This window comes from Rheinheimera sp., assembly GCF_030690345.1.
GTDB lineage: Bacteria > Pseudomonadota > Gammaproteobacteria > Enterobacterales > Alteromonadaceae > Alishewanella.
Window position 1 is genome coordinate 980,418 of the sequence record NZ_JAUYGV010000006.1, and the last position, 57,671, is coordinate 1,038,088.

Below are 57,671 nucleotides of genomic sequence, written 5' to 3' on the forward strand. Positions count from 1 at the left end.
GCGGGGAACTTTCTTTCTCTCAAACCGATGTTTCCCTTCCAACTAATCTGGAACTACCGATTAACATTACCCGGGGAAAGCAAAAGGACGTGATGGGGACCTATCGTATATTCGGTGATTGGTATTTAGATATTCCACGTCTTTATGGCCCAATGCTGGGTAACTTTCAGGTAGGTCCTGATCGATGCTCCACAGTTTGGTTCACCGGCCGGTATATCGCGGGTATTCAAGCTCATGAGAGCAGCAACGGCCCGTTACTCGGCGGTGTACAAGCATCAGAAGTACTGATGGAACATGATGGAAGTTTACCCGCTCCTGCGAATACACTTTTCATAAATAAGGATAATTGGGTTGTTACATGCAGTAATAATATTTACAAAGCTATTTCACCTGACGGGCTGATTTATACTTTTGGTGAGCTTGTTTTTAAGTTGGGTGAGGGGGCACCAACCAACATTATTAGTCAAGCATGGAGTGATGTCATGCTGATGGTTACCCGTATTGAAGATCGTTTTGGTAAAAGCATTATATTTAATTATCAGAATGGGTTTATTCAGTCTATTCAGAGCAGTGATAGTGCTGCTGTTACGTTTGGTTATAACACAGAGAATAAAGTTTCCAGTGTTATGGTAAACGACAGGCTGTGGACCTACCATTATTCAGATAAAAAGCTGGTCAAAGTTATCAGACCGGATAATTCCAAGTGGGAGTACGACTTAGATAGTTTATACCCCCAATTATCAGGTAGTGAAACTATCGGGTCCGGTACCGTTTACCATCCTTATGGGGCTGTGGGGGTTTTTACGGTTGAGGCAACAATTCATGGTCGTTCACGTGTCTCAACGATTAAAAATAGCGGAACAGGGCATTATTCTTTTAAACCAAATGTAATGTACCCATCTTTGGTCAGTAAAACTATTTCTGGCCCTAATTTGCCAACAATGAGTTGGAACTACACTTATTCCGAGAATGCTGGGGGGTATCAGGGGACTGCGGTATCTGACACCAAATACGTTGCAGTAGTAAATCCTGAGGCAGTGGAGACCACTTATACTTTCCAACGTAGCTTTGACTGGGAGGAAGGTCAAATAAAAAAGATAGTTGTAAAGGATCGGAGTGGAGTTCTTCAAACGCAGAATAACAGTTGGACTGGTGGTAGCAGAATTGGCAGGACCTTGGCTGATAGTTACTCGGATACAAACAAAGATACGCATAGAGTCAATTTAACCACAAAAACAATTATACGTGATGCAGACAGTTTTGTATCAACATTCTCTGATTTCGATCTCTGGGGATTGCCAGGGACAGTAAATGAAACAACAAATTTTAGCTCCAAAAAACGCATTATAAAGAATACTTATTTTCATGACTTGGCTCATTGGCTGATCGGTTTCCCTGCCGAAAAAAGTATTTCAACGGATGGCGCTGTTTTTTCTTCATTAAATAAAACGGCTTACTATGCTACGGAACATCAATACAAATCATTACCATCTGCTATGTATGAATATGGTCTATTAAGAAAAACTTACTCAAACTACTATATGTCTGGTATCAGTGCAGGTCTGCCAAACAAAGTTTTATTCTCTGATGGCAGGGGGTATTTAACCTTTGGCGCATACAAGCGTGGAACTCCCTCTTCGTTAACTCGACCTGCCTCCTTAGGTAGTGGCAGCGACACAGCATATTTGAGTGTTGACGATAATGGCTGGATTGAGAAAATTACTGATTATGCAGGAAACATTACCAGCTATGGCTATAATTCATTAGGTTGGAGAACATCTGTCAATCCACAAGATACAAAGTGGAGCGATACAACAACGAGTTATGTTTTTAATGGTGAAAGTTTAACTCTCACAGTTTCCCGAGGCGATTATAGGAATATTAAAACGCTGGATGGTTATCTAAGACCAATATTAGTTCAAGAATATGATACCAAGGATATCGATACGTCCCGCTATCAACGTATTGGGTATGATAGCGATAATCGTACAGTTTTCAGCAGTTTCCCAGCCAACTCTCCGATAGCAGATCAGGGTATTGAAACTGAGTATGATGGGATAGGCCGGCCTCTAATCCTGCGTAACACAACAAACAACAGTGTGACTAGCTACAGACATTTATATAACAATCGCGTGCGTGAAACAAACCCAAGAGGACATGTTACTGACACGACATATCTGAGCTACGGCTCTCCTGATGAGCGTTGGCCTGTAAGAATTGAAGCGCCACATAATTTTACTACGTCAATAAACTATAACATTTTTGGAAGCACTACGAGTGTATCTCAGGGGGGGATAATAGAGCATCGGGTCTACAATAGTTATCAGCAATTGTGCAAAGTGATTAGGCCAGATGTAGGGAATGTTGCTTACAGCTATAACAGTTTCGGTCAGTTAAGTTGGGAGGCTAAGGGAAGCTCTGTTGATAGTGTTGTAACAGCATGCAGTGACAGTGTTGCGGCGTCGGATAAAACAACATTTAGCTATGATAATCGTGGAAGCATACGTAATGTGGCTTTTGCTGACGGTAGTGCGGATAAAACCTATAACTATGACAAGCAGGGTAACCTTACTACACTGGCGGCAGGTTCAGCTGTATGGGACTACACCTACAACAGCGCTAACCTGATGGAAACAGAAATCCTTACATTGGATAATATCAGCTGGCTAATCGATCTTGAGTACAATACATTGGGGCAAGTTAGTAGTGTAGTTTATCCGTCAGGAAACAGCGTTAGCTATGCTCCGAATGCGCTGGGCCAGCCGACCCGCGCAGGTGACTATGCTATCTCTGCTAGCTACTACCCTAATGGCCAGTTAAAAGGCTTCACCTATGGTAATGGCTTAAGCTTCAGCCAACTACTGGACAGTCAGCAAAGGCCGGAATATCAAACGGTAAAACGCAGTAGTAGCAATGTGCTGAATCATCGCTACCAGTATGACAACAACCACAATATCGATACGATAAGCGACCTTATCACGCCGGCGAAAAACATCAGCCTGACTTACGATGACTTAGACCGGCTAGACACGGCAACAGGCTTTTGGGGCAGTGGTAGTTTTGATTATGACAGTGTAGGTAATATTACCCAAAAGACCCTGGGTAACCAGAGCCTGACATATGCCTACAATACCAGTAACCGTTTAACCGGAATTAGTGGCGCAGTGAGCAGAACTTTCGCTTATGATAGTCGCGGTAATGTGACCAACAACGGTCAGCGTGCTTTTAGCTTTAACCTGGCTAATCAGCTGATTACCTCAGGAACTAACAGCTACCAGTACGACGGTTATAACCGCAGAGTTAAAAAGGTCAGTAACGGCAAAACCCAGTACAGCCTGTACAATGCTGCAGGTCAGTTATTGATGACCGATGGCGATAAAGGCCTGACGGAATACATTTACCTGGGTAATAAGCTTATTGCCAAAGAAAGCGCGGTGCCGACCAGTGAAGATACTCCGGGCTATACCGGGCATCTGGAAGATGATGACCTGCAGTTAACCTATATGCAGCAGCGTTATTATGACCCACTTATCGGTCGGTTTTACAGCAATGATCCGGTAGGCTTTACCGCCAGCAACCCGATGATGTTTAACCGGTATGCGTATGCCAATAATAATCCGTATAAGTATATTGATCCGGATGGGAGAAAGCCTGGGGACGCATTTCCGAATCCACGACAGGCTGCCCATGATTGGGGGAAGACATACAATGGTGATTCAATTAAACAGAATAAAGAACTTGGGTCTACAATTTATCAGTATATTAATCCAGAGGGTGATAATCAATATTCTTATAATGAGCCAGCCATAGGAACTTCAACCGGCGTAAATCCAAATACTAAGCTTGAACAAGGCCAAACAGCTGTTTCGAAAATACACTCACACGCCTCATATGATAATAATAAATACAGCAACACGTTAAGTAAGACAGACATCGACAATCATAAATCTGCAGGGGACGAATTTGTAACAATGCCTAATGGTTCTCTGGTTGGACATGATAAAAAGACACACGAAGTAATTGCTACAGACCTGCCTAGCGATCCATTGGATCCAGGAAGGCTTAATGAAATTGACCCATGAGGTGTATATGAAAATAGTTTTTCCCAGTGCGATTATATTTCTAGTTCTTGCATTTTTTGTTAGTGGCAATGAAGGGGAAAGGATACCCCATGATTCATATTACGGTGAATATTTATTAGGTGAGGAAGTTCACGCTATGCATGTTGCATTCAACGATTATGCTAAAGTGACGGGCTTTCACCCATTGAAAAATGAAATGCTATACGGACTATTTAAATTCAAAGTTATCTCTAGTGAAAGTGTTTTTCTAGTTGTTATAGTTAGAGATATGGACTCTTCTTTTCAGAAGGAAGACTCTTTTATCTATGGCAGTGGTGGTGAGTTTAAGGTTAGTAAAGATAATTTTTCAGTGATAGATTACGTGATATATAAATAAGATCACCGAGTAGTACTTTGGAAAATTTTTTTCCTGAATAAATTGGTTCAGGTTTTGTTAGTTGTGTTTTAGCGCCAATAATAAGTGTACTCCTTAATCGGGGTCATTTTTCTATCCATAATAGGCAAAACCACCAGCAGGCCGGGCAGCGTATTCCGGTTTGCTGGTGCAATCCAAAACAGCAGGCTTGGCAACTTGGTGCAGCGCCAGCAACTGCTGGCACTGGTTAAATTGATCGCTTCTGCTGTTTTTGACTGACCACGCTGCTATTTTGCATTAATCAGTTAAAACGAAAAGAAAGCCAGCAACTTGAACATTACTGGCTTTCGAGACGGTGTAAAGTATCAAACACGAAACAAACGGGTGATGTTTTCCAGGTTCTGCGCCAGAGATGCCAGTTCACTACTGGCTTTGGCAATATTGCCGGCACTTTCTGAGCTGTGCTCGGTGTTGGTAAAAATCTCGTCAACATGGTGCACTATATTGCCGGCCATTTTCTGTTGCTCATCGGTAGCATCGGCAATTTGTTGGTTCATCAAACGAATTTGCGCAATGCTCTTGGTGATCAGCTGCAGTGCATCGCCGGCCTGATTAGCCGATTGCACGCTATGATCGGCCTGGGTGGTACTTTGTTGCATTTTTTGCACCGCCGAGCGCGCCGCACTTTGCAACTGTTCAATGGTGCGTTGAATTTCTTCAGTCGATTTTTGCGTGCGTGATGCCAGGGTGCGTACTTCGTCGGCTACCACGGCAAAGCCACGGCCCTGCTCACCGGCACGGGCGGCTTCAATAGCGGCATTCAGTGCCAACAGGTTGGTTTGCTCCGCGATACCTTTGATAACGGTTAGTACAGTGCCTACCTGGTTGGCGTCTTTTTCCAATTGGGTAATTACAGCTGAAGCTTCCTGCACATTGCCGGCTAACTGCTGAATATTTTGCACGGTAGAAATTACAGTTTGCTGGCCTTGTCCGGCGGCATCGCTGGATTGGTTAGCTGCGGTCGCGGCTTCGTTAGCGCTGTGTACTTCAGCTTCTACGCTGGCATTCATATCAGCGACGGCACTTTTTGCCTGATTAGCTGCCTGGCGTTGTACGGCAATGGTTTTATTGGTATCGTCGGTCAGCTCACGTAAGTCTTTTGCCAGCGCCGATAACGGAATAGCAGTGTTGACGATATCCTTAACCACATGCTGCAGCTTTTGCATAAAAGTATTAAACCAATAGGCTAAATCACCCAGTTCATCTTTGCTGTTGGTATTAATACGCACCGTTAAGTCGCCGTCTTCTTTAGCAAGGTCCTGCAAGGAGCGGATCATGCTGCCAAGGCTGTTCTGAATGCCTCTGGCGACCGGGTAGGCGGTACCAAACAGCACTAAAGTGGTGATTAAGCCCATAATAATGCCAACAGTGATTAACGTGCCGGCCTGCTCACTGGCATCATCTATAGCGCTGGTAAATGCTTGCAGCCTGGTGTCGCGAAATTGACCCAATAAGCGCGCGGTATTGTCGTAATCGGCATTCATTTTTTCTGAGCGCTGCGCCAGGGTGCTGAAATCGGCGGTATTGTTAATCATTTCTTGCGACACTTTATATGCCACCTGATAATAAGCGTTATAGCTTTGTAAAATGCTCTGCACATCAGAAGCGTAGTCGCGGTTTAACCGGCTGATTTTATCCAAATCTTGTGTCAGCTGAGTGCTGAATGCGGCAGCACCGGTCAGGGCTTCTTCATCACCGGTGGTGACCGCGCTGGCCAGCGAATCCTTTACCCGCTCCAGTAGCACTAAAGAGCTTTGCGCTGACTGTAATACCGGAAATTGCACATCGCGGGTTTGCTCCAGGGTATTAACGTTGTTTAGTGCAGTGTTACTGGCCAGTACCAGATAGATCATAAAACTGATAGTGCCGATAAGCGGAATTAAGTAGATTTTTTTGGCAATAGAAAGACGTCTTAGTACATCCATATCGCAGGCCCCTGTGCTCTGAAGTGTCTGGTAATATTAGAATTGGTTTATGCGCAGTATAGAGCTTTATTTAAGCAAATGCTTGTCGTTGTTTGATTTGGCGCATTAGTAGCGAATAAAAAGCCCGAACAGAGTCGGGCTTAAAAAACAGGCGGGGCGGTTATTTTTTTGCCCGTTCAAACGAGGTCATAATTTCCGCTTTGGCCGCAGCAGCATCGCCCCAGCCGTTTACTTTAACCCACTTGCCGGCTTCTAATTCTTTATAACGCTCAAAGAAGTGCTGAATTTGTTTTTTCAGTAGTTCATCAACGTCGTTGATATCTTTAATATGGTCGTACAGCTTGGTCAGTTTGCTTACCGGTACGGCGATCACTTTGGCATCTTCGCCGGCTTCGTCTGACATAAACAGTACACCCACAGGGCGGCATTTAATCACCGCGCCCGGTACCAGTGGGTAAGGCGTAGGTACCAGTACGTCTACCGGGTCACCGTCCAGTGATAAAGTTTGGTTTACAAAGCCGTAGTTACACGGGTAAAACATCGGTGTTGACATAAAACGGTCTACCCAAACGGTACCGGTATCTTTGTCTACTTCGTATTTGATTGGGTCGGCATTGGCCGGAATTTCAATAATAACGTTAATTTCTTCTGGCAGGTTCTTACCTGCTGCAACATCGCTTAAGCTCATGGCCTGGTCCTTAAATGATAAAAAGCTTGGTTAAAAGTGGCGCTTATTATAGCGCCGGCAATAAAAATGGCTATCGCTGATGATAGGCAACGCAGCTTTCTACTTCATGTTTCGAGCCGAGTATTACTGCTACACGTTGGTGAATATCAGTGGGCACTATGTCCATAATGCGCTCATAACCGGTAGAGCTTACACCACCGGCTTGTTCTACCAGAAAACTCATCGGGTTGGCTTCATACATTAGTCGTAGTTTATCCGGCTTGTTGGCATCTTTGCTATCACGCGGGTACGCAAAAATACCGCCGCGGCATAATACGCGGTGCACATCACCTACCATAGCGGCTATCCAACGCATATTGTAATTTTTGCCGCGAGGGCCTTCTTTGCCTTTAAGCAGATCAGCAATATAGGTTTGCATGGCCGGCTGCCAGTAGCGTTGGTTCGACATATTAATGGCAAACTCAGCGGTGTATTTCGGAATGGCCGCTTGCTCTTCGGTAAGCAGGAAACCGCCGTAGGTTTTATCTAAAGTGTACAGCCTGGTGCCTTTGCCGGTGGTTAATGCCAGCATGGTAGAAGGGCCATACAACACATAGCCTGCGGCCAGTTGAGCACTGCCGGGTTGTAAAAACTGAGCGGCATCGTCGGCGGCTTTATCGGTTTGCGCCGGTAAAATGGAAAAAATGGTGCCGATTAAACTGTTGATGTCAGTATTGGATGATCCATCCAGCGGATCGAAGGTAACCAGATACTTACCGTCCGGGTTGCCGGCAACGGTGTCGTCTTCTTCTTCTGAGCTTATCGCCTTAACTACGCCGGTTTCCAGAATGACTTCTTTTAGCAACTCATTGGCAATAATATCGAGTTTTTTTTGTGTTTCCCCTTGAATATTCTCACCCAGGGTAGAACCTAATACCCCGGCCAGTTCGCCCTGACTGACGCGAAAAGATATTTCCCGGCAGGCGGCCAGAATAGTTTTAAGCAGTGAAATCAGGTCGCTGTCGACTCCGTCCTGTTGCAATACTGGCGAGATGCGGCGCATGCTGGTGGTTCCTTTTCAGTAATTATTTTTGCTAATGCGATAGAGGCTGGCGTATTTTAAAGAATTTCTGCGCAAATTGCAGGTGTTACTGCGTTGCTGTTGCTATTTGCTACAATGGCGCAGGCTAATTTTCAGGACAACTTATGCATATTCATATTCTCGGTATCTGTGGCACCTTTATGGGCGGCATTGCTGCTATTGCTAAAGCGCTGGGCCACAAAGTAACCGGCGCCGATGCGAATGTCTACCCGCCAATGAGCACGCAACTGGAGCAATTGGGTATCGAATTAACCCAAGGCTGGGACCCGCAGCAGTTAGAGCCGGCGCCGGACTTAATCATTATCGGTAACGCCTTATCCCGCGGTAACCCGGCAGTAGAATATGTACTGAACACCAATTTGCGTTATACCTCAGGCCCGCAGTGGCTGGCAGAGCAGGCGTTGTTTGACCGCTGGGTGCTGGCAGTGTCCGGTACCCATGGTAAAACCACCACCAGCACTATGCTGGCATGGATTTTAGAGTGCGCCGGTTTAGCACCGGGGTTTTTAATTGGCGGTATTCCACAGAATTTTGATTGCTCGGCCCGGCTTGGCGAGTCGCCGTTTTTTGTGATAGAGGCCGACGAGTACGACACCGCCTTTTTTGATAAAAGATCCAAATTTGTACACTACCGGCCGCGCACCCTGGTAATCAATAACCTGGAATATGATCACGCCGATATCTTCCCGGATTTAGCCGCTATTCAGCGTCAGTTTCATCATTTGCTGCGCATGGTGCCGGCCAATGGTTTAGTGCTGGCGCCGGAAGATACGCCGGCGGTTAAACAAACGCTGGATATGGGCTGCTGGAGTGAGCGGCAAAGCTACGGCACCGACTGGCGTGCCGAACTGATCAGCAAAGATGGCAGTCACTTTGCCTTGTACTATCAGGATAAGTTGCTTGGTGAGCTGAACTGGCAACTCAGCGGCCAGCATAATGTGGATAACGCTGTGATGGCCATCGCCGCGGCGCGCCATGCCGGGGTGCCTGTTGACGTAGCGCTGGAGGCATTAACGCGCTTTATCGCACCGAAACGGCGGATGGAGTTAAAAGCCGATGTGGCAGGGGTTAAGGTGTATGACGACTTTGCCCACCATCCTACCGCTATCAGCACCACCTTGCAGGGTATCCGCAATAAACCGGGCCAAAGCCGGGTGCTGGCCGTACTGGAGCCACGCTCTAATACCATGCGCATGGGCGTGCATCAGGCGGCACTGCCGTTGTCGCTGGCACTGGCCGACCTGGTGTTTTTGTACGAGCCTGCCAATGCCAACTGGTCGTTGGATGCCTTAACCCGCGCCTTAGCACCTAAAGCGACCTTGTCACATGATATTGCTGCGCTGGTAGAGCTGTTGAGTGACCAGGCAGAACCCGGCGACAGCATTGTGATTATGAGTAATGGCGGTTTTGGCGGCATTCACGACAAGCTGATAAGCGCATTAAAACGCAAACGGGAACATTGATGTGGGCATGCAGATGACAACTACAAAAGAGATCACGTTGGCCTTTAGCGGCGCTTCGGGCGCGCCTTATGGCTGGCGCTTACTTGAGTTATTGCTGGCGCAGGGCATTAAGGTGCATTTGCTGGTATCAAGTGCAGCGCGGGTAGTATTTGCTACCGAGCACGATATTAAACTGCCGGCGGCACCGGACAAATGCACTGACATGTTGCTGGCGCATTTTGGCTGTAATGCCGCGCTGCTTAAAGTGTATGGCAAAGATGACTGGTTCTCACCGGTAGCGTCCGGCTCGGCTGCGCCAAAACAGATGGTAATTTGTCCCTGTTCAACCGGTACCGTATCGGCCATTGCTACCGGGGCCAGTGACAACTTAATAGAGCGTGCCGCGGATGTGGTGATTAAAGAAGGCGGCCAGTTGATTTTAGTACCGCGCGAAAGTCCGCTCAGCGCTATTCATTTGGAAAACCTGCTGAAGCTGGCCCGTCTTGGCGTAACGATTATGCCGGCGGCGCCGGGTTTTTATCATCAGCCGAGACAGATCAGTGATTTAGTCGATTTTATGGTGGCGCGCATTTTAGATCATCTGAAGCTGCCGCATCAGTTGCTCAATCGTTGGGGTTACAGTGGTAACGCAGTAAAAACAGGAGAACAACCTTGAGTTTAGCGTTAGATATTAAAGGTCTGCATAAGGTGTATAAAAGCGGTACCGTGGCATTGAGCGGTATCGATTTGCAGGTAAAGCAGGGTGATTTCTTCGCGCTGTTGGGCCCGAACGGCGCCGGAAAAAGTACCACTATCGGCATTGTCAGCTCGCTGGTAAATAAGTCGCAAGGCAGCGTTAAGGTATTTGATTACGATATTGATACCCAACTTGAAGCGGCAAAAAGCCAACTTGGTTTAGTGCCGCAGGAGTTTAACTTTAACCAGTTTGAAACCGTGCTGCAGATAGTGGTAAACCAGGCCGGTTACTATGGTGTGCCGAAAAAAACGGCGCTTGAGCGCGCAGAAAAATACTTAGGTCAGCTAGGGCTGTGGGATAAACGTACTGCGCGGGCCCGTGAATTATCCGGCGGTATGAAGCGGCGTTTAATGATAGCCCGTGCTTTAATGCATGAGCCCAAACTGCTGATCCTCGATGAGCCGACAGCTGGGGTCGATATTGAACTGCGCCGCTCGATGTGGGAGTTTTTACGCAAAATTAACCAGCAGGGCGTCACTATTATTCTCACCACCCATTACCTGGAAGAAGCCGAAAGCCTGTGTCGCAATATCGCCATTATCGACAAAGGGCTGATTATTGAAAACACCAACATGAAGACGCTGTTAGCCAAGCTGACCGTAGAAACTTTTGTGCTGGATTTAGCCACAGAGCCGGCGTCGGTTAAGTTAGAAGGGGTTAGCTGGCGCGTGTTGGATGGCCACAGTATTGAAGTGGATGTGGAAAAGGCGCAGGGCTTAAATGCGATTTTCGCTCAGCTTAGCGCGCAGGATATTAAGGTGTTATCAATGCGTAATAAAGCCAACCGGCTGGAAGAACTGTTTGTCTCCTTAGTGGAAAATGGCCGTGGAGGTGCAAAATGAGCCGGGCCAATTATCTGGTAGCATTAAAAAGCATTTGGGATAAAGAAACCAACCGCTTTTTGCGGATTTGGGTGCAAACTCTGGTACCGCCGGCTATTACCATGACACTGTATTTTGTTATTTTCGGCAGCTTAATCGGCTCACGCATCGGCGATATGGGCGGCTTCAGCTATATGGAGTTTATTGTGCCCGGGCTGATTATGATGTCGGTGATCACCAACTCTTACGCTAACGTGGCCTCGTCATTTTTCAGTGCTAAGTTTCAGCGCAATGTGGAAGAGCTGTTAGTCGCGCCGGTGCCTAATTACATTATTGTGCTGGGTTTTGTTGGTGGCGGCATGGCGCGCGGCATGTTGGTGGGGCTGATTGTGACTATTTTGTCGCTGTTTTTTGTCACTATTCAAATTCATAATCCGCTGGTGATTATTGTTACCGTTACACTAACGTCGATGCTGTTCTCCCTTGGCGGTCTGATCAACGCTGTGTATGCAAAAACCTTTGACGATATCAGCATAATTCCAACCTTTGTACTTACGCCACTGACGTATTTGGGCGGTGTGTTTTATTCGTTAACGCTATTGCCGGGCTTTTGGCAGCATGTGGCTGCGCTAAACCCGGTGGTGTATATGGTTAATGCCTTTCGCTACGGCTTCCTTGGTATTACCGATGTTAGCCTGTGGTTGGCATTAGCTGTGGTGTTGGGCTTTATTGTCGTGCTGTTTAGCTATGCTATGTATCTGATCAGTCGTGGTATTGGCTTACGTAGCTAAGCTCACCACTTTTTTGCAGACATTTTTCGGCGCTTGCAGTAAAGTGAGCGCCATTTTCCGGCCGTTTTAGTAACCGCTGAAACCGTATGCAGAGTAGCAAGCGCATGACAGAATCCAGTAAACGCCAGGCAACCGCTTCTGAAGAAGCTTTATGGCGCATTTTCACGGTGCCGGAAGCGCCAGACTCAACGCTGAGCATTATTGAGCAAAACCTGTCACAGAACCTGGCCGGCTTTTTGCGTGAAAGTATAGTCGCGGTAGAAAAACCGCTGTGGCAAATTGAGCGCGATTTTCAGGCGCATCATATTCCGCAGATGCCGAATTTTGTCTCAGATTACGCCGAAAGCCTGATGCAAAAACTGGTGGCGCATTCGGTGCATACCGCCGCGCCGAGTTTTATCGGCCATATGACGTCTGCTTTGCCGTATTTTGTGTTATCACTGTCAAAAATGATGGTGGGGCTAAACCAAAACCTGGTAAAAATTGAAACCTCCAAAGCCTTTACGCCGATGGAGCGCCAGGTGCTGGGCATGATGCACCATCTGGTATATGGCGAGGGCGATGGCTTCTATAAAAAATGGATGCACAGTGCCAACCATTCGCTGGGCGCTTTTTGCTCCGGCGGTACCATTGCCAATATTACTGCGCTGTGGATAGCACGTAACCGTCTGTTAAAAGCCGACGGCGACTTTAAAGGCATCGCCCGTGAAGGCCTGTTTAAAGCGATGAAACACTACGGCTATGAAGGCCTGGCCATACTGGTATCTGAGCGCGGCCATTACTCTTTGGGTAAAGCCGCCGATGTATTGGGTATTGGCCGCGAATCGCTGATTTCGATAAAAACTGACGCTGACAATAAAATTGACACCGCTGCGTTGGCAGAAAAAATGGCGGAGCTTAGCGCTGCCAATATTCGCGTGCTGGCTATCGTGGGCGTGGCCGGTACTACTGAAACCGGTAATGTTGACCCCTTGCATCAGTTGGCCGATTTAGCTGAGCAGTATCAGTGCCATTTTCATGTTGATGCCGCCTGGGGTGGGGCGACGTTGTTATCCAACAAGTACCGCCATCTGCTGGCCGGCATAGAGCGCGCCGATTCGGTTACCATAGATGCGCACAAACAAATGTATGTGCCGATGGGCGCGGGCATGGTGGTGTTTAAGCACCCATCTGCCGCCCACGCGATTGAGCACCACGCCGAGTATATCCTGCGTAAAGGCTCGAAAGACTTAGGCAGCCAGACACTGGAAGGCTCGCGCCCGGGTATGGCGATGCTGGTGCATGCTTGTTTACAGGTCATTGGCCGTGACGGCTATGAGATTTTAATTAACCGCAGCCTGGAAAAAGCGCGTTATTTTGCTACCTTAATTGCGCACAATATTGATTTTGAACTGATCACCGAGCCGGAGTTGTGTCTGCTAACCTACCGCTACGTACCGGCACAGGTGCAAAAAGCCATGGCTGGCGCCAATCCGGAGCAACTGCAGCGCTTTAACGAGTTGCTAAACGGTCTGACCAAGTTTATTCAGAAACGTCAGCGTGAAGAGGGGAAATCCTTCGTCTCGCGTACGCGGTTAACCCCGGCCAAATATCAGCGCCAGGAAACTATAGTGTTCCGTGTGGTATTAGCTAACCCGCTTACCACCGAGCAAATTTTGCATGATGTGCTGGTAGAGCAGGATCAGCTGGCGCAGTTGGATAAAGAGTTTTACCCCAAGCTGCTGCATCTGGCCAAAGAGCTGGCGGCCTGATACTTCCGGTTTGTTCTGCGCGGCATGACAGGCTATTATCAGGCATTACCTTTACGGCAACGGACTGATTTTATGCGCTATGCTTTGTTCTTACTCCCTTTGGTGCTCAGCCTTACGGCCTGCCAGAGCGCTTATTATTCGGCGCTGGAAAAGGTTGGCGTACATAAGCGCGATATTCTGGTTGAGCGGGTAGAAGAAGCGCAGCAGTCACAAGAAGAGGCGCAACAGCAGTTTAAATCGGCGCTGGAGCAGTTTAGCAGCCTGATTAAATTTGATGGCGGTGACTTGCAGCGTGTGTATGAAGCCACCGACAGTGAGTATCAGGCCTGCAGTGCCGCAGCTGAAGAGGTGAGTAAGCGCATTAACAGTATTGAGGCGGTCGCCGATGCGCTGTTTGACGAATGGCAGGATGAGCTGGACCAGTACAGTAGTGCCAAGCTGAAACAAGACAGCGCCGGTAAGTTAGCCAATACAAAAAAACAATACAACAGCCTGCTGAAAACCATGCGCCGCGCCGAGCAAAGTATGCAACCGGTGTTGTCATCACTTAAAGATAATACGTTGTATTTGAAGCATAACTTAAATGCTAAGGCCATAGGCGCGCTACAGGGCGAGTTTAACTCAGTGCAGCGTGATATTAACCGGCTGATAGCTGAGATGAATAGCGCTATCGCCCAGTCTGAGCAATTTGTCGCTACGCTAAAACAATAACGAAAGTCAGTAACAGAGGGGCAACTTATGGCAGGTCAGGGTTCCGGCGGTAATGTTATCGCTGCACTATGTAATGTATTTATTCCCGGTTTAGGCCAGTTGGTACAGGGCCGTATCTTAGCCGCTATCATGTTTTTTGTGGTCTGCGCCGTGGGTTATGCCCTTTTCTGGCTGGTGATCCCGGCTATTATCGCTGCGATAGCACATCTGTGGGCGATTATTGATGCGGCAAAATTTAAGCCTTACGCCTAAACTGCTACCACTAAAACCAGTGCCAGCAGGCTAAGTAGTAATGCCAGGCCATAACATAGCAGTTTACTGGCTTGGCTAAAGCCGAATTTCAAATCGTGTAAGCCATGGTGTATGCGGTGCGCAGCATGAAACAGCGGCAAACAGATCACTGCAGCGGCAAAGGCTAAGCCGGTTACGCCGTAGCCGCTTTGCAACAATGTCAGTATTTTATCGTGTTGCAGCCAGGCGGAATTAAGCAGCCCCAGCGGCCACAAAAGCCCCAGTGCCAGTATTAAGCCCGGCAGAAATACCGCAAAGCATACACCACCGGCGCTAAACAGTGCCCACCAGATAGGTTCATCTGAGCGTTTCGGGCTGCTCATAACCAGCCACCAAACAGCAATAGCAAACCCGCTGCAACCAGCAGTGTTGCCAACCATTGGCCACTGATCATCAGCCAGGCCGGTGCCAGCGGCATAACCCGCGGGAACAAAGCAAAAAAGGTTTTGGCATGAAACAAGCTGGCAGCAAAGGCCAATAGATTCAGCGCTATTACCCAGCCTTGTTGCATAAAAAGCTGAAAACTCTGCCAGTGTGCGGCGCCTTGTGTTAAGCAATACAAGCCATATAGCAAACAACCGAGAAAAAACAGCAGCGGCAGCACTGTGGCTTCGCGTAGCATATACAGCCGGTAATAGTTATGTTTCAGCCACCAGCTGCGGCCAAGCTTGGGCTGATAAGGTTTACGCGCAGAAACGGGTGTGCTCATCGCCGTGCTCCTTAGGGTTTAAACATACTGATAATAAAATCTTTCGCCGATTCCACCTTGGCCTGATTCACGGCCGCCGCCGGGTCGAGCTGTTTGGGGCAAACATCCGAGCAAAAGCCAACGAAGGTGCAGCCCCAGGCGCCGTTCTTAGCGTTTAATTGTGGCATACGGGCGGCTTTGCCGTTGTCGCGGCTATCCAGGTTATAGCGCTGTGCCAGCGTAATAGCTGCCGGGCCCAAAAACTCCGGGTTTAAGCCAAACTGCGGGCAGGCCGAATAGCACAGGCCGCAATTAATGCAGTTAGAAAATTGCTGATACTTTGCCAGCTGCGCCGGCGTTTGTTTATGCGGCTGTGTGCCGCTGTAGTCATTAATCAGATAGGGTTTGACCGCCGATAAATGCGCCAAAAACTGTGTCATATCGACAATCAAATCTTTTTCTACCGCAAAGTGTGCCAGCGGTTCGATCAGTATCTCAGCGTGGTAATCACGCAAAAAGGTTTTGCAACCCAGTTTGGGTATGCCGTTAACCATGATACCGCAGGAGCCGCAAATGGCCATCCGGCACGACCAGCGCAAGCCCAGTGTCGGGTCCAGCTGTTGCTGCACATACAGCAGCGCATCCAGCACGGAGGTGGTGTGCTCGCCCTGTACCGTAAAACGCTGCTGCCGCGGTTCGTTGTCGTGCTCCGGGTCATAGCGCTGCAGCAACAGTTGATATTCGCTCATGCTTTGGCTCCCTTTGTGTTGCCGGCACCACTATCGGCTGCACCATCAGTCGTACCATAGCTGCGCTGTGCCGGTGGCAGGCTGCTGATCTGCACGGCTTGCCAGCTAAGTTGTGGTAACGCATTAGCCTGATAATGCGCCAGAGAATGACAGAGAAACTGTGCGTCGTTACGCTGTGTCATACCGCTGTCCAGCCGCTGATGCGCGCCGCGTGACTCGGTGCGGGCCATAGCAGCCGTGCAAATGGCCTGCGCGACATCCAAGCCAAAGCCTAATTCCAGATATTGCAGCAGCTCAGAGTTAAACACCTTGCTGTGGTCGGTGACTTTAAGCTGCTGATAACGCTGCTGCAGCGCTTGCAACTGTTGCTGACAGTGTGCCAGGCCTTCGCCTGTGCGGTAAATACCGCAGCCTTGCTCCATTGTCAGTGTCATATCCCGGCGTAGTTTTGCCACTGAATCAGTAGCATTGGTGCCAAAACGGCGGTTAAGCCAGCGCTGTGACATTTCGCTTTGTACACTAAGTGCTTTGCTGTCAGCTGCCGGGCATTGGCTGGCATAGTGTGCCGCCTGCTCGCCGGCGACGCGGCCAAATACCAGCAGTTCTGATAACGAATTAGAGCCCAGCCGGTTTGCACCATGCAAGCCGACCGAGGCGCATTCGCCCACGGCATATAAACCCGGTAGTGTGGTTTGGCAGTTAATGTCGGTAGCAATGCCGCCCATGGTGTAATGCACCGCCGGGCGAATAGGAATAGCCGCCTGCGCCGGGTCAATATCGACATAGGCTGTGGCCAGCTCGCAGATAAACGGCAGCCGCTGCTGTAAATGCGTGCGGCTTAAGTGGCGCAAATCCAGATACACCACGGCATGGCCGTTGTAGTCACCACAGCGGCCGGCTTGCTGCTCGTGCCAGAATGCCTGCGATAATTTGTCGCGCGGGCCTAGTTCCATCTGTTTGTTTTCAGGCTGGCCTAACGGCGTTTCGGGGCCTAAGCCATAGTCCTGCAAATAACGGTAGCCCTGGTTATTCAGCAGCACGGCACCTTCGCCGCGGCAGGCCTCGGTAATTAAAATACCGGAGCCCGGCAGACCGGTAGGGTGATATTGCACAAACTCCATATCACGCAGCGCCACGCTGTGGCGGTAGGCCAGCGCCATACCATCACCGGTAACAATGCCGCCGTTGGTATTGTAATGAAATACGCGGCCGGCACCGCCGGTGGCCAAAATGACGCTTTTGGCCTGAATTTGTATCAGCTCACCGCTGTTTAGTGCCAGCGCTAACACCCCCACCACCTGTTCGCCGACACGCAGTAAATCCAGCACAAAATATTCATCCAGCCGCTTAATAGCCGGGTATTTCAGGCTGGTTTGAAACAAAGTGTGCAAAATATGAAAGCCGGTTTTATCGGCGGCAAACCAGGTGCGCTCGGTTTTCATACCACCAAAACGGCGTACGGCAACGCTGCCATCTTGCAGGCGGCTCCAGGGGCAACCCCAGTGTTCCAGTTGCACCAGTTCCTGGTAGGCGTGCTTGACGAAAAACTCCACCACCGGCTGATCGGCCAGCCAATCAGCGCCGCTAACAGTATCCTGAAAATGCGCCGCAGCGCTGTCGCTGTTCAGGGTTACGGCGGCGGCGCCTCCTTCGGCGGCCACAGTATGTGAGCGCATTGGGTACACTTTGGACAACAAGCAAATGTTTAACTGCGGTGCGGCTTCGGCGGCGGCAATAGCAGCGCGTAAACCGGCGCCACCGCCGCCAACCACAATAATATCTGTTTGCAGTATTTGCATCAAAGTGCCTTATGGCTAATACCGGCCCAAATCAGCCCTGCCAGTAACAGCAGCGGATAAAGGTGGCACAGCAGTACATTCAGGCCCAGGTAGGGCGTCAGTTGTGTCGGCTTATCGGCGTAGCGGAACAGGCCCGGCAGCAGCTTTATCAGTAGTGGCAGGCTGAGCAGTGCTAACAGGCACTGCCGGGGCAAAATGCCAGCGGCCACCGCGGCTAACAACAGCAGGTAGCTGAGTAACAGCAGCAGGGTGTAAACGCCGGCACTGCGTCGCCGGCCGATAACGATAGGTAAGTGGCGCCGGCCCACGCGGCGGTCTGCGTCGGCATCCGGAAACTGGTTTAACAGCAGCAGATTGCTGACCAGCAACAGCATAATAACCGCCAGCACCAGGGCGCTGGCGCTAATGCTGCCGGTCAGTACCCAGTAAGCGCCTAATGTCATAAAAACACCAAAACCGAGACCCGGAGCCAGCAGGCACAGCAGTGGCCAGCGGTTAACATACTGTGTGTATGCATAAATCAGCAGCACGCCGGGAATGCCAAGCACTAAGGGTTGCCAGTGCAATTGGTAGCTAAGGTACAGGCCGCCGCCAATGGTCAGCATCAGGCTGACGATAGCGAGGGTTAAGGCCGCCGTGCTGGCCGCCGGATAGCGTACAAGGGTGCCACTGCCGCCGCTGAAAGGCGTACGCTCAGTGAGAAAATCCAGCCCCGATTTAAAGTCGAAGTATTCATTAAAGGCATTTACGCTAAGATGAGCGCATAATCCTACCGCTGTTACCAGTGTGAGAGTGCCCGGATGTAAAACATTGCCGGCTTGCCAACTGGCAGCAGCTGCCAGCGCAATACACACCAGAGTAAGACTGAGAAAGTTTATCCGGGCGACGCCGCAAAGTTGTTTCAGCAAAACAGTTATCCTTTAAACATCTTTGTTACAGAGTATAGCCATCAGTGCGGTTATAACTTGATCTGTGACATTTTTTCTGTCTTGATGTTGTAAATTTTTAATCAATGATTGTGGCCGGTATAACTTAGCTGCAGCGTGTTTAATCAACCAACGGAATGCATTATGACAACGGCGCAAAGTATTATTATGCTGATTTTACTGGTCACTATAGGCATGTTCTTATGGGGCCGTTGGCGCCATGATATGGTGGCTCTCGGCGCTATGCTGGCGTGTGTGTTTACCGGGCTGATTGACGCGCAAAGTGCTTTTAATGGCTTTGGTCATCCGGCGGTGATAACAGTTGCCTGCGTGTTGGTATTAAGCCGGGCGTTGCAAAGTTCGGGCGCCGTGGATGTGTTAACGCGGTTAGTATTGCCGGCGAAAGCAGGGCCTACTTTGAGTATTGCTGCTTTAACTGTGCTGGCGGCGCTATTGTCGGGCTTTATGAACAACGTTGGTGCTTTGGCTTTGCTGATGCCGGTGGCTATTCAACTGGCAAACAGGTTGCAGCTGGCGCCCGGTCAGGTATTGATGCCACTGGCGTTTGCGTCAATTCTTGGCGGTACCATGACATTAATCGGCACTCCGCCCAACTTAATTATTTCCGGTATTCGCGCCTCTGAGGGCATGGGCGGCTTTAATATGTTTGATTTTACCGCTGTTGGTGCGGCCATTACCGCAGTTGGCCTGGTATTTATTGTTGTTGTGGGTTGGCGTTTGGTGCCAAAACGCAAACAAGCCGGCACAGAAGGCTTTGAAACCGGTGCTTATATTACTGAAGTCCGTATCCCTGAAGGCACTAAAGCCGATGGTATGAAACTGCGTGAAGTAGAAGCGGTGTTGGACGAGGCCGATGCGCAGGTTGTCGGGCTGATCCGTAATGACGTGCGGGTAACGGCGCCCAGCTCGGGCCGTTATTTACGCGGCCTGGATATTTTGATCATTGAAGCCGAAGCTGAAGCGCTGACAAAAGTGCTGTCAGAGTTGGGCCTGGAGCTGGCGCACGCGAAAGAAAAACGTGAGCCAATGGCCGAAGATGAAACGGAGCAAGCGGATACAGACAGCGCGCCAAGTTCTGCAGCAGATGAGCTGGGACAACCGGTAGAACAAAGTATAGAAAAAGTGCCGGAAAAAGAGCGCAAGCCCGACGAGATTGTGTTGCTGGAACTGGCCGTTTTACCGTCATCCAGCCTGCTTAACCGCTCTGCAGCCGATATGTTATTACGTACCCGCTATAGTATTAATTTACTGGCGGTGTCGCGCCATGGTCAGCGCTCGATGGCACGGTTACGCTCTTTACGGCTGCGAGCGGGTGATTTGCTGCTGATGCAGGGCGCACCTGATGTATTACAGGATTTTGCTAATAACACCGGCTGCGTGCCGCTGGCTGAGCGTGAGCTGCGCATTCCGAATAAACGTAATGCTTTAATTTCTGCAGTAATTATGCTGCTGGCTGTTGCGTTAGCTGCAACAGGAATATTGCCCGCCGCAGTCTCTTTTGCCGCCGGGGTACTGGCCACCATGGCGCTGCGCACCTTGCCCTGGCGTCTGGTATATGACGCCATAGACTGGCCGGTAATAGTGCTGCTGGCGTGTTTGTTACCCGTAGCCGGCGCTATGCAAAGTACCGGTGCGGCCGGCCTGATTGCAGGGGTGTTGCTTAATACTCTGGCTCAGGGCAATGCCATAGTGGGGCTGGCGGTTATTCTGATCAGCACGCTAATTCTGACCGATTTAATGAATAACGCGGCAACCGCAGCTGTTATGGCGCCGATTGCGTTGGGCGCTGCCAATCAGCTTGGTGTTAACCCTGATACCTTTTTAATGGCGGTAGCGGTGGGGGCATCCTGTGCGTTTTTAACGCCTATAGGTCACCAAAATAATACCTTGATCCTTGGGCCGGGTGGTTTTCGTTTTACTGATTATTGGCGCATGGGCTTACCACTAGATGTCTTAGTGGTTGCAGTAAGTCTGCCGGTATTACTGCTGGTATGGCCGCTATGACGCTGGATATTGCCCTGGTATTATTAATACTGGCCGCGGCATTGCTGCTGTTTGTTACCGGCTGGTTGCGGATGGATGTAGTTGCTTTGCTGGTGTTGTGTGCGCTGGCCTTACTGGGGTTGGTATCGCCGGCAGAGGCAGTCAGTGGTTTCAGTAACCCTGCGGTAATCACGGTTTGGGCGATGTTTATTATGAGTGAGGGCTTAACCCGCGTTGGTATTGCCGACGGTATTGGCCGACAAGTTATTCGCTTATCCGGTAGTAGTGAAACCAGGATGATCATCGTCATTATGCTGGTTGCCGGTTTGTTGTCGGCCTTTATGAGCAATATAGGTGTGGTTGCCTTGCTACTGCCGGTGACGGTAGAAGCAGCCAGACGCTGTGGTATATCACCGGCGAAAGTGCTGATGCCAATGGCCTTTGGCGCCATGCTCGGTGGTTTAATAACTTTAATTGGTACACCGACCAATTTACTGGTGCATATTGCGCTGGAAGAAAGCGACCGCAGCGGCTTTAAGTTATTTGATTTTGCCCTGATAGGCTTGCCGATTTTATTAGCCGGCACCTTGTTTGTCGCCTTTATCGGCCGTCATTTGTTACCGGATACAGACCCCGATCGGGCTGGCCTTGCCGGCAGCAAAAACCTCAGCGATCAGTACAGTCTGCAGGAGCGTATCTTTGCGCTGCGTTTACCTGATGATTCTCTACTGGCCGGACACACACTGGAAGAGTCCGGCTTAATTAATACTGTCGGTCTGATGGTTATTGCCCTGACAAGGGGTAATGAAACCTTTACCCTGCCATCGCGGCATACCGTGCTTAAAGCCGGCGATATTGTGTTGGCGCAGGGTAAATTCAGCCGCTTTGAACGGCTGCGCAGTTGGAACTCGTTAACCATAGAGCGCGAAGCACCAATGCTGCATGAGAAGTTGCTGGCAGCCAGTGGCTTGGCTGAGCTGGAAGTGGCGCCTGACAGCGCGCTGGTGGGCGAAGTATTGCAGCATCACCGCTTTCGGGAGCACTACCAGGTGAATGTGCTGGCGGTAAAACGTGCAGGCCAACCATTACGTACGCGGCTGGCCGATTTATCGCTGGCCGCCGGCGATAAAATTCTGGTGCAGGGCAGCAAGAGTGCACTGGACGCCATGCACAAGCAAGCGGCATTCAACACAGTACAATTGCTGAGCCCTGATGACGTAATACAGCAGTACAACCTGGAAGAGCGCTTATTTGTGTTGGGTTTACCGGAGGACAGCCCGCTGGTTGACAGCACCTTTGCGGATAACCGGCTGGGTGACGCTTTTGATTTTCGTTTACTTGGGCTGTTTCGCCAGGGCGAAATTATTCAGCAGTTTCACTCGGACGACAAGCTGCAAGCCGGCGATTTGCTGCTGATCCAGGGGCGGGAGGAAGACCTGGATATTCTGCGCGGCTTTAAACAGCTGGAACGGCTGGACGATATGTCACCTTATCTGGATTTACTGGCCAAAGGTAAACTGGAGCTGGTAGAAGCCACCTTGCACCCGCGCAGCAAATACATTGGCAAGAGTGTTAATGCGCTGCAACTTGATAAACGTTACAAAGTGGAAGTGGCAGCCATTTGGCGCGAAGGCCGTGCGTATCGCTCGGCGCTGGGCAGCATGTTATTGCAGGCGGGGGACGCGCTGTTAATCGTAGGGCCGCGCCCGCGGCTGGCAATGCTGACCGAAAGCGAGCATCTGATTGTATTAAACCCGGTACAGGTAAAACCGGTAGACGCCCGGAAAGCCCCGCTGGCTGCCGGGCTGATATTGTTAATGGTAGCACTGACTATAGCCGGCATATTACCGGTTGATCTGGCGGCCATTTTGGCGGCAACCTTAATGGTGGCCAGCCGTTGTTTGAGCATGGAGCAGGCCTATGCTGCCATCGACTGGCGCTCAATTTTCCTGATCGCCGGTATGTTGCCGTTGGGGTTGGCGATGCAGCACTCCGGCACCGCTGCCTGGTTGGCAGATGGAGTGCAGTCAAGTTTAGGCCAATACGGTCCTGTTGCTGTAATGGCGGGTTTATATCTGGTTACGGCACTGGGCACTCTGGTGGTGCCCACCGTGGCACTGGTGCTGATTATGGCGCCAATTGGTTTAATGCTCAGCAGTGCGCTGGGAATTAACGGCCAAAGCGCAATGATGATAGTGGCGGTAGCGGCGACCAGCCTGGCCAGCCCGGTATCGCATGCCGCTAATACGCTGGTAATGGGGCCGGGGGGCTATCGCTTTGTGGATTATTTAAAAGTGGGTGGGCCGCTTAGCTTGCTATTGTTTGTTATTACCATGGCATTGTTACCGCTGCTTTGGCCGTTAAACCCGGCTTAAACAGCGGCCGGGCAACAGCCGGTAACTCAGACTTCCAGATTATCAATCAATCGGGTGCTGCCGAGCCAGGCGGCAGCCAAAATCACTTTAGGCTGCTGTGCGGTGCTGGCCAGCGTCAGATCGGTTTGGTCAGAGATATCAATATAATCCGGCGTAAAGCCTGCGGCACTAAGCTGCTGTTTAGTGTGCTGCTCTAAGCTGCGGTAATCATGGTTACCCGCCAGAATTTGTGCACGCAGTTGCTGCAACAGCTGATACAGCTTCGGGGCTGTTACTAACTGCTGCGGCGTTAAATAACCATTACGTGAGCTTAGCGCCAGGCCATTGGCGGCACGCTCTGTCTCCACACCGACAATGTCAATGGGTAAGGATAAATCGGTCACCATCTGGCGGATAATAGCCAGTTGCTGATAATCCTTTTGGCCGAAGCAGGCTATATCCGGCTGCACCAGGTTAAACAGCTTACAAACAATAGTCGACACGCCACGGAAATGGCCGGCGCGGCTGGCACCGCAATGTAAATCGCCCAGCAACGGCACTTCGACGAAGGTTTGTACGTCGAGGCCACGCGGGTACATCATATCTGGCGTAGGGGTAAATACTGCATCGGCGCCATGGGCGGTTAGCCCAGCACAATCGGCATCCAACGTACGTGGGTAGCTGTCGAGGTCTTCGTTTTTGCCAAACTGCATCGGGTTAACAAAGATGCTGACAATAACGCGATCGGCACGGCTTTTGGCAACATCCACCAGTTTTAAGTGGCCGTTATGCAGGTTGCCCATGGTGGGCACAAAGGCAATACGTTCGCCGTTTTGCCGCCACGCACTTATTTGCGCCCGCAAGGCTTGAACAGAATTAATGATCTTCATCGGGCTTAAAAACTGTGCTCGTTGGCAGGGAAGGTCTGGCTTTTTACTTCGCTGACATAAGCAGCAATTGCGCTTCTTATTTCACCGGTTTGGGCCAGATAGTTTTTGGAAAATTTCGGAATATAGCCACTGCTGATGCCAAGTAAATCATGCATCACCAGTACCTGACCGTCGGTAACATTGCCGGCACCAATACCGATAACCGGGATGTTTAGCGCTTCAGTAATGCGCTTGGCTAAGGCGGTGGGAATGCATTCTAACACCAGCAATTGCGCACCGGCCTGTTGCAGCGCTTTGGCCTGGGCTACCATGGCATCGGCGGCGGCATCGGTTTTACCCTGTACTTTGTAGCCACCAAAGATATGCACCGACTGCGGTGTTAAACCTAAATGGCCGCATACCGGCACGCCGCGTTCGGTTAAGGCTTTTACGGTGGGCAGTAAAAAGTCGCCGCCTTCAAGTTTCACCATATTGGCGCCGGCCTGCATCAGCGGCACTACATTTTGCAGCGTTTGCTCTAAGGTGCCGTAGCTCATAAACGGCATATCGGCAATAACAAAGGCATCCGGTGCACCGGCGCGCACGGCGCGGGTATGGTAGGCAATATCATTTACGGTAACCGGCAGGGTATCGCCGTGGCCTTGCAGCACCATACCTAAGGAATCGCCAATCAACAGTACGTCGACGCCTTGTTCGGCAAATAATTTAGCGAAGCTGGCATCATAGGCCGTCAGCATGGTGATTTTGTCACTTTGCTGCTTCATTTTCTGTAATACGGCAGTGGTGATCTTAGCCATAATCTTCTCATCCGACCATTAACGCAGGACGCGCAAGATCGCACAAAGTGCGATTAGCTGCAACTGCTGTGAAGTTTTTGCAGGCCGTTAAGCGGCACCTGCGCCAGTAAAGAGGATAATACAGTACCGTCCGGCAGGCTAAGTTGCGGGGCAATGTCATGCAGCGGATACAGCACAAATTCGCGTACGCGCAGGCCGTAATGCGGCACGGTTAAGCGCTCAGTAGCAATAACCTGGTCGCCATACAGCAGAATGTCTAAATCCAGCGTGCGCGGCCCCCAACGCTCAGCTTTGCGCTTACGGCCCTGCTGTTGTTCTATCTGCTGCAGGGCATCCAGTAACTGCTCTGCACCTAACGTGGTGTCGATAGCGGCTACGGCATTAACGTAATCGGGCTGATCTTGCGGCCCCATAGGTTTAGAGCCGTAAAAGCCGGACACCGTCACCAGCTTGCTGTGGGCTAACTGCTTAAGTGCCTGCACGGCTTGCTGCAGCTGCTCTACCGGCTCGTCCAGGTTAGCACCTAAACCAATGTAACAGCGTAGCGGCGCCATTATTCTGCCGTGGGTTTACGTTTATAGCTGCGCCGGCGACGCGGGCCTTTGTCGATGCCTTCTTTGCCCAGCTGGTTGATCAGCTGCAAGCGATCGGTTTCATCGGCAAACTGGAACCTTTCCCACCACAGCGCCAGCTCAACTAAGCTGCCGCCTTCGGCTTCAGCGCGCAGTTGCAAAAAGTCAAAAGCACCACGAAACTTAGGCTGTTCCAGCAATTTAAACGCACGGCGGCCGGCGCGTTTGGTTAAACGGCTTTGCAGCGCCCAAATATCCCGCATCGACAGTGTAAAACGTTTAGGGATAGCGATAGTACGTTGGATATCGTCCAGCACTTCGGTCATGGCGATATTCATCGCATCAATTTCGCTCAAGCCGTCGGTCACCAGAGTTTGGCTACGCAGTTCTACCGGGTACCATAACAGGGCCGCGAAAATAAAGGCCGGTGTTACCGGTTTATCGGCGTCAACCCGCTCATCGGTGTTTTGCAGCGCTTTAGTGGCTAACTGAAACGCCTTGCCTTCCGGCTCTTGCTTTAACAGTTTGTCCAGTTGCGGCAGCAGTTGCTTCAACACCCGGGTGTCGCGCATCAGCATAAAGTTATCAAAGGCTTTGCCGGCCAGCAGCAGTTTAACCAGTTCGTCAAATAAACGCGGTGGCGGAATGTTTTTCAGCATGACTGCCAGCTGCGGGATAGGTGCCGCCGTGGCCGGCGCTATCTGCATATTTAACTTGGTGGCAAAACGGATGGCGCGCAAAATACGTACCGGATCTTCGCGATAGCGCGTGTCCGGGTCGCCAATCAGTTCGATTTTACGCTCTGCAATCGCCTGAATACCATTGGCAAAATCGTACACAGAGAAGTCACTGACCGAGTAATACAGCGCGTTAATGGTAAAGTCGCGCCGCTCGGCGTCTTCTTCAATAGTGCCATACACGTTATCGCGCAGAATTTGGCCATGATCGCTTAAACTGGCGGTTTTCAGCTTAGGTGCTGTGTCGGCTTCATCATCCGTGCCGCTGTGGTGGCCACGAAAGGTTGCTACCTCTATCACTTCACGGCCAAATACTACGTGCGCGAGGCGAAAACGGCGGCCAATCAGCCGGCAGTTACGAAACACCTGTTTTACCTGCTCGGGTTTGGCGTTGGTGACTACGTCAAAATCTTTTGGTTTGATACCGAGCAGTAAATCGCGGATACAGCCGCCAACCAAATAGGCGTCAAAGCCGGCATCTTTTAAGCGGTACAACACCTTCAGCGCGTTCGGGCTGATATCTTTACGCGAAATAGCGTGCTGATCGCGGCTTAAACGCTGCACTTGTGGTAACAGGCTGGCGCCAGGGGCAAGGCGTGGCGCCTGTGCTGCTTTGCCGCTGATTTTGCTTTTAGGGTTGCCTGCCTTAGGGGCTTTGGCCTTAGTGCCAAAGGTGCGGCGACAAAAATCTAACACTCGCGAAATAATGATAATTCTCCTGACAAATACAGCCCTGGCTGCATTCTAAAACAGCCCTGAGCTGTATTCTGAGACAGCCTTGAGCTGTATTCTGAGACAGCCTTGAGCTGCATTTTTAAAAAACCGGCTAATAATACCGCAGCCGAAGCAAAAAAAGAATTAAACCGCGCCGGCTTAACGAAATTCTGTGCTGCTTATTTCCATTTGCCGCGGCACTCTACTCAATTGCCAGCACGCAGTGGCCCAGCTTAACTGCTCTGCCACCGCGGCGTGTTTTAATTCAAGCGGTGGCGGGTGGCCAAGAAAACACAGCACTTTATACATAACCTCTGCAACCGGCCATTGGCTGATGGCTGCAGCATGGTTTTGTTTGCTGAGCTTAAACCCCGGCTGCAGCACCGCCAACGGTAAGTGGCCATAGCGCGGCACCGGTGCGCCAAGCAAGCTACACAAGGCTTGTTGCCGCGGTGTCATCGGCAGTAAATCAGCACCGCGGATCACTTCGGTTATCCCCTGGTCGATATCATCCACCACCACTACCAGCTGATAAGCAAATAAGCCATCACGGCGTTTTATAATGTAATCTTCCTGCGCCAGCGGCGTGCTTATCTGCTGAGCGCCAAATACCAGATCGCTAAACTGCGTATTGACGTTATTGCTGCGCAGGCGCCAGGCCAGGTTATCCGCAGTTAGCTGCAATGCGCCGCAGCGGTTGTCGTAAGTGCCACCCATAGCACTGATTTGCTTACGGCTACACTGGCAGGCGTAAATCAGCTGCTGCTGTTGCAACTGACTGAACATGTCGCGGTAGCGCGCCAAACGTTGGCTTTGATACAGCACCACGCCATCCCACTGCAAGCCAAATTGTTCCAGCGTGCGCAGAATAGCGCTATCCATATCCGGTAGCATACGCGGCGTGTCGATATCTTCCATCCGCACCAGCCACTGGCCATGCTGACTTTTTGCCTGCAGATAGCTGCCAACTGCAGCAATAAGGGAGCCGAAATGAAGCGGGCCGGATGGCGAGGGCGCAAACCGGCCGATATAAGCGGGGGGAACAATTGACATCTTAGCGGGCATCTTAGCCGCCCAGTTGCTTTTCCTTAATCTCTGCTAAGGTTTTGCAATCGATACACATGTCTGCCGTAGGACGGGCTTCCAGGCGCTTAATACCAATTTCAATACCGCAGGTATCACAGTAACCAAAGTCTTCGTCTTCGATTTTCTGCAAGGTTTTCTCAATTTTTTTCAGCAACTTACGCTCACGATCACGGGCACGCAGTTCTAAGCTGAATTCTTCTTCCTGGGCGGCACGATCTACCGGATCCGGGAAGTTAGCGGCTTCATCCGCCATATGGTTTTTGGTGCGGTCAACTTCTTCGCGCAACTGCTGACGCCAGGCGTCAAGAATGCGGCGGAAATGTTCCAGTTGCTTCGGGTTCATATACTCTTCCCCGACCGCTTCCTGGTATGGCGCTACACCTGCAAGGGCCAGTAAGCCCAGCGTTTTGGTAGTCTTACCCTCTGGCATAATCATCTCCTGTATAATGCCTGGCAAAAAATATGGCGGCTATAGATAGCAGAATATTGCCGGCATCGCAATCAGATTTAAAAAGACGCGGCAGTATACAGACTGCACAGCAAGCCGTCATCTTATTTAATTCGCTGTATTTGGCTCTGCAGTTTAGCGTAGCAAAATGACAAAATAACGCGGTGAGCTTTTGCGCGCAAAGCCTTGTGATACACTCAATAGCACAGCATACCACTTAGCAACAGCACTGATTAAAAGGGTTAAACATGGCAGACGTTGTGCAAATTCAGCTTCAAACAGCAAGCGCCGCAACCAAATGGGGCAAAGCAGCACTTACGCCCACTGCGACTGGCTTTCAAATTCATCTTAATGCCGCTGATGCACAACGCAGTGTGCAAAAAGCTGCCCGCAGTTTAGACGGCTTAGGCCTGACACAGCTGCAGTTAAGCGGTGATAACTGGACTTCAGAGCTGCAGTGGGCGTTTTATCAGGGCTTTTGCAGCGCGAAAAAGCAAACCGGCGTGCAGTTTTGCGGCGACACGGCCAGCATTACGCAACTGGAGCAACTGGCACAATGTTTCAGCTGGGCTAAGCAACTGATCAACCAAACCCCGGATGAACTATACCCCGAACAACTGGCCAAACAAGCTGCCGCTTTTATTAACAGTGTGGCAGCAGCAGGTACGGTCAGCAGCCATATATTGCTGGACGAACAACTGCTGGCGCAGGGCTGGCATGGCCTGCACGCGGTAGGGCGTGGCAGTGCACGTAAGCCGGCCATGTTGGTGCTGGACTACAACCCAACCGGTAATGCTGCAGCACCGGTGAGTGCGGCACTGGTAGGAAAGGGCATTACCTTTGACAGTGGTGGTTACTCGATTAAAGCCACCGAAAGCATGCTGGCGATGAAGTGCGATATGGGCGGTGCTGCTACGGTAACGGCCGCGCTGGCGCTGGCAATATTGCAGGGGCTGGATAAGCGCGTTCAGCTGATTTTGTGCTGCGCGGAAAACCTGATCAGCAGCAATGCCTATAAGCTGGGCGATATCATTACCTACAAAAACGGTACCACGGTTGAGATTGTTAATACCGACGCCGAAGGCCGCTTAGTGCTGGCCGATGGCTTGATGCGCGCCGCAGAAAGCGGTGCCGGGCTGATTATCGATGCCGCGACCTTAACCGGCGCCGCTATGACGGCGGTAGGCGGCGAATACAATGCGCTGTTTGCGCTGGATAAAGTGCTGGCACAAAAAGCCCTGGCTTACGCGGAGCAAGTGCAGGAGCCTACCTGGCAATTACCGCTGGAGCTATGGCATCAACAGCAGTGTCCGTCAGCTTATGCCGATACCGCCAACAGCCGGCCGGTAAAAGGCGGTGGCGCTGGCGGTGCCAGTAACGCTGCCGGATTTTTAAGCCGTTTTGTGCCTAACGATGGCAAGGGCTGGTTGCACTTTGATTTAGCTGCCGCCTTTAATAACAGTAATAACGCCTATTGGGCTGCCGGTGCTACCGGTCAGGGTATTCGTACTATCAGCGCTACTTTGCTTGGTGAAGTTTAAGCATTAAACAAGGTTGGGGCCGCAGACATAAACAAGGTAAACTGCGGCACATTAACCATTATTGTTGGCTGGTGTAGTGTTACCTGTAGCTGAAATTGTTCCGCAGTTGCTGTCGTTGTTGCAGCAACATAATAAAGTAATTTTGTCGGCGCCGCCCGGTGCCGGCAAATCAACTTATCTGCCACTCTATTTATTACAGTACCCGGATTTTGCCGGCAAAAAACTGTTAATGCTGGAACCGCGCCGGCTGGCGGCAAAAAGTATTGCGGCCTATCTGGCGGCGCAACTGGGTGAAGCTGTCGGCGAAACTGTAGGTTATCAAATTCGTCAGGAGCAAAAGCACTGCAGTAACACCCGTCTGCTTATTGTTACCGAAGGCATCCTAACCCGTAAATTGCAGCAAGACCCTGAGCTGAGTACAGTGGATTTGCTGCTGTTTGATGAATTTCACGAGCGCTCACTGCATGCGGATTTAGCCCTGGCGCTATGTCTGGAAGTGCAGCAACTGCGGCCACAACTGCAATTGCTGATCATGTCTGCCACCCTGGATATGGCGCAGTTAGCCACAAGGCTGGATGCGCCGGTACTGGCCAGTGAAGGTCGCAGTTATCCGGTAACGGTAGAATATGCTCTGCCGGGCAGCCAGCCGCTGGCGCAGCAAATTGCTGCTTTAGTGCAGCAGGCGCTGAGTAGACATGACGGCAATATTCTGGTGTTTTTACCCGGCCAGGCGGAAATTAACCAAAGTGCCCAGCTGCTGCAGCAACAGGGGGTAGCAGCTAATGTGCAGCTACATCGTTTGCTGGGCAGCCTGACACTGGCACAGCAACAAGCTGCTATTGCGCCGCCGCCGGCCGGCATGCGCAAAGTGGTACTGTCGACTAATCTGGCCGAAACCAGTTTAACCATCGACGGTATCAGCGTGGTGATCGACAGCGGTCTGTGCCGGCAAAGCCGGTTTAATCCACGCCAGGGCTTAAGCGTGCTGGAAACTGCCGCTATCAGCCAGGCATCGGCTATTCAACGCGCCGGCCGCGCCGGCCGGTTATTACCAGGCCATTGTTACCGGCTGGATACGGCAGAAAAATGGCAGCGCAGGGCACGATTTGAAGCGCCGGAGATTGAGATCAGTGATTTAACCGCATTGAGGCTTGAGGTTGCTGCCTGGGGTTGTCAGGTGGATGATTTACACTGGCTAACACCGCCACCGGCCGCAGCTTTAGCGGTGGCAGAGCAATTGCTGCAGCAACTGGGGTTTATTGACAACCGCGGTGTGATTACGGCCACGGGGCGGCTGGCGCATAAACTGGGCACAGAGCCCAGACTGGCGGCCATGCTGTTACATGCGCAGCAACTGGCGCAGCAGGGGCACCGGCATGCACCGGCGCTGGCATGCGTGCTGGCGGCATTGTTGGAGGATACGCGGGTGCTGCAGGGCGATCTTTACAGCCTGCTTGGCCGCGTGAAGCAAACATTGCCACAGCAGTGGCAGCAGGCGCAAAGTTTCGCCCGTTTGCTTGGTTGTCAGCTGGCAGAATCGCTGCCGCTGGAATTAGCACCGGTACTGGCACTGCGGGCTTTCCCGGATCGTTTAGCCAAACGCCGTGGCCAGGGCTATCAGTTAGCCAACGGCATTGGCGCCGTATTGCAGGAGGGCCACAGCTTAACCGGACAAGCCTGGTTGGTGGTGCTGCATATGCAGCAGTTTGGCCGCGATAACCGCATTTACCATGCGCTTAGCATCAGCAGCGATGCCATAGTGGCAGACTGGCAGGCAGAGCTTGGCTGGCACACGCAGACCTTGTGGGATGATAAAAACGGCCGCTTTTTTACCGAGCAACAGCTGAGCTTCGGCCAGTGCCTGCTTGATGCCAAGCCGGCACCGTTGCAACTGACAGCTGAACAAAAGCAACAAGCGTGGCAAGCTTATATCCTCAATAAAGGCTTAAGCTGCCTGAATTGGAGCGACGCTGCGTTGCAGTTACGGGCCAGAGTAGCGCTATTGCAGCAGCATCAGCCTGATGCCGGCTGGCCGGATTTTTCCGACGACGCCTTGTTAAACACCTTGCCGGACTGGCTTGGTGCTTATTTAGCGCCGCTGAGTAAAAGTGCGGCCCTGGCGCAGTTACCGTTGTATGACGCCTTGCTGCAATGTTTAAGTTATCAGCAGCAACAGCAGTTAAATCAGCTGTTACCCACGCATTGGCAGGCACCCACCGGCTCACGGCTTAGTATTGATTATCTGGCCGACGGCGGGCCGGCGCTTTCAGTGCGGGTTCAGGAAATGTATGGTCAGATGAGTTCGCCAACCTTATTGCAGGGTAAAGTTAATATTACTATTGCCTTGCTGTCACCGTCACGGCAGCCACTGCAGGTGACACAGAATTTAGCCAGTTTCTGGCAAAATGCCTGGCAAGAGGTAAGAAAAGAAATGCGCGGGCGTTACCCGAAACATTATTGGCCGGAAGATCCGGCTCAAGCGATGCCAACAACAAAAACGAAAAAGGCGATGCTTAAATGAGCAGAAAACAAGCGGCGCCGACCAAACGCGCTAAACCCGCTGCGGCCGGGCGGCCCTCATTACGCGATAGGCTGAAGCGCAGCGCGCTATTCTCAGGTAAACTTGCGCTATTGTTGCTGTTAATACTGACGTTTTACCTGGTCTACCTCGATAGCAAAATCAGCAAAAAATTCAGTGGCCAAAAATGGCAGGTGCCGGCGCAAATTTATGCCCGCAGTGTCGAATTGGTGCCGGGTAAAGTGATCACGCAGCAGCAGTTGATAGCACAGTTAGATGCGCTGCAATATCAGCGCAACCCGGCGCTGAATGCGCCAGGCCAGTACAGCGTGTCACGCAATCATGTCAGCATTTATCGCCGGCCTTTTACCTACGTTGATGGCTATGAAGCGCCGCTGTTGTTCAGTGTCGAGTTTAACCGCAGTGGTATTAACCGTATTACACAACGCCAGCAACAGGACGCGGTGAATTTTGCCAGGCTGGAGCCGCAGCTGATTGAACATCTGGTGGCTGCGCAGCAGGAAGACCGTGAGTTAGTGCGCCTGGAGCAGGTGCCGGAATTATTTAAAGACACCTTGTTGCTGGTAGAAGACCGCGAGTTTTATCACCACCATGGCGTATCGCCACTATCGGTGCTGCGGGCATTGTGGGTTAATTTTACCGCCGGTAAAACTGTGCAGGGCGGCTCTACACTTACGCAGCAACTGGCAAAAAACATGTACCTCAGCAGTGATCGCACTTTATGGCGTAAAGCCAATGAAGCCTTAATAGCACTGGTGCTGGATTATCGCTTTAACAAGGATCAAATTCTCGAGGCGTACATTAATGAAGTCTTTGTCGGGCAGAATTATGCCAATGCGGTACATGGCTTTGGCCTGGGCGCCAGGTTTTACTTTGGTAAACCGCTAACCGAGTTACAGCCGGCAGAATATGCGCTGATGATAGGCTTGTTAAAAGGCCCGTCGTATTTTGACCCGCGCCGTAACCCGCAACGGGCACAGCAGCGCCGGGATGTTGTGTTGCGATTAATGTTTGAGCAGCATTTATTAAACCGGCAGCAGTATGAGCACGCCGTGCAGCAGTCTGTATCAGTTGTACCACGCGGCCAGTACCTTAACTCCGGTTATGCCGGCTATCTGGATGCGGTAAAAAAGGAACTGCGCCAGGTCAGCATCAGCCCGGAATACCGTGACCAGGGCATTAAAGTGTTTACCTATCTCGATACCCAAGCACAGCGTGCAGCAGAGCAGGCATTACACATGCAATTAGCGCCGCTGGACGGTGAGCTGCAGGCAGCGATGATAGTGGCAAACTATCAACAGGCAGAAATTATTGCCATGGTAGGCAGCAAAGATGGCGTACAGGGCGGATTTAACCGCGCTATTGATGCCAGGCGGCAAATTGGCAGTATTATCAAGCCGGTAATTTATCTGGAAGCCTTAGCGCAGCGTGGCCGTTATACCCTGGCCAGCCGGCTGGAAGATAACCCTATACGGCTGCGCAGCAATGACCAGGACTGGCAACCGCAGAATTTCGACAAGCAATACCGCGGCAATGTCAGCCTGATAGATGCGCTGGCCGATTCGTTGAATATCCCAACCGTGAGGCTGGGTTTGCAGTTAGGCTTGCCGGCAATAAATGACGGGCTGCGCAAATTGGGCTTGAACCGCAAAGTGAAGTTGCACCCGGCTGCCTTGCTCGGTGCAATTGAGCTAAGCCCGTTGGAAGTGAGCCAGCTATATCAAACCCTGGCCAATAACGGCAGGCACCAGCAGCTAACCACTTTATATGCCGTGACCGACAGTAACGGGCATGTGTTGCATATGCGCGATCATCAACTGACACAACGCTACAATAATGAAGAAATATATTTGTTGCAGTATGCCTTAATGCAGGCGGTAAAAACCGGTACAGCTAAAATGCTGAATCGTCAATTTCCGGGCGTGAGCCTGGCGGGTAAAACCGGCACCTCCAGTGATTATCGTGACAGCTGGTTTAGCGGTTTTGATCAGGAAACGCTGACAACTGTATGGTTAGGCCGTGATGACAACAAAACTATTGGCCTGACCGGGGCCACCGGTGCTTTGGGAGTGTTTAGCCGTTACTACAGCCTGCAGCCGCCGGATTCATTGATCCGCGCTATGCCTGAACAAGTAAGTTTACAGGCATTTTCGCTTAGCACCGGTTATGCAGAAGCACAAAATTGTCTTAACATATTGTTATTACCTGCGATTTCAGTTGAAATGCCTGTAATGACCCAATGCACAGAAGAATAACAGCGATTGTCTGACGTTATGGCGCTAAAACCCGACAGCCCGTTACAGGTAGGAGACTGGCAATATTTACCCGAGCAGGACAAACTGGTGCAGTTTGACCCTGAGGGTAAGATTATTGCCACGGCTGACCTGGATAACTTGTCACAAAAAGTGGCAAATTATTTTATTGTGCATGCCGGTAAGCTGGTTACCAAAGACGAGTTACTGCTGGACGTATGGGGCATTCGTGATGTGTCGGATGGTCGCGTAACCCGGGTTATCCGCGTATTGCGTGTAGCACTGGGTGATGACACCCGCGAACCGCGCTATATCGAAACCATTCCCAAACGCGGCTATCGCTTTATTGCGCCGGTGTCGGCGATAGTGCCGCAAGCGTCACAAGACGCTGATGAACCGGCAGTTAGCATTACTGCAGCACAGGTAAAAAAACGCAGCAATAAACCCTGGTTGCTTGTCAGCGCTATTGTTGCATTGCTGGTAATGTTGCTGAGCTGGTGGTTCTCAGCTACCGATAAAGTTGAATCAGACATCAAGGCAACAGTACCTATGTTGCGGTATACACCCGTCACTTCTCTGGATGGTTTAGAGTTCTATCACAATATTTCTGTGGATGAGCGATATCTGGTATACAGCTACGCCAGCCCTGAAGACGAAAATGTCACTGTGTTGATGTTACAAGATTTGCAGGAACATAAAAGAGCGCAACTCACAGAGCCTTCATTCAGTAGTTTTGGTGCCGCATTTAGCCCCGATGGTAACCGGATTGCTTATCACCGGATGTACCCTGATGGTGGCTGCGAGATAAGATTGATGCATTTGGATTTAAGCAACTTTTACGCTGCCAGTGACGAAACGTTGGTGAAGTGCGGGGATAATTCAGTCTCGTCGCGTATCAGCTGGTCACCAGATGGGAATTATATTGCTTACCCTTCTATGAGTGAGCAAAAGCAAATGGTCATTATGCTGAAGCCCATCAATGGTGGCGCATCTGAACAGTTAACAGTACCACCGCCAAGTAGTTTTGGCGATTATGCTGCCAGATTCTCGCGTAAGGGCGACCAGTTGGTGTTTTTACGTGATGCTGCAGGCTCTGCCCAAATATGGGTGCTTGATATGTCAAGCCGTGCTATCAATATGTTGGTAAAGGTAACAGATGTACTTCCCGGTAATGTTGATTGGGATTTGGAAGATAAAGCAATTATTTATCCTTCGGCACCAACGGCCTTGAGCAAAATAGATGTTGCTACGGCTAAATCCAGCATAATTGCGTATACCGATTTCAATGCGCTGGAAGTACAAATGAGCAGCCGTGGCGCTATTGTAGCGACAGTCGGTAACTTTGCTCATGTAAATATTAGAAAAGTACCTAACCTGATAACCGGGAGCAGCTTTGCGCAGGAGACAGTGTTCAGTTCTAACCGAAATGAAACACTGGCGGAAGCTAATCCCATAATTACCGGGCCTACGGCAGTAGTTTCACGCCGCTCAGGTTTACCGCAAGTCTGGCTGTTCTATGCAGATGGTAATCAAAAACAGATTACTCACTTTGACAAAAATGAGCGCTTTCGCAGTTTGGTATTCTCTCCCGATGGTCACTCTCTGGTTGCTCAAATTAACAATGAAATTTGGCTATTGTCGGAAAATGAAATGCCGAAAATGCTATCCAGTGCCAGTGATAACCTTATCAGTTCACCCGGCTGGAGTAGTGATGGTAAGTCAATTTTTTATGCAGAATCTAAAAATGGTCGCTGGCATATAATGAGTCACGATTTGAGCGGCGATTTGTTAGAGCCGAAAGTATTTGCTGAGGGCAGAGAGCTCTATATTGAGAGCTATGATAAAAATTACAGTGTTTGGCGTGATGCTGTCAGCAAAAAATTTTACATCAGCTGGAATGAAGAGAGCAGAGTGGAGGAAATACCGATAGTACTGCCAGAAGATCAACTGTGGCTAAAAGTTCAGGCGAAAGAGCGGGGTATCTATTTCACCTATTTGATAGACAGTATTCAATATAAACTGAAGTTTTATAGTTTTGACGATAAGAAAGTAACGGATGCGGTGTCAGTAGACTATTTGTATCATAGTCGGTTCAGCGTCTCTGCTGATGAGCGCTTTGTATATATATTAGAAGCCGTGCGGGGCGATTTCGACATAGCTAAAATTGAGCTTCAGTAGAGAATTTATCCAAAATTTATATTAAATTCATCGAGCTAGATTAGTTGTTTTACTTCTAATGTTGGATGCGAAGGCAATCAACATTAAAAGGTAGAACCATGAAAGCAACTAAATTTGCGTTAGCCATTTTCTCAATCTCTGTACTGTCTGCTCCTGTGACTCTGGTTTTAAACTCGCAGGACGCCTCTTCGGATGAAGTTATTGCATGCGGTTGGTTCCCGGCGTGCGGAGATCCTGATATATACAGCCCTGCTTTAGAGCCAAAAGACGCTACCAGAGATGTACGCAGCGTTAAGGAAGAAAAATCAGCCTGATTTTTGTGCTTGATACAGCAACACTAAACATTTCTTATAGTTAGGGTATAATCCGACCCGACAGTCAATTGTCGGGCGGACCTTAATGTCAAATCTGGACCCTGTGGTACAAATTGGAGACTGGTATTATCAGGTGATCTACGGTCAGCTGTGGCCGGTTGATACTACTGCACAGGCTGAATCCATGATCCGCCTGGAACCCAGGTTACACAGTTTACTGAATTACTTTTTACTGCATCCCAATATTTTACTGGCAAAAGATACCTTGATTGAGAAAGTCTGGCCGGCCGATGAAGGCACAGATGCCGCAGTAATGCGCGCTGTGGGGGCGCTGCGCAAGGTATTGGGCGACGATGTTCGGGCACCGGTTTATATTGAGACGGCTTCAAAAAAAGGTTACCGCTGGTTAGCCGCTATTGTGCCGGTGACATTACAGGACATCAGTTTAGCTGTCGCAGACAGTGCAGATACACTGACTGAGCTTACCGATGCAGCAGCTGTTAGTTTTGCCGGCAAACCACGTAAAGCCTGGCGCTTTATTGTTGCCACGGCGGCAGTATTAATTCTCGGTGGTGCCAGCCTGGCATATGTTTTGGCTACCTACACCGCTGCCCCATTGATTAAACTGCCGGATACGATTACACCAATCAGTGCATTAAGCGGGCAGGAGTATTGGCCGGTACTGTATCCCGATCACTCTCATGTGTTGTACCAACATAAACCGATAGACAGTAATAAGCTGAATTGGAGCGTGCAGAATCTGACTGATCTGCGCATAGAACATTTAACACAAAAGTACCGTAACCTGTCACAGGCACTGTGGCTGGACGCACAGCATATTGTGTTCCGGGCCGACAGCAGCACAAGCAGCTGCTATTTCTACCGTCAGCGATTGCTGCCTGCTATTGAGCTACCTGAGCCGCTATGGTCTTGTCAGCAGGTTGTTTCTCAGGGCGCAGTGCTGTGGCAAGACAGCTTGCTGTGGCTTGACAGAGATGCGCAAACACAGCAGTTGCAGTTGATGCAAGGCCGCCCGGGGCAGACCGCAGAGCGGTTGTTGACACTGCCGGGGAGCTGGCGCTATATATCACAGTTATTGCTGCGTGATGACAAGCTGTATTTACTGGCCGAAGAAACCATGAATCATTCTGCCTTGCTGCAACTGCAGCTACCCGATGGCCGGATGGAGGTGTTAGCGCGTTTCCCTTATATTGTTACGCAATTTAGTTGGTGGGATAACAAGCAGTTACTGTTGTCTGCCGCACAGCAAGAGCTACTGATTTTTGAGCTGAAATCACACAATACACAGAGTTTAGGCCGGCTAACGCGCGATCTGATACAGGCATCGCGTTACCCTGGTCAGGTATTAGCCACCCAGTTTTTGGATTACACTACCGATATTTTGCGCGCAGTCAGAGACACAAATAGCGGAGGCATCCGGCTATTGCCCTGGCATATGAGCAACCGTAACGAGCGCTTGCCGGTGTTCAGTGATAATGGCGCTGCGGCTTATGTGTCTGAGCGGGCAGGGCACGGTCAAATCTGGTTAACCGAAGGGCGCGACAGCCGCCAACTGACTCAGCTGACAGAGCGGCAACAAATACAACAATTGTTTTGGCATCAGCAACAGTTACTGGTGTTGCTTAATACGGTACTGTACAGGATTGATCTGGATTCAGGTCATTTAATATCTTATCTGCCGATGCCTGACACCGCCATAGGGCGCTATGCCAGCTGCGATAATGTGCTGTACTGGACCACTTTGACCGACAGCGGTTGGCAGTTAATGGCTGAAAACAGCAGCGTAGCGCTGGCGGACAATGTAACTGATGTGCGTTGCGGTCCGCAGCACGCCCTGGTGCTGCAGTTTGCCGACTCAACTGCGCTGGCGTTAATGACACCGGACCACCAGTTACATCTTTTACCGGTGCAAATTGATTGGCGCAGCACAGGTGCAGAGCAATGGTTTAGTGATAGCAGTGGTATTTATTGGCTGGGAGATAACCATACCATTTTTCGCTTTGATTGGTTATCGCAGCAAACTACACCGTTGTTAAACACAGGACAGGAAGTGCCGGTGGCTATATACAGTGATGGCAGCGGGCCAGGTTATATCGTACGGCAGCGGCCGTACGATACCGATATTGTCTGGTTACGAAACCGCCGTTAAAGCTGTTTAAAGCTATGCTCTGCGGCGGCAATAGTTTGCGCCAGGTCATCATCACTGTGCGCCAGCGATAAAAAGCCGGCTTCATAAGCAGATGGCGCCAGATAAATACCTTGTTGCAGCATCAGGTGGAAGAAGCGTTTAAAGGCGTCGGTGTCACACTGTGTTGCCTGGGAGAAGTTGGTAACAGTTGCTTCTTTGGTAAAGAAGAAACCAAACATGCCGCCCACCTGATTGGTTGCCAGTGGTACGCCATTTCTATCAGCAACCGCTTTTAAATTGCTGATCAGAAACGCTGTTTTTTCAGTTAGCGCCTGGTATACACCGGGTTTGCTGATTTCTGTCAATGCGGCTAAACCGGCCGCCATGGCAATAGGGTTACCGGATAAGGTACCGGCCTGATACACCGGCCCCAACGGCGCTATATGCTGCATAATCTCGCGTTTGCCACCAAAGGCGCCTACCGGCATGCCGCCACCGATAATTTTACCTAAAGTCGTTAAATCCGGTTTCACGTTATACACCGCCTGAGCCCCGCCCAGTGCGACACGAAAGCCGGTCATAACTTCATCAAAAATTAATACTGCACCGTACTGATCACACAGCTGACGTAAGCCTTGTAAAAAGCCCGGAGCCGGTGGAATACAGTTCATATTGCCGGCGACCGGCTCCACAATAATACAGGCGATATCGCTGCCGTGCTCTGCAAACAGCTGCGTTAGCTGCGGCAGGTTGTTAAATTCGCTGGTAAGTGTGTATTTGGCAAAATCGGCCGGTACGCCTGGCGAATTCGGTACGCCCAGGGTTAAAGCGCCTGAGCCGGCTTTTACCAGCAACGAGTCGGCATGGCCGTGATAGCAGCCTTCAAATTTAACAATAGTATTACGCCCGGTGTAGCCACGCGCTAAGCGAATAGCACTCATGGTGGCTTCAGTGCCGGAGCTTACCATCCGTACCATTTCCATTGACGGTACCAGTTTGCTCACCAATTCGGCCATAGTCACTTCAGCCGGGCAGGGCGCGCCAAAACTTAAACCTTTGGCGGCGGCCTCAATTACCGCATTGCGGATCGCCGGATGGTTGTGGCCCAACAACATCGGGCCCCAGGAGCCGATATAGTCAATGTAGCGCTTGCCATCAACGTCAAACAGATAAGCGCCGTCGGCACGATCGATAAACACCGGAGTACCACCCACGCTTTTAAAAGCGCGCACGGGGGAATTTACACCGCCGGGAATAGTGTGCTGGGCACGTTGGAACAGTTCTGCAGATAAAGACATAAATCAGTTTCCGATAATTAAGAAGAATCAGCCGGCGGCCATGTTAACCGCTGTGCTTATTGCTGTACCAGGGCACGGCGCATTCATAGTTGGTAATAATGTTGTCTACACCCAGGGTTAAGGCAAACAGCGCCATGCGCACCAGAATACCGTTGTCGGCCTGGCGGAAAATGGCCAGGTTTGGGTTAAGGTTTAAATCGTTATCCAACTCGTTGGCTTCTACCCGTGAGTCACGCGGCAGCGGGTGCATAATCACGGTGTTGGATTTACAGTAGCGGGTATAAATTTCCTGGTTTAAGCGAAATTTACCGCGATATAAGTTGGCCTCGGCTTTCGACGGGAAACGCTCTTCCTGGATCCGCGTTTGGTAGACAATATCAGCGTTCAGGTTGCCTTCCAGCACATCAGTAATAGTCACCTGATGACCGGTATTTTCTATGGCGCTGACAATTTCGTCCGGCATCGCCAGTTCTTTAGGCGCAATCAGCGTAAAGCGCAGGTTCTTATACAGCTTTAACAACTTAGATAATGAATGCACAGTACGGCCGAACTTTAAATCCCCCACCATAGCGATATGCATACCATCAATACTCTGACCGGAGGAGGCCAGCTCGCGCTCTATGGTAAACAAATCCAGCAGAGCCTGGGTTGGGTGTTCGTTGGCACCGTCACCGCCGTTTAGCACAGGTACACGGCTGCCTAAGGCAAATTCGGCTACCGAACCGGCCTGCGGATGGCGCATAGCGATAACATCGCTGTAGCTGCTGATCACGCGGGCGGTATCAAACAGCGATTCACCTTTCGATAACGCTGACGATTCCATACCGGTAGTTTCACGCACTTCACCGCCGAGTAAGTTAAACGCGCAGCCGAAACTGACCCGGGTACGGGTGCTGGGTTCAAAAAACAGGTTACCTAATATAGCGCCTTCCAGCACTTTGGTACGTTTTTGCCGGCTGGCATAAGGCTGCATCTTACGGGCAATATCAAAAACATGTTGAATGGTGTCGCGATCAAACTGGCTTACCGAGAGGATGTGTTCGCCTTTAAAGCTCATAATCAGTGCTCTTTTCGCTGAGAATTAACCCGGGCCGGATCCGGCCCGGAACCGGCAATAAACGGCAGCATTATACGCGAAAACGGCCGCCAAAAGCGAATGCGGCGCTATAGTGGTTTCAGATATGCCAGCAATACTACCGCCAATAAAATCAGTACCGGCATTTCATTAAAAATGCGGTAAAAACGTGGGCTGCGCCGGTTACGGTTGTGTTTAAAATCCGCTAACAGTTTAAAGCAGTACGCATGGTAAACATACAGCAGCAATACCAGCACTAACTTGTAATGTAACCAGCTGCTGGCTTTAAACCAGGCAGCGCCGTAGCTGTAAATCAGCAATACACCAAACAGCAGCGTTAACACAGCGAAAGGCGTAACGAAGTACAGCAAACGCCGTTCCATCACTTTAAACTCAGCATCGCAGTCTGGGCTTTTAGTTGATGCATGATAGACAAATAGCCGCGGCAGATAAAAAATGCCGGCAAACCAAGCCACCATAAAAAACACATGTAAGGCTTTGTATACAAGAATGCTTGTCATAATAAGTTGTTCTGCTTTACTAATAAACTGCGTACCTGGTCCCAACGGATAATGCCTATCAGCTGCGCCGGCTCTTCTTCGCGGTAAATATACACCGCGCCTTCACGCTTATCTTCCAAAATGGCGAATACCTCTGCCATGGTGGCCTGATGGTTCAGTCCCTGCAGCGGTAAATATTGTACCGCACTGGCACCGGTCATCGATAACTGCACATCGTAACTTGCCAGCACATACTCATTGCCGGTATCGTTGTGACGTTGCACCAACAACTGTTGTGGCGGTTCCAGTTTATCCAGTGCTTGCAGTACCTGCTGCTCGTCCGGATTATCCAGCAATTGATACTGGTTATCCAGCAATGCCAGCACGCCTACTTTTTGCAATACATCATCGGCGGGGGACAGCTTGTACGGCATTTGCAGGAAGTCGAGCTGCAGCAAGAAAATCGACTTATTATTGAAAAACTGTACCCCGGTGATATAAGCCGTGGTGATCACCAGCATCGCCGGCACGATAATGCCCGGGTTATGCGCCAGCTCCATCACCGCCACTAATGCCGCCAACGGAGCATGCATGGTGGCGGCCATTAAACCGGCCATACCCAATACGGCATAGGTGCCGGCTATGCTGTTATCGCCGATAATGGCTGACGGTATAATGGCCAGTAAAGTACCCAGCACTATGCCGATACCAAAGACCGGGCCTATTACGCCGCCCGGCACACCCAAACCCAAAGCGAATAATGTCAGTAACATCTTACCGATAAAGATCGTCAGCAGCAGGGCGACATCGTTCGGTGCATTCACCGCATAAAAGATGGCACCGGTTTCCGCCCCCATCGCATGCGGGATCAAGTAACCTACTGCCGCAGTAACCACACCGGCCAGGCTTAAGCGCAGTAATAGCGGCCAGTTTTTAAACAGCCTGATTAAGCGCATCATATTTTTGTTAAACACAAAGGCAATGGCGCCAAATACGATACCGCACAGCACCAGATAGGGCAGGTGCCAACCGCTGATGGCAACGATATTCAGCAGGGCTAACTCTTTATCACTGCCAAATACGCTTTGTGTGACCAAAGCCCCGACCACAGAGGACAGCATAATAGGAATAAACACATGCACACGGTATTCCCGCAGTACCACTTCCATCACAAAAATAACTGCCGCCAGCGGCGTATTAAATGATGCAGAAATACCGGCGGCAATACCGCAACCGGCCAGAATACGGATACTGTTGTAGGGCAGTTTAAGGTACTTGCCTAAGGTACTGGCACCATAGGCGCCCAAATGCACAGAGGGGCCTTCACGGCCAACAGAGAAACCGCTGGCCAACGCCAGAATGCCGCCGAAAAACTGGTTAATAGTATTGCGGGTAGGCATCATGCCGTATTTCAGCTTAATGCGATGGATCACAAAAGGAATACCCAGCCGGTAATGTTTATAGCCGGTAATCCAGGCTAGCAGGCCGATAAGCACGGCGCCGCCCAATGGTAACATCCAGCGGATATCGGCACTGACAGTGGAAAAGTCGTCGCTACGAACCAGAAAAATACTTTGGATACCGACAATAGCAAGACGAAACAGAATAATCAAAATGGCCGCGGCAAGGCCACCCAGCATGCCCAGGATGCATAGCTGCAGTGAGGTTTGTGGCAGCGCCAAACGACGTTGCAAAGACGGAAGCCATTTCTGCCAGCGCTGCATAAGCCATAGTACCTGTAATAATTAACTAAGAGTTTAACATAAGTTGCTGACTATTCAGCTTAATTGTAATAAGTCATAACTATTAAGCGTCAAAGACGGCTAATACTTGAATAAAACAGTCAGGTATTAGATAATTTGCGCCTTAGTTAAACCTGCGGAGTTATTATGTCAGAACCAGCTGTACCAATTGAATTTACTGAAGCCGCAGCAAAAAAAGTGGCGTTACTGGTGAGTGAAGAAGAAAACCCTGAGTTGAAACTGCGGGTTTATATCACCGGTGGCGGTTGTTCCGGTTTTCAGTATGGCTTCACCTTTGATGAAAAAGTTAATGACGGTGATTTTGTGGTAGAGAAGCAAGGTGTGTCGATGGTAGTAGACCCAATGAGCCTGCAGTATCTGATGGGCGGCGTGGTCGATTACACTGAAGGCTTACAGGGTAGTCGCTTTATTGTGCAAAACCCGAATGCCACTACCACTTGTGGCTGCGGTTCATCATTTTCTGTTTAAATTCATGTGCTTTTTGTAAATATAAAAATACATGAAAGCCTTTACACCGCTGCGTAAATCCTGCTGCTGTGCTCTGTTTAACGCTGAGTCAGCAGCATAATTCCCCATAAGCTCAGTGCAATTGCCACATTAAAGCCAATGATATAAGCAAAGCCTTTACGGCCTTGTTTCAAACTCCAGCCATGCTGTTGTAAGTACCAATACCAGGCTCCACACATCACTAAGGGCGCTAAGAACAGTAATTTAATCATTTTTCTCTCATCGGTTTGGTCGTCGTCACCGTAGTGGTACAGCGGACAAATTTTATCGCCGGGCCGGCTACTAAAATCAAGTGTAAAGTCTGATTACAGATTTTAACGCTTGTAGCTGTACGCTCGTCGCATCCTGTGGTTTAATTAACCGTTTTTTATTGCTTATTGCGCTGGCAATAAGGTTTGGAATTTTTGCAGGAAGTATTTTTACATAATAAAAGCGTAACACGCTGGGAGAAGAAAAAAACATGAAAGGTACAAAAAGCGTTATTTCTGATGAAAATAAGCGTCTGTGTGTCTGGCTGAAGCGTCAGCGCCAGGAAAAAGGGCATACCATGCGAAGTCTGTCAGAAATTTTAGGGACACCGCATTCATTTATCGGCAAAGTTGAAAACCAGGAGCGCCGGTTGGACGTGATTGAATACGTTCGCTATTGCCAGGCTCTGGATGTTGACCCCACGGAAGGGTTAAAGCAGGTTTTGTCAGCCTGACTGATAACAAAACGCCGCTAATCAGCGGCGTTTTGTTTTATCGGCTTGTACTTTGCCAGCGCTATTATCAGCAGCAGTGCCGGCAGCCCCAGTAGAGCTGTCATAACAAAAAACGGCCCGTAGCCCATTTGCTCTACCCAATGGCCGGAAAAGCCCCCGGTAAACTTAGGCAGCAACAACATCAATGAGCTGAACATGGCGTACTGCGTTGCGGTAAAAGCCAGATTAACTAAGGAAGACAAATAAGCAATAAAGGCGCTGGTAGCGATACCGGCACTGAGGTTATCGGCAGAAATAATTAAGGTTAACCAAGCAAGGTCATAGCCAATCTGACTTAACGCGGCAAACAGCAGGTTTGTTATTGCGCTGAGTAAAGCACCGATAAACAAAATCCGTACTGTGCCAAAGCGGTTAATTAACACACCACCCAGGGCCGCGCCTATCAGCGTCATTATCACGCCATAAATTTTTGATACACTCGCCACTTCTTCCTTGCTATAACCCATATCAACGTAAAAGGCGTTGGCCATGACGCCCATTACGATATCGGTAAGACGATAACAAGCGATCAACGCCAGAATAAGCAAAGCATGCCATTTATACCGGCTGAAAAAATCGATAAAAGGCGCTACTACTGCCTGGCGTAACCAGGCGGCAAAGCGTTGCAATACAGAGCCCTGTGTTGCGTAGTGTTGCTGCAAATTACTCAACGGCTCCTTGCTGAGTAAGGTTGTTAGTATGCCTGGTAACATACACAGTGCCATGACCAGATACGCCCGCTGCCAGCCGGTCAAATCATAGCCTTCAGCGCCGGAAAACAGCGCAGCTAACCAGAGTGTACCGGCAGAGGCCAATATCATCGCCAGGCGATAACCGGTTAAATAGGCGGCAGCCAATACTGCCTGCAGATGCTCTGGTGCGCTTTCAATACGAAAGGCATCAACATTAATATCCTGGGTGGCTGATGCAAAGGCCAGCAGTACCGCAAAAGCGGCCATCAGCGCCAGCTCCTGCTGTGGGTCCATGCCGGCCATACACAGCACTGCCAGCATAACCGCCAGTTGTGATACCAGTAACCAACTGCGGCGCCGGCCCAGCTTGTGATGTAAAAAAGGGATTTGCAGATGATCCGCCAATGGCGACCACAACCATTTTATCGCATACGCCAGCGCGACCCAGCTAAAATAGCCGATGTCAGCGCGCGACACGCCGGCTTCGCGCAACCAGAACGACAACACACCAAATACCAGCATAAGTGGCAATCCGCTGGAAAAACCGAGCACAAAAATAGCTAACACCCGGCGTTGGCAGTAAATGTTCAGGCTTTTCAGCCAGGCAAGGTAATGAGGCAAAACGACACCCGAAAACAGCGGTAAGTTGCTGTAGCTTACCTGTCAGTGGGTTTGGGTCAAGTGTTTATGGCCGCACGCCAACACAGTTCGGTGGCGCTACGCCGTGGCCTTTAAGGTAACAGATGCAATCCTGGATATTTCTGCGTAACAGCTTGTCTTCGCGTAAGGTGCAGTCCGGCCAAAACTCCAGTTGATGAATTAAATGCCAGAACACGCGTTCGCGGGGGCTGTAGGGTAGTTGCAGTCCGCTGCTCAGCTGTGCCCACTCTTCCAGAGTGTCCCAGACAAACAGATGCAGCTCACTGTGTGGTAAGCGGCCACGGAAATAACGGGAGATATAAAAAACCAACTGCTGTGATTTTTGTTCGATAAATGTGTCTGCCATAACCTGACTTAACAGCACCTTTGAGTTAACACTGTTAAGCCAAGTATAGCGGGTTTTACTGCTCTGGCAGCAGCAGTACGGTTTTTATCAGCACTTGTTCTACCGGCACATTAGGCCAGCCTAATTCAACCGAAGTATCTGTTTGAATTGCGCGAATTTTTTCAATAACCTCTTCGCCGGCGCTAATATGGCCAAATACGGTATAACCCCAACGCCGGCCCGGATCCAGGCTGGGGTTATCCTGCAGATTAAAATAAAACTGGCTGGTGGCACTATGCGGGTCGTTTAAGCGTGCCATGGCAATAGTGCCAAACTGGTTTTTTAAGCCGTTACCTGATTCATTAAACACCGGTTTTAACTCTTCAATCGGTTTATAGCCGGCATCATAGCCGCCACCTTGCAGCACAAATTCCGGTTCCAGCCGGTGAAACACGGTATTGTTATAGCGCTTATGTTTTACGTAGCTAAGAAAGTTATTCACGCTAAGCGGAGCACGGCTGCGGTCCAACTCTACCTCAATGTCGCCATGCGAGGTTACAATCCGTACTTTAGGAAACAGATTGTTTGGTTGTAAAAATTGCCCGGCATGCGCCGCAGCAACATTCAGCAGTAAGATTAATCCGTACAGATAATAGCGCATCTTACCCCCGTAAAGCCTGGTGCCAGCTGTTGTCCTGTAACAGCTGGGTTATCACTTGCTCGGTCAGTACACGTAGTTCGCGTTCAACAGCGGCAATATCCATCTTAAACGGCGCTGTAAAGCTGCTGTCACCGGAATAGGTTTTGCTGAAACTACCTTGCGGATGCTGTACCTGAATGGTTAACGCAACCTGGTTTGTTACCGTATGCTCCAGTGTGCGTTGGTTGACCAGGGCTTGTAACTGAGCAATTTTAACCGTTACCTGCACGTCGCTACCGGCGTCCAGATTAGCGCCTTGCTCTTGCAGAGCTTGCGCCAGGTTCTGTTGCAGCTGGCCGGTGAGGTCATTGCTGGTAGCAATTTGCTCAACCTTGTCACCATCTTGAATACGCAGGGTGTAGGCTAAACCGCGCTCATCACTGACAGTAAAGGCAAAGCGGCTTTGTTGCAATTGGTTGGACTGCGGCGCAAATACTTGCGGCGCCAAAATAAAGCCTGGCCTCGTGCTGCTGCAACCGGCCAACAACACCAGTGCCAGCATAGCTAAATAGCGCATGATTAACTCCTTTTGATAGCTTCTAAAATAACAAACTTAGGATCTGCTGCCAGTTGGCGGCAATTGCCGAACAAGCGTTGTAAGCTGTCGGCATAGCCAAGATGGCGGTTAGCGACAATACGCAGATGGCCGCCTTGTTTTAATACTCGCTTGGCGTCACTAAACATCTGGCTGGCAATATGTCCGGTTACTGCGTGCTGTTGATGAAACGGTGGGTTACACAATACATAATCAGCACTTTTATCAGCTTGCTGGCTCAGGCAATCATCAACAATAAAGCAGCACTGTGCCAGTTTATCCGGTAAATTTTCGCTGATGGTTTGTCTGGCCGATTCAACTGCCATGTAAGATTCATCGCAAAACAGCATAGTTATGGCGGTGTCTTTGCTTAGCAGGGGTAAACCCAGTACGCCATTGCCACAGCCCAGATCAATCACGGTTTGCTCTGCGCTCAGCGTTGGCAAATGCTGTAGAAAGAAACGTGCACCCTGGTCCAGTTTTTCCCGCGAAAACACATTAGCATGGTTTACTACATTATAACTGCTCTGCTCCAGTGACCAGCGCAGCGGGAAACTGTTCTGCGTCTGTTGCTGCAGCGCGGCGTTATAGGTGCAACTTATCAGCCGGCACTTTTTTACTGCTAATGACGCGCTGGCCGGACCTAATGTTTGCTCAAACAACGCCAGCACATTGCGGTTAATATCTTTAGCTTTGGCACTGGCCAAAATAATACTGTCTGGTGTCACTACGCCGGCCAGTTGCTGCAAAATATACTGCAGATAGCTGTGATTATTCGGCAGTTTCAGCAGTACAATGTCCGGTGCCAGCGGATAAGGTGCCAGGCTGGACTGCTGTTGCAGTGTGGTTAAATCCAGCCCATTTTGCCGGCGGTTATATACTGTGCCTTGTTGTGCCAGCAGTGAGTCGTTAATCTGCACTTGGGCATATTGCGCTAAAGCGCAGGACAAAGCACCAAAGCTGTCATTGATTATCAGTAGCTTAGGTTCACGTTTATGCTGCTGGCTAAACTGTGTGGCCGCTTCCTGCGTATGCTGAAGCAACAATTCGTCAGCGGCATCCCAGGCTTGCAAACTGCTGTTAGGTTGATTAAGCGGCCAGCGGTATAATTGCAAACTGCCATGAGCGTAAGTAAAAGTGGTATTCATAGTGGCACGGATAGTGAAATAAGATGAGCATTTTGACACGACAGTGGCATAGCGACAACCGGCAAAGCGACACTCGTCAAAGCAACGCGCAGCAGTTCAACCTGCCGGATGCAACGGTAATGTTGTGGCCGGACTGGCTTGACCGGCAACAAGGCGGTGATTTACAGCAGCAATTACAGCAACAACTGAATTGGTCACAAGACAGTATTATGATGTTTGGCAAAGCGGTTACTATTCCGCGGCTTCAGGTATGGATGGGCGATGCGCATTGCAGCTACCGCTATTCCGGTACTACTTTTATGCCGCAGCCCTGGCAGCCGCAGGTGCAACTGTTAGCACAACAGCTCAGCGCCTTTTTGCAGTTACCGTTTAACTGCGTGTTGCTCAACTGGTACCAAAACGGCGTTCAACATATGGGCTGGCATGCTGACAACGAGCCCGAGCTGGGGCCGGATCCTTATATTGCGTCGCTGAGTTTGGGCGCAACCCGGCGTTTTGAGCTGAAACACCGCCGTCAGGCCTGGCAGCTGGCACTGGATTTAACCCCCGGCAGCCTGCTGTTGATGGCGGATGGTTGCCAACAACACTGGCTGCACCGGCTACCGAAACAAAGCCGGGTAACGGACAGCCGGGTAAATTTGACGTTTCGTTATATCAACAGCGCGGGTTAGACAAAATTATTTTTTGTAAGCCGCCCAGCCCGTTAGCCGGTGTTATTTTTCTTGACACGAAAAGCCGCTGGCAACTTCATTGGCGACAACTAGAGTTAATTGAAGGAATAAATAAGGATAAAGGCTATGTTGATTCATACCGCTATTGAACAGAAGTTACTTAGTGCATTTGATCCTGTGTTCCTTGATGTGGTAAACGAAAGCCATCTGCACAATGTGCCACAAGGCTCAGAGTCGCATTTTAAGGTGGTCATTGTTACACCGCAATTTGATGGCATGCGCTTATTACAGCGTCATCGCGCCGTTAATGCTGTAGTCGCAGAGGAACTGGCAGAAAAAATTCACGCCCTGGCGTTACATACTTACACGCCGTCAGAGTGGTATGAATACTATGCCGAAAAGCCACCGACGTCACCACGCTGCTATGGAGGCAGTAAAACCGACAAAACTGAAAAGGCGTCCGTGTGACGCTTTTTTTCTGTGTACTGCGGTTAAATAAACAAAAACGGCTGATCAGACCTGTTTTCTGCGGTAAAGTTTTACACTAGCGTCAATTTTGTCGAGACAACAGCAGGAGCTGTCATGGTTATTCAACCGAAAATTCGTGGTTTTATCTGTACTAACGCTCATCCTGTCGGCTGTGCCGAACATGTAAAAGAACAAATTGACTATGTCAAAAACGCCGGCCCGGTGGCTGATGGTCCGAAGAATGTATTGGTGATTGGTGCCTCTACCGGTTACGGCCTGGCGTCACGTATTACCGCCGCTTTTGGCTCCGGTGCTAAAACCTTAGGTATTTTCTTTGAAAAAGAACCGACAGAGAGTAAAACCGCGTCGGCCGGCTGGTATAACACTGCGGCGTTTGAACAAGCTGCCAATGCCGCCGGTTTATGGAACAAACATATTAACGGTGATGCCTTTACTGATGAGTTAAAAACACAAGCCATTGATATTATCCGCAGCGAAATGGGTAAAATTGATTTAGTGGTATACAGCTTGGCAGCGCCGCGGCGTAAAGACCCGGTGAGTGGTGAAATATTCAGTTCAGTACTGAAACCTATCGGCCAGTCTTACACCGCCAGAACGCTGAACACCAGCAAGCGGGAAATTGAAGAAGTGTCGGTAGAGCCGGCCAACGATGATGAAATTCATCAAACCGTAAAAGTAATGGGCGGTGAAGATTGGGAGCGCTGGTTAAGCCAGTTAAATGCTGCCGGCGTGTTAGCCGATAACTGCCAAACCGTGGCATACACTTATATCGGTAAAGAGTTAACCTGGCCTATCTACGGCAAAGCCACTATCGGTAAAGCCAAAGAAGACCTGGACCGTGCTGCCGCGGCCATTACTGCGCAACTGGCTGATAAAAAAGGCAAAGCTTATGTGGCGTCATTAAAAGCGTTGGTGACTCAGGCCAGTTCCGCTATTCCTATTATGCCGTTGTATATCTCTTTGTTATATCGCGTGATGAAAGAAGAAGGCACGCATGAGGGCTGTATTGAACAAATTAACGGTTTGTTCCGTCAGGGCTTATACAGCAACACGCCCATTCTGGATGACGCCGGCCGTTTACGCATGGACGGTAAAGAGCTGAGTGCGCATATTCAACAAGCGGTAAAAGAGCTGTGGGGTCAGGTCACCACTGACACTATTGATACCCTGACCGACTACAAAGGCTACCATAATGAGTTTTTACGCTTGTTTGGTTTTGGCTATGCACATGTAGACTATGATGCTGATGTTTCACCTTTGGTGCCTTTGGCTAATATTGCACCGTAAAATTGCAAAGCCGCCATCTGGCGGCTTTTGTTTAGGCGGTATTCGCAAATTAGCTAAAGTTGACTAAAATTTGCAGCAATATGCCAATTGCGTCGCTTAGTTAGCCGGTAAGCTAAAGTGCAGTATTCATCGGCTGGTTTGCCGGAAAATTTGTGCAATAGCATAGATAGGCGGCTGTATTAATGCTAGAATCCGCGACTTTAATACGTGTATCCGGTGTAAAAATAAACAGGCATTGTTCTGATAATAACCACCTGATGCGCTGCGCGCTGCGTAGCTGAAAAACCAGGCCCTGTTTCTTCCCAAAATAGTAGTGCAAGTACGTATGATAAAACTCAAAAAAGGCTTGGACATTCCCCTCGCGGGCAGTCCTAAACAAGAGATCAGTGCGGGCAATACCATTAACACTGTCGCTGTATTAGGCGAAGAGTTTATTGGTATGCGTCCGACTATGTCAGTTGAAGTTGGCGATACGGTAAAAAAAGGTCAGGTGCTTTTCGAAGATAAGAAAACACCCGGCGTTAAATTTACTGCACCACTGGCCGGAACTGTAAAAGAAATCAACCGTGGCGCCAAACGGGTATTGCAATCTGTAGTGATTGAAGCTGCAGGCAGCGATGCGGTGCAATTTAACAAATATGCTGCTGATCAGCTGGCCGGTTTAAGCCGTGAACAAGTGACGCAGAATTTGGTTGATTCCGGCTTATGGGTTGCGCTGCGCACCCGTCCTTTCAGCCAGACGCCGGCTATTGACAGTACACCACGCGCTATTTTCGTCAATGCCATGGATACTAACCCATTGGCAGTCGACCCTGCGGTCGTGATTGCCGCTGACAGCGACGCCTTTACTCAGGGTTTAACGGTATTAGCGACGTTAACCGACGGTAAACTGTACCTGAGCAAAAAAGCCGGTGCAGCTGTGCCTGCTATCAGCAAAGCGGAAGTGGCGGAATTTGACGGCCCGCATCCGGCTGGCCTGGTAGGAACTCATATTCACCTGCTGGACCCTGTCAGCGCGAAGAAGGTGGTATGGCATATCGGTTATCAGGACGTTATTGCCATTGGTAAGCTATTTACTACCGGTGAATTACACAGTGAGCGTGTAATTGCGCTGGCCGGCCCGGCAGTGAAGAACCCACGTTTAGTCAAAACGGTATTGGGTGCTTCTACCAGCGAGCTGACAGCCGGTGAACTGAGCGACGGTAAAAACCGTACTATTTCAGGTTCAGTGTTGTCCGGTTCTACTGCGCATGGCGTGCATGGTTATATTGGCCGTTTTCACACTCAGGTGTCTGTATTGGCTGAAGGCTACGACAAAGAGTTCCTCGGCTGGATTGCTCCGGGAAGCACTAAGTTCTCGGTAACCCGTGCGTACTTATCGCATCTGAGCCCGAAACGTCTGTTCAATATGACCACCACCACCAACGGCTCTGCCCGTGCCATGGTTCCTATCGGCAACTACGAGCGCGTAATGCCGCTGGATATTCTGCCTACGCTGTTGTTGCGTGACATTGTGTCCGGTGACACTGACGGTGCTATGTCTTTGGGGTGTTTGGAGTTAGATGAAGAAGATTTGGCGCTGTGTACCTTTGTCTGTCCGGGCAAGTACGACTATGGCACCATTTTGCGTAACTGCCTGACTACCATTCAGAAGGAAGGCTAATCATGAGTTTGAAGCATTTTTTAGAGCGCATTGAGCCGTCGTTTGAAAAAGGCGGTAAGTATGAGAAGTGGTATGCGCTGTATGAAGCCGTTGCCACTGTGCTGTACACCCCTGGTCTTGTAACTAAAAACGGTACTCACGTGCGTGACAGTATCGATTTAAAGCGGATCATGATTTTTGTTTGGTTGGCATTATTCCCGGCTTTGTTCTTCGGTATGTACAATATTGGCCATCAGGCGGTTGTTGCGCTGCAGGCCGGTTTTGGCACGCCTGATACCTGGCAGGTCGCTATTTATCACCTGCTTGGTGGCGAGCTGACTGCTGAGTCCGGTTGGGGCAGTAAAATGTGGTATGGCGCCGTCTGGTTCCTGCCTATTTATGCCGTTACCTTTATTGTTGGTGGCTTCTGGGAAGTGTTATTTGCTTCAGTGCGTAAGCATGAAGTTAATGAAGGCTTCTTTGTCAGCTCAATTTTGTTTGCATTAATTCTGCCAGCCACTATTCCGCTGTGGCAGGTTGCCTTAGGTATTACCTTCGGCGTGGTAATTGCTAAAGAAGTATTTGGCGGTACCGGTCGTAATTTCTTAAACCCGGCACTGGCTGGTCGTGCTTTCCTGTTCTTTGCTTATCCGGCGCAAATTTCCGGTGATGCGGTATGGACAGTTGCAGATGGTTATTCCGGCGCAACCTGGTTAAGCAAAGCGGCCGCCGGCGAACTGGACTACAGCTGGGCAGCAAGTTCACAGCAATGGTTGGATGCATTCTATGGTTTTATTCCGGGCTCTGTTGGTGAAACCTCTGTATTAGCGCTGTTAATTGGCGGTTTAGCCCTGATTTACTTCCGTATTGCCTCCTGGCGCATTGTGTCCGGTGTGATGGTAGGTATGGTGCTGTCTGCTTATCTGTTTAACACTATTGGTTCAGAGTCTAACGCCATGTTTGCCATGCCGTGGCACTGGCACCTGGTGCTGGGTGGTTTTGCTATCGGTATGTTCTTTATGGCAACTGACCCGGTGTCTGCCTCCTTTACCGATAAGGGTAAATGGGCATACGGTATTCTGATTGGCTTTATGGTGGTAATGATCCGTGTCGTTAACCCGGCATACCCTGAAGGTATGATGTTAGCCATACTGTTTGCGAACCTGTTCGCACCATTATTCGATTTCTTCGTGGCTCAGGCCAATATCAAGCGGAGGCTGGCACGTAATGTCTAGTAATAACGATAGCATCAGCAAAACGCTGATCGTAGTCATCTCTTTATGTTTAGTCTGTGCAGTTATCGTGTCTACTGCAGCCGTACAGTTACGGCCGCAGCAGACAGCAAACAAGCTGTTGGACTCACAGAAAAACGTGTTGGCAGTAACTGGCTTATTGTCCGGCAGCGATATTCAACAGCTGTACAGCAAGCACATAGAAGAGCGCTTTGTCGATCTGGATACCGGCAGCTTTGTTGAAAAGCCGGCAAACTATGATTACCGCAAGTTTATGAAAGACCCACAGGAAAGCGTGCGCTTATCCGGTGAGGAAGACTTAGCCTCGATTAAAAGCCGTGCCAATATTGCCCCGATATATCTGGCCTATAACAACGGCATAGAGTCTGGTGAGCTGTCGGCGATAGTGCTGCCAATTCATGGCTATGGTTTATGGTCAACCATGCATGCGTTTTTAGCGCTGGGTGCTGATGGCACTACTATTAAAGGTCTGAATTACTACGAGCAGGGCGAAACGGCCGGCTTAGGTGGTGAAGTGCAAAATCCGAAATGGGTAGAGCAATTCGAAGGCAAGAAGTTGCTGGACCAATCCGGCGCACCGGCTATTAAAGTGGTTAAGCCCGGCAATGCCAGTGCTGACTCTGCCTTTGAAGTAGACGGCCTGTCTGGTGCTACCTTAACCAGTAACGGCGTGCAGTACACTTTCGATTTCTGGGCTGGTGCTAAGGGTTTTGCCCCATTCCTGGCTAAAGTTCGCGACGGAGCATTAAACAATGGCTAACGCAAAAGAAATTAAAACGGTTCTGTTTGGCCCGGTATTTGCCAACAACCCTATCGCGTTGCAGGTACTGGGTATCTGCTCTGCGTTAGCGGTAACCACTAAGATGGATAAAGCCCTGGTTATGTGTATTGCACTAACTTTGGTTACGGCTTTTTCTAACTTTTTTATCTCGTTAATCCGCAATCACATTCCATCCAGTGTGCGTATTATCGTGCAAATGACCATTATTGCTTCTTTGGTAATAGTGGTAGACCAATTGCTGAAAGCCTTTGCCTACGATGTGGCCAAGGAGCTGTCAGTGTTTGTTGGTCTGATTATTACCAACTGTATCGTAATGGGCCGTGCTGAAGCCTTTGCAATGAAAAGTGCGCCTGGCATCAGCTTCCTTGATGGTATCGGTAATGGCTTAGGTTATAGCGCAGTGTTAATGACTGTTGCCTTTATCCGTGAGTTGGGTGGTTCAGGCACCTTGTTTGGTGTTGAAATTATGCCACTGGTAAAAGACGGTGGCTGGTATCAGCCAATGGGCTTGCTGTTAATGCCGCCAAGTGCCTTTATCATTATTGCCGGCCTGATTTGGTTGCTGCGTACTTTCCGTACCGAGCAGGTTGAGAAGGCATAAGGAGCTGTAAATGGAACACTATATAAGCTTATTTGTTCGCGCAGTGTTTATTGAAAACCTGGCGCTGACCTTCTTCCTCGGTATGTGTACTTTTATCGCTGTATCGAAAAAAATTACTACGGCATTTGGTTTGGGTGTCGCGGTTACTGTAGTACTGGCCATTTCTGTACCGGTAAATAACCTGGTTTTCCAAAATTTGTTAGCGCCTGGCGCGCTGGCTTGGGCAGGTTTCCCTGATGCAGATTTAAGCTTTCTTGGCTTTTTGACCTATATCGGTGTTATCGCTGCTTTAGTACAAATTCTGGAGATGATTTTAGATAAATTTTTCCCGGCGCTGTACAACGCCTTAGGTATCTTTCTGCCGTTAATCACGGTGAACTGCGCTATTTTCGGTGCCGTGGCCTTTATGGTTGAGCGTGATTACAACTTCGGCGAAAGCGTAGTGTTTGGTTTGGGCAGTGGTATTGGCTGGATGTTGGCAATTACCTTGCTGGCAGGTATTCGTGAGAAGCTGAAATACGCAGATATTCCACATGGTTTACGTGGTCTGGGTATTACCTTCTTAATGGTTGGCTTAATGGGGTTAGGCTTTATGTCTTTCTCCGGCGTTTCACTGTAAAGGGGTAAAGGCACAGAAGATGGAAAATTTAGACATATTTCTTGGCGTTGGCATGTTTACCCTGATGGTTCTGGCATTAGTGGTAATTATTCTGGTAGCTAAGTCGAAACTGGTGGCATCGGGTGAGATCACCATCAGTATTAATGGTGATCCGGACAAGGCTATTAAAACAAAGGCCGGTGGCAAACTGCTGAGCGCTTTGGCAGATAAAGGTATTTTCTTATCGTCTGCTTGCGGTGGCGGTGGTTCTTGTGGTCAGTGCCGGGTGCACGTGAAATCAGGTGGTGGTGAGATCCTGCCAACTGAGCTGGGCCACATTACCAAAGGTGAAGCGCGCGAAGGTTGCCGTTTGTCTTGTCAGGTTAACGTAAAATCCGATATGGAAATTGAAGTTGAAGAGGAAATCTTCGGCATCAAAAAATGGGACTGTACTGTTATCTCTAATGATAACAAAGCGACCTTTATCAAAGAGTTAAAATTGCAGATCCCAGATGGCGAGTCTGTGCCGTTCCGTGCCGGTGGTTATATTCAGATTGAAGCCCCGGCGCACCACGTCAAATACAAGGATTTTGAAATCCCTGAACAGTTCCGTGGTGACTGGGAGCGTTTTAAATTCTTCAGTCTGGAGTCAAAAGTAGACGAGGAAACTATCCGCGCTTACTCAATGGCGAACTATCCGTCGGAAGAAGGCATTATTATGCTCAACGTGCGTATTGCTACGCCGCCGCCAAATAACCTGACACTGCCTTGCGGCAAGATGTCTTCGTTTATCTGGAGCCTGAAAGAAGGCGATAAAGTGACTATTTCCGGGCCGTTTGGTGAGTTCTTTGCCAAAGAAACCGAAGCTGAAATGGTGTTTATCGGTGGTGGTGCCGGTATGGCACCAATGCG

At 50.0% G+C, this 57,671-nt stretch carries 52 protein-coding genes (2 of these 52 cut by a window edge); 28 read left to right on the forward strand and 24 right to left on the reverse strand.

The window, feature by feature from the left end; genetic code table 11:
- Together Q8O77_RS09020 and Q8O77_RS09025 are read left to right on the forward strand one after the other, a co-directional pair.
- Positions 1-4,082: the 3' portion of an RHS repeat-associated core domain-containing protein gene (locus Q8O77_RS09020; protein ID WP_305552527.1), read on the forward strand. Its footprint begins 298 nt before the window's first position; only the last 4,082 of its 4,380 coding nucleotides appear in the window; the start codon falls outside the window, past its left edge; its stop codon occupies positions 4,080-4,082.
- Complete coding sequence (locus Q8O77_RS09025) at positions 4,066-4,458, forward strand: hypothetical protein (protein ID WP_305552528.1); 393 nt, start codon at positions 4,066-4,068, stop codon at positions 4,456-4,458. The genes Q8O77_RS09020 and Q8O77_RS09025 overlap by 17 nt, the downstream gene beginning before the upstream one ends.
- A 344-nt stretch (positions 4,459-4,802) precedes the next feature.
- Here the strand turns inward: Q8O77_RS09025 and Q8O77_RS09030 are convergent, their stop codons facing one another.
- The 3 genes from Q8O77_RS09030 to Q8O77_RS09040 all read right to left on the reverse strand — a co-directional run bounded on the left by Q8O77_RS09030 (position 4,803) and on the right by Q8O77_RS09040 (position 8,152).
- Positions 4,803-6,422 (reverse strand): methyl-accepting chemotaxis protein, encoded by a 1,620-nt coding sequence (locus Q8O77_RS09030; RefSeq protein WP_305552530.1) that lies wholly within the window; start codon positions 6,420-6,422, stop codon positions 4,803-4,805.
- A 160-nt stretch (positions 6,423-6,582) separates the two neighbouring features.
- Positions 6,583-7,110: an inorganic diphosphatase gene (ppa, locus tag Q8O77_RS09035; RefSeq protein WP_305552531.1), complete on the reverse strand. Its 528-nt coding sequence runs from the start codon at positions 7,108-7,110 to the stop codon at positions 6,583-6,585.
- Positions 7,111-7,180: 70 nt separating this feature from the next.
- On the reverse strand, positions 7,181-8,152 hold the full coding sequence (locus tag Q8O77_RS09040; RefSeq protein WP_305552532.1) for a class 1 fructose-bisphosphatase: 972 nt from the start codon (positions 8,150-8,152) through the stop codon (positions 7,181-7,183).
- 143 nt (positions 8,153-8,295) lie between these two features.
- On the opposite strand from Q8O77_RS09040, the gene mpl reads away from it, so the two are divergent.
- The 7 genes from mpl (at position 8,296) to Q8O77_RS09075 (ending at position 14,716) form a co-directional block, all read left to right on the forward strand.
- On the forward strand, positions 8,296-9,654 hold the full coding sequence (gene mpl, locus Q8O77_RS09045) for a UDP-N-acetylmuramate:L-alanyl-gamma-D-glutamyl-meso-diaminopimelate ligase (RefSeq protein ID WP_305552533.1): 1,359 nt from the start codon (positions 8,296-8,298) through the stop codon (positions 9,652-9,654).
- Positions 9,655-9,667: 13 nt separating this feature from the next.
- Positions 9,668-10,309, forward strand: coding sequence for a flavin prenyltransferase UbiX (locus tag Q8O77_RS09050; protein ID WP_305552534.1), 642 nt, complete (start codon positions 9,668-9,670; stop codon positions 10,307-10,309).
- The gene (locus Q8O77_RS09055; protein ID WP_305552535.1) at positions 10,306-11,232 is read left to right on the forward strand and encodes an ABC transporter ATP-binding protein; all 927 of its coding nucleotides are present in this window, start codon (positions 10,306-10,308) and stop codon (positions 11,230-11,232) included. Before Q8O77_RS09050 ends, Q8O77_RS09055 begins: the two co-directional genes overlap by 4 nt.
- Positions 11,229-12,002: an ABC transporter permease gene (locus Q8O77_RS09060; RefSeq protein ID WP_305552536.1), complete on the forward strand. Its 774-nt coding sequence runs from the start codon at positions 11,229-11,231 to the stop codon at positions 12,000-12,002. The genes Q8O77_RS09055 and Q8O77_RS09060 overlap by 4 nt, the downstream gene beginning before the upstream one ends.
- Positions 12,003-12,106: 104 nt before the next feature.
- Positions 12,107-13,753 carry a pyridoxal-dependent aspartate 1-decarboxylase PanP gene (gene panP / locus Q8O77_RS09065; RefSeq protein ID WP_305552537.1) on the forward strand — a complete coding sequence of 549 codons (1,647 nt, stop codon included), beginning with the start codon at positions 12,107-12,109 and terminating at the stop codon, positions 13,751-13,753.
- Positions 13,754-13,825: 72 nt separating this feature from the next.
- Positions 13,826-14,464, forward strand: coding sequence for a DUF2959 domain-containing protein (locus tag Q8O77_RS09070; RefSeq protein ID WP_305552538.1), 639 nt, complete (start codon positions 13,826-13,828; stop codon positions 14,462-14,464).
- A 27-nt stretch (positions 14,465-14,491) separates the two neighbouring features.
- Positions 14,492-14,716, forward strand: coding sequence for a hypothetical protein (locus tag Q8O77_RS09075; protein WP_305552540.1), 225 nt, complete (start codon positions 14,492-14,494; stop codon positions 14,714-14,716).
- Here the strand turns inward: Q8O77_RS09075 and frdD are convergent.
- Genes frdD through Q8O77_RS09100 form a run of 5 tightly spaced genes read right to left on the reverse strand, consistent with a single transcriptional unit; the run spans position 14,713 to position 18,899 of the window.
- The gene (gene frdD / locus Q8O77_RS09080; protein ID WP_305552541.1) at positions 14,713-15,078 is read right to left on the reverse strand and encodes a fumarate reductase subunit FrdD; all 366 of its coding nucleotides are present in this window, start codon (positions 15,076-15,078) and stop codon (positions 14,713-14,715) included. The genes Q8O77_RS09075 and frdD overlap by 4 nt on opposite strands.
- Positions 15,075-15,464 carry a fumarate reductase subunit C gene (locus Q8O77_RS09085; RefSeq protein WP_305552542.1) on the reverse strand — a complete coding sequence of 130 codons (390 nt, stop codon included), beginning with the start codon at positions 15,462-15,464 and terminating at the stop codon, positions 15,075-15,077. The genes frdD and Q8O77_RS09085 overlap by 4 nt, the downstream gene beginning before the upstream one ends.
- A gap of 11 nt (positions 15,465-15,475) precedes the next feature.
- On the reverse strand, positions 15,476-16,192 hold the full coding sequence (locus tag Q8O77_RS09090; RefSeq protein ID WP_305552543.1) for a succinate dehydrogenase/fumarate reductase iron-sulfur subunit: 717 nt from the start codon (positions 16,190-16,192) through the stop codon (positions 15,476-15,478).
- Complete coding sequence (gene frdA, locus Q8O77_RS09095; protein WP_305552544.1) at positions 16,189-17,991, reverse strand: fumarate reductase (quinol) flavoprotein subunit; 1,803 nt, start codon at positions 17,989-17,991, stop codon at positions 16,189-16,191. Before frdA ends, Q8O77_RS09090 begins: the two co-directional genes overlap by 4 nt.
- Positions 17,991-18,899, reverse strand: a complete 909-nt coding sequence (locus Q8O77_RS09100) for a prenyltransferase (RefSeq protein WP_305552545.1) — start codon at positions 18,897-18,899, stop codon at positions 17,991-17,993. Before Q8O77_RS09100 ends, frdA begins: the two co-directional genes overlap by 1 nt.
- A gap of 162 nt (positions 18,900-19,061) precedes the next feature.
- Here Q8O77_RS09100 and Q8O77_RS09105 point away from each other — a divergent pair, with 162 nt between their 5' ends.
- Positions 19,062-20,942: an SLC13 family permease gene (locus Q8O77_RS09105; protein ID WP_305552546.1), complete on the forward strand. Its 1,881-nt coding sequence runs from the start codon at positions 19,062-19,064 to the stop codon at positions 20,940-20,942.
- Positions 20,930-23,296 (forward strand): SLC13 family permease, encoded by a 2,367-nt coding sequence (locus Q8O77_RS09110; protein WP_305552547.1) that lies wholly within the window; start codon positions 20,930-20,932, stop codon positions 23,294-23,296. The genes Q8O77_RS09105 and Q8O77_RS09110 overlap by 13 nt, the downstream gene beginning before the upstream one ends.
- Positions 23,297-23,322: 26 nt before the next feature.
- On the opposite strand, the gene panC is transcribed toward Q8O77_RS09110, so the two are convergent.
- The 6 genes from panC to dksA form a co-directional block, all read right to left on the reverse strand.
- Positions 23,323-24,165, reverse strand: coding sequence for a pantoate--beta-alanine ligase (gene panC, locus Q8O77_RS09115; RefSeq protein WP_305552548.1), 843 nt, complete (start codon positions 24,163-24,165; stop codon positions 23,323-23,325).
- Between the two features lie 5 nt (positions 24,166-24,170).
- Complete coding sequence (gene panB, locus Q8O77_RS09120) at positions 24,171-24,962, reverse strand: 3-methyl-2-oxobutanoate hydroxymethyltransferase (RefSeq protein WP_305552549.1); 792 nt, start codon at positions 24,960-24,962, stop codon at positions 24,171-24,173.
- Positions 24,963-25,015: 53 nt separating this feature from the next.
- Entirely contained in the window at positions 25,016-25,516 is a 501-nt protein-coding gene (folK, locus tag Q8O77_RS09125; RefSeq protein ID WP_305552550.1) for a 2-amino-4-hydroxy-6-hydroxymethyldihydropteridine diphosphokinase, read from the reverse strand.
- Positions 25,516-26,967: a polynucleotide adenylyltransferase PcnB gene (gene pcnB / locus Q8O77_RS09130; RefSeq protein WP_305552551.1), complete on the reverse strand. Its 1,452-nt coding sequence runs from the start codon at positions 26,965-26,967 to the stop codon at positions 25,516-25,518. The genes folK and pcnB overlap by 1 nt, the downstream gene beginning before the upstream one ends.
- Positions 26,968-27,144: 177 nt before the next feature.
- Positions 27,145-28,038 carry a tRNA glutamyl-Q(34) synthetase GluQRS gene (gluQRS, locus tag Q8O77_RS09135; protein WP_305552552.1) on the reverse strand — a complete coding sequence of 298 codons (894 nt, stop codon included), beginning with the start codon at positions 28,036-28,038 and terminating at the stop codon, positions 27,145-27,147.
- A gap of 13 nt (positions 28,039-28,051) precedes the next feature.
- The gene (gene dksA, locus Q8O77_RS09140; protein WP_173499276.1) at positions 28,052-28,501 is read right to left on the reverse strand and encodes an RNA polymerase-binding protein DksA; all 450 of its coding nucleotides are present in this window, start codon (positions 28,499-28,501) and stop codon (positions 28,052-28,054) included.
- Positions 28,502-28,767: 266 nt separating this feature from the next.
- Here dksA and pepB point away from each other — a divergent pair, with 266 nt between their 5' ends.
- The 6 genes from pepB (at position 28,768) to Q8O77_RS09170 (ending at position 39,513) form a co-directional block, all read left to right on the forward strand.
- Entirely contained in the window at positions 28,768-30,060 is a 1,293-nt protein-coding gene (pepB, locus tag Q8O77_RS09145) for an aminopeptidase PepB (RefSeq protein ID WP_305552553.1), read from the forward strand.
- Positions 30,061-30,136: 76 nt separating this feature from the next.
- Positions 30,137-32,581 (forward strand): ATP-dependent helicase HrpB, encoded by a 2,445-nt coding sequence (gene hrpB / locus Q8O77_RS09150; protein WP_305552554.1) that lies wholly within the window; start codon positions 30,137-30,139, stop codon positions 32,579-32,581.
- Positions 32,578-34,854, forward strand: coding sequence for a penicillin-binding protein 1B (mrcB, locus tag Q8O77_RS09155; protein WP_305552555.1), 2,277 nt, complete (start codon positions 32,578-32,580; stop codon positions 34,852-34,854). The genes hrpB and mrcB overlap by 4 nt, the downstream gene beginning before the upstream one ends.
- Positions 34,855-34,860: 6 nt before the next feature.
- Entirely contained in the window at positions 34,861-37,029 is a 2,169-nt protein-coding gene (locus Q8O77_RS09160; protein ID WP_305552556.1) for a winged helix-turn-helix domain-containing protein, read from the forward strand.
- Between the two features lie 98 nt (positions 37,030-37,127).
- A complete protein-coding gene (locus tag Q8O77_RS09165; protein WP_305552557.1) occupies positions 37,128-37,343 on the forward strand; it encodes a hypothetical protein in 216 nt (71 codons plus the stop codon).
- A gap of 85 nt (positions 37,344-37,428) precedes the next feature.
- Positions 37,429-39,513: a winged helix-turn-helix domain-containing protein gene (locus Q8O77_RS09170; protein ID WP_305552558.1), complete on the forward strand. Its 2,085-nt coding sequence runs from the start codon at positions 37,429-37,431 to the stop codon at positions 39,511-39,513.
- On the opposite strand, the gene hemL is transcribed toward Q8O77_RS09170, so the two are convergent.
- The 4 genes from hemL to Q8O77_RS09190 form a co-directional block, all read right to left on the reverse strand.
- Positions 39,510-40,790 carry a glutamate-1-semialdehyde 2,1-aminomutase gene (gene hemL, locus Q8O77_RS09175; RefSeq protein WP_305552559.1) on the reverse strand — a complete coding sequence of 427 codons (1,281 nt, stop codon included), beginning with the start codon at positions 40,788-40,790 and terminating at the stop codon, positions 39,510-39,512. The genes Q8O77_RS09170 and hemL overlap by 4 nt on opposite strands.
- Positions 40,791-40,833: 43 nt before the next feature.
- Positions 40,834-41,847 carry an aspartate carbamoyltransferase gene (locus tag Q8O77_RS09180; RefSeq protein ID WP_305552560.1) on the reverse strand — a complete coding sequence of 338 codons (1,014 nt, stop codon included), beginning with the start codon at positions 41,845-41,847 and terminating at the stop codon, positions 40,834-40,836.
- A 107-nt stretch (positions 41,848-41,954) separates the two neighbouring features.
- Positions 41,955-42,386 (reverse strand): CopD family protein, encoded by a 432-nt coding sequence (locus tag Q8O77_RS09185; RefSeq protein WP_305552561.1) that lies wholly within the window; start codon positions 42,384-42,386, stop codon positions 41,955-41,957.
- Complete coding sequence (locus Q8O77_RS09190; protein WP_305552562.1) at positions 42,383-44,089, reverse strand: chloride channel protein; 1,707 nt, start codon at positions 44,087-44,089, stop codon at positions 42,383-42,385. Before Q8O77_RS09190 ends, Q8O77_RS09185 begins: the two co-directional genes overlap by 4 nt.
- A 165-nt stretch (positions 44,090-44,254) precedes the next feature.
- Between Q8O77_RS09190 and erpA the strand changes: the two genes are divergently transcribed.
- The gene (gene erpA / locus Q8O77_RS09195) at positions 44,255-44,596 is read left to right on the forward strand and encodes an iron-sulfur cluster insertion protein ErpA (protein WP_371133459.1); all 342 of its coding nucleotides are present in this window, start codon (positions 44,255-44,257) and stop codon (positions 44,594-44,596) included.
- Positions 44,597-44,673: 77 nt separating this feature from the next.
- Here erpA and Q8O77_RS09200 read toward each other — a convergent pair whose 3' ends face one another.
- Positions 44,674-44,847 (reverse strand): hypothetical protein, encoded by a 174-nt coding sequence (locus Q8O77_RS09200; protein ID WP_305552563.1) that lies wholly within the window; start codon positions 44,845-44,847, stop codon positions 44,674-44,676.
- Positions 44,848-45,095: 248 nt separating this feature from the next.
- Here Q8O77_RS09200 and Q8O77_RS09205 point away from each other — a divergent pair, with 248 nt between their 5' ends.
- Entirely contained in the window at positions 45,096-45,338 is a 243-nt protein-coding gene (locus Q8O77_RS09205; RefSeq protein ID WP_068232674.1) for a helix-turn-helix domain-containing protein, read from the forward strand.
- 17 nt (positions 45,339-45,355) lie between these two features.
- Here Q8O77_RS09205 and Q8O77_RS09210 read toward each other — a convergent pair whose 3' ends face one another.
- The 5 genes from Q8O77_RS09210 to Q8O77_RS09230 form a co-directional block, all read right to left on the reverse strand.
- Entirely contained in the window at positions 45,356-46,690 is a 1,335-nt protein-coding gene (locus Q8O77_RS09210; protein ID WP_305552564.1) for an AmpG family muropeptide MFS transporter, read from the reverse strand.
- Between the two features lie 64 nt (positions 46,691-46,754).
- Entirely contained in the window at positions 46,755-47,075 is a 321-nt protein-coding gene (locus tag Q8O77_RS09215; RefSeq protein WP_305552565.1) for a hypothetical protein, read from the reverse strand.
- A 55-nt stretch (positions 47,076-47,130) separates the two neighbouring features.
- Entirely contained in the window at positions 47,131-47,715 is a 585-nt protein-coding gene (locus Q8O77_RS09220) for a peptidylprolyl isomerase (RefSeq protein ID WP_305552566.1), read from the reverse strand.
- 1 nt (position 47,716) lies between these two features.
- Positions 47,717-48,271, reverse strand: coding sequence for a YajG family lipoprotein (locus Q8O77_RS09225; protein WP_305552567.1), 555 nt, complete (start codon positions 48,269-48,271; stop codon positions 47,717-47,719).
- A 2-nt stretch (positions 48,272-48,273) separates the two neighbouring features.
- On the reverse strand, positions 48,274-49,437 hold the full coding sequence (locus tag Q8O77_RS09230) for a methyltransferase (RefSeq protein WP_305552568.1): 1,164 nt from the start codon (positions 49,435-49,437) through the stop codon (positions 48,274-48,276).
- A gap of 23 nt (positions 49,438-49,460) precedes the next feature.
- On the opposite strand from Q8O77_RS09230, the gene Q8O77_RS09235 reads away from it, so the two are divergent.
- The 9 genes from Q8O77_RS09235 to nqrF all read left to right on the forward strand — a co-directional run.
- Complete coding sequence (locus Q8O77_RS09235) at positions 49,461-50,108, forward strand: alpha-ketoglutarate-dependent dioxygenase AlkB (RefSeq protein WP_305552569.1); 648 nt, start codon at positions 49,461-49,463, stop codon at positions 50,106-50,108.
- Between the two features lie 126 nt (positions 50,109-50,234).
- The gene (locus Q8O77_RS09240) at positions 50,235-50,576 is read left to right on the forward strand and encodes a BolA family transcriptional regulator (protein WP_305552570.1); all 342 of its coding nucleotides are present in this window, start codon (positions 50,235-50,237) and stop codon (positions 50,574-50,576) included.
- Between the two features lie 114 nt (positions 50,577-50,690).
- Positions 50,691-51,884 (forward strand): enoyl-ACP reductase FabV, encoded by a 1,194-nt coding sequence (fabV, locus tag Q8O77_RS09245; RefSeq protein ID WP_305552571.1) that lies wholly within the window; start codon positions 50,691-50,693, stop codon positions 51,882-51,884.
- A 325-nt stretch (positions 51,885-52,209) separates the two neighbouring features.
- Complete coding sequence (locus Q8O77_RS09250) at positions 52,210-53,547, forward strand: Na(+)-translocating NADH-quinone reductase subunit A (RefSeq protein WP_305552572.1); 1,338 nt, start codon at positions 52,210-52,212, stop codon at positions 53,545-53,547.
- Positions 53,548-53,549: 2 nt separating this feature from the next.
- A complete protein-coding gene (locus Q8O77_RS09255; RefSeq protein ID WP_305552573.1) occupies positions 53,550-54,761 on the forward strand; it encodes an NADH:ubiquinone reductase (Na(+)-transporting) subunit B in 1,212 nt (403 codons plus the stop codon).
- The gene (locus Q8O77_RS09260; RefSeq protein WP_305552574.1) at positions 54,754-55,539 is read left to right on the forward strand and encodes a Na(+)-translocating NADH-quinone reductase subunit C; all 786 of its coding nucleotides are present in this window, start codon (positions 54,754-54,756) and stop codon (positions 55,537-55,539) included. Before Q8O77_RS09255 ends, Q8O77_RS09260 begins: the two co-directional genes overlap by 8 nt.
- Positions 55,532-56,161, forward strand: coding sequence for an NADH:ubiquinone reductase (Na(+)-transporting) subunit D (locus Q8O77_RS09265; protein WP_305552575.1), 630 nt, complete (start codon positions 55,532-55,534; stop codon positions 56,159-56,161). The genes Q8O77_RS09260 and Q8O77_RS09265 overlap by 8 nt, the downstream gene beginning before the upstream one ends.
- 10 nt (positions 56,162-56,171) lie before the next feature.
- Positions 56,172-56,780, forward strand: a complete 609-nt coding sequence (gene nqrE / locus Q8O77_RS09270) for an NADH:ubiquinone reductase (Na(+)-transporting) subunit E (RefSeq protein WP_305552576.1) — start codon at positions 56,172-56,174, stop codon at positions 56,778-56,780.
- Positions 56,781-56,799: 19 nt separating this feature from the next.
- A protein-coding gene (nqrF, locus tag Q8O77_RS09275) for an NADH:ubiquinone reductase (Na(+)-transporting) subunit F (protein ID WP_305552577.1) crosses the window boundary here: on the forward strand, positions 56,800-57,671 show its 5' portion. It continues 361 nt past the right edge of the window; only the first 872 of its 1,233 coding nucleotides appear in the window; the start codon lies at positions 56,800-56,802; its stop codon lies beyond the right edge, outside the window.

What these genes read in the sequence shown, in the direction of transcription:
- Q8O77_RS09025 (WP_305552528.1), top strand. Translation starts at nt 4,066, where the DNA reads ATGAAATTGACCCATGAGGTGTATATGAAAATAGTTTTTCCCAGTGCG.
- Q8O77_RS09030 (WP_305552530.1), bottom strand. Translation starts at nt 6,422, where the DNA reads ATGGATGTACTAAGACGTCTTTCTATTGCCAAAAAAATCTACTTAATT.
- ppa (WP_305552531.1), bottom strand. Translation starts at nt 7,110, where the DNA reads ATGAGCTTAAGCGATGTTGCAGCAGGTAAGAACCTGCCAGAAGAAATT.
- Q8O77_RS09040 (WP_305552532.1), bottom strand. Translation starts at nt 8,152, where the DNA reads ATGCGCCGCATCTCGCCAGTATTGCAACAGGACGGAGTCGACAGCGAC.
- mpl (WP_305552533.1), top strand. Translation starts at nt 8,296, where the DNA reads ATGCATATTCATATTCTCGGTATCTGTGGCACCTTTATGGGCGGCATT.
- Q8O77_RS09050 (WP_305552534.1), top strand. Translation starts at nt 9,668, where the DNA reads ATGACAACTACAAAAGAGATCACGTTGGCCTTTAGCGGCGCTTCGGGC.
- Q8O77_RS09060 (WP_305552536.1), top strand. Translation starts at nt 11,229, where the DNA reads ATGAGCCGGGCCAATTATCTGGTAGCATTAAAAAGCATTTGGGATAAA.
- panP (WP_305552537.1), top strand. Translation starts at nt 12,107, where the DNA reads ATGACAGAATCCAGTAAACGCCAGGCAACCGCTTCTGAAGAAGCTTTA.
- Q8O77_RS09070 (WP_305552538.1), top strand. Translation starts at nt 13,826, where the DNA reads ATGCGCTATGCTTTGTTCTTACTCCCTTTGGTGCTCAGCCTTACGGCC.
- Q8O77_RS09075 (WP_305552540.1), top strand. Translation starts at nt 14,492, where the DNA reads ATGGCAGGTCAGGGTTCCGGCGGTAATGTTATCGCTGCACTATGTAAT.
- frdD (WP_305552541.1), bottom strand. Translation starts at nt 15,078, where the DNA reads ATGAGCAGCCCGAAACGCTCAGATGAACCTATCTGGTGGGCACTGTTT.
- Q8O77_RS09085 (WP_305552542.1), bottom strand. Translation starts at nt 15,464, where the DNA reads ATGAGCACACCCGTTTCTGCGCGTAAACCTTATCAGCCCAAGCTTGGC.
- Q8O77_RS09090 (WP_305552543.1), bottom strand. Translation starts at nt 16,192, where the DNA reads ATGAGCGAATATCAACTGTTGCTGCAGCGCTATGACCCGGAGCACGAC.
- frdA (WP_305552544.1), bottom strand. Translation starts at nt 17,991, where the DNA reads ATGCAAATACTGCAAACAGATATTATTGTGGTTGGCGGCGGTGGCGCC.
- Q8O77_RS09105 (WP_305552546.1), top strand. Translation starts at nt 19,062, where the DNA reads ATGACAACGGCGCAAAGTATTATTATGCTGATTTTACTGGTCACTATA.
- Q8O77_RS09110 (WP_305552547.1), top strand. Translation starts at nt 20,930, where the DNA reads ATGGCCGCTATGACGCTGGATATTGCCCTGGTATTATTAATACTGGCC.
- panC (WP_305552548.1), bottom strand. Translation starts at nt 24,165, where the DNA reads ATGAAGATCATTAATTCTGTTCAAGCCTTGCGGGCGCAAATAAGTGCG.
- panB (WP_305552549.1), bottom strand. Translation starts at nt 24,962, where the DNA reads ATGGCTAAGATCACCACTGCCGTATTACAGAAAATGAAGCAGCAAAGT.
- folK (WP_305552550.1), bottom strand. Translation starts at nt 25,516, where the DNA reads ATGGCGCCGCTACGCTGTTACATTGGTTTAGGTGCTAACCTGGACGAG.
- gluQRS (WP_305552552.1), bottom strand. Translation starts at nt 28,038, where the DNA reads ATGTCAATTGTTCCCCCCGCTTATATCGGCCGGTTTGCGCCCTCGCCA.
- dksA (WP_173499276.1), bottom strand. Translation starts at nt 28,501, where the DNA reads ATGCCAGAGGGTAAGACTACCAAAACGCTGGGCTTACTGGCCCTTGCA.
- pepB (WP_305552553.1), top strand. Translation starts at nt 28,768, where the DNA reads ATGGCAGACGTTGTGCAAATTCAGCTTCAAACAGCAAGCGCCGCAACC.
- mrcB (WP_305552555.1), top strand. Translation starts at nt 32,578, where the DNA reads ATGAGCAGAAAACAAGCGGCGCCGACCAAACGCGCTAAACCCGCTGCG.
- Q8O77_RS09165 (WP_305552557.1), top strand. Translation starts at nt 37,128, where the DNA reads ATGAAAGCAACTAAATTTGCGTTAGCCATTTTCTCAATCTCTGTACTG.
- Q8O77_RS09170 (WP_305552558.1), top strand. Translation starts at nt 37,429, where the DNA reads ATGTCAAATCTGGACCCTGTGGTACAAATTGGAGACTGGTATTATCAG.
- hemL (WP_305552559.1), bottom strand. Translation starts at nt 40,790, where the DNA reads ATGTCTTTATCTGCAGAACTGTTCCAACGTGCCCAGCACACTATTCCC.
- Q8O77_RS09180 (WP_305552560.1), bottom strand. Translation starts at nt 41,847, where the DNA reads ATGAGCTTTAAAGGCGAACACATCCTCTCGGTAAGCCAGTTTGATCGC.
- Q8O77_RS09185 (WP_305552561.1), bottom strand. Translation starts at nt 42,386, where the DNA reads ATGACAAGCATTCTTGTATACAAAGCCTTACATGTGTTTTTTATGGTG.
- Q8O77_RS09190 (WP_305552562.1), bottom strand. Translation starts at nt 44,089, where the DNA reads ATGCAGCGCTGGCAGAAATGGCTTCCGTCTTTGCAACGTCGTTTGGCG.
- erpA (WP_371133459.1), top strand. Translation starts at nt 44,255, where the DNA reads ATGTCAGAACCAGCTGTACCAATTGAATTTACTGAAGCCGCAGCAAAA.
- Q8O77_RS09200 (WP_305552563.1), bottom strand. Translation starts at nt 44,847, where the DNA reads ATGATTAAATTACTGTTCTTAGCGCCCTTAGTGATGTGTGGAGCCTGG.
- Q8O77_RS09205 (WP_068232674.1), top strand. Translation starts at nt 45,096, where the DNA reads ATGAAAGGTACAAAAAGCGTTATTTCTGATGAAAATAAGCGTCTGTGT.
- Q8O77_RS09215 (WP_305552565.1), bottom strand. Translation starts at nt 47,075, where the DNA reads ATGGCAGACACATTTATCGAACAAAAATCACAGCAGTTGGTTTTTTAT.
- Q8O77_RS09220 (WP_305552566.1), bottom strand. Translation starts at nt 47,715, where the DNA reads ATGCGCTATTATCTGTACGGATTAATCTTACTGCTGAATGTTGCTGCG.
- Q8O77_RS09225 (WP_305552567.1), bottom strand. Translation starts at nt 48,271, where the DNA reads ATGCGCTATTTAGCTATGCTGGCACTGGTGTTGTTGGCCGGTTGCAGC.
- Q8O77_RS09230 (WP_305552568.1), bottom strand. Translation starts at nt 49,437, where the DNA reads ATGAATACCACTTTTACTTACGCTCATGGCAGTTTGCAATTATACCGC.
- Q8O77_RS09235 (WP_305552569.1), top strand. Translation starts at nt 49,461, where the DNA reads ATGAGCATTTTGACACGACAGTGGCATAGCGACAACCGGCAAAGCGAC.
- Q8O77_RS09240 (WP_305552570.1), top strand. Translation starts at nt 50,235, where the DNA reads ATGTTGATTCATACCGCTATTGAACAGAAGTTACTTAGTGCATTTGAT.
- fabV (WP_305552571.1), top strand. Translation starts at nt 50,691, where the DNA reads ATGGTTATTCAACCGAAAATTCGTGGTTTTATCTGTACTAACGCTCAT.
- Q8O77_RS09250 (WP_305552572.1), top strand. Translation starts at nt 52,210, where the DNA reads ATGATAAAACTCAAAAAAGGCTTGGACATTCCCCTCGCGGGCAGTCCT.
- Q8O77_RS09255 (WP_305552573.1), top strand. Translation starts at nt 53,550, where the DNA reads ATGAGTTTGAAGCATTTTTTAGAGCGCATTGAGCCGTCGTTTGAAAAA.
- Q8O77_RS09260 (WP_305552574.1), top strand. Translation starts at nt 54,754, where the DNA reads ATGTCTAGTAATAACGATAGCATCAGCAAAACGCTGATCGTAGTCATC.
- Q8O77_RS09265 (WP_305552575.1), top strand. Translation starts at nt 55,532, where the DNA reads ATGGCTAACGCAAAAGAAATTAAAACGGTTCTGTTTGGCCCGGTATTT.
- nqrE (WP_305552576.1), top strand. Translation starts at nt 56,172, where the DNA reads ATGGAACACTATATAAGCTTATTTGTTCGCGCAGTGTTTATTGAAAAC.